The sequence below is a fragment of the Sphingopyxis sp. GW821-FHT12C06 genome (assembly GCF_058807415.1).
This window is the reverse complement of the sequence record NZ_JBXAQR010000004.1, coordinates 337,378-393,595: the sequence shown is the minus strand read 5'-3', so window position 1 is coordinate 393,595 and position 56,218 is coordinate 337,378. Positions and strand designations below refer to the sequence as shown.

The 56,218-nt window shown below is 64.7% G+C and carries 49 protein-coding genes and 1 pseudogene (1 of these 50 cut by a window edge); 23 read left to right on the top strand and 27 right to left on the bottom strand.

From position 1 onward, the window contains the following. Nucleotides 1–56: 56 nt before the first annotated feature. Entirely contained in the window at nt 57–932 is an 876-nt protein-coding gene (locus AC1RRJ_RS14130; RefSeq protein WP_493123730.1) for an OmpA family protein, read from the bottom strand. Nucleotides 933–1,387: 455 nt separating this feature from the next. Here AC1RRJ_RS14130 and clpA point away from each other — a divergent pair, with 455 nt between their 5' ends. The 9 genes from clpA (at nt 1,388) to argJ (ending at nt 15,051) form a co-directional block, all read left to right on the top strand. After that, nucleotides 1,388–3,733, top strand: coding sequence for an ATP-dependent Clp protease ATP-binding subunit ClpA (gene clpA, locus AC1RRJ_RS14125; protein ID WP_493123728.1), 2,346 nt, complete (start codon nt 1,388–1,390; stop codon nt 3,731–3,733). 64 nt (nt 3,734–3,797) lie between these two features. Then, the gene (gene map, locus AC1RRJ_RS14120; RefSeq protein WP_493123726.1) at nt 3,798–4,637 is read left to right on the top strand and encodes a type I methionyl aminopeptidase; all 840 of its coding nucleotides are present in this window, start codon (nt 3,798–3,800) and stop codon (nt 4,635–4,637) included. A gap of 212 nt (nt 4,638–4,849) precedes the next feature. Then, the gene (locus tag AC1RRJ_RS14115) at nt 4,850–7,033 is read left to right on the top strand and encodes a PQQ-dependent dehydrogenase, methanol/ethanol family (RefSeq protein WP_493123724.1); all 2,184 of its coding nucleotides are present in this window, start codon (nt 4,850–4,852) and stop codon (nt 7,031–7,033) included. A gap of 269 nt (nt 7,034–7,302) precedes the next feature. Further along, nucleotides 7,303–7,641 (top strand): P-II family nitrogen regulator, encoded by a 339-nt coding sequence (locus tag AC1RRJ_RS14110; RefSeq protein ID WP_493123722.1) that lies wholly within the window; start codon nt 7,303–7,305, stop codon nt 7,639–7,641. Nucleotides 7,642–7,712: 71 nt separating this feature from the next. Next, nucleotides 7,713–9,125 carry a type I glutamate--ammonia ligase gene (glnA, locus tag AC1RRJ_RS14105; RefSeq protein ID WP_088472917.1) on the top strand — a complete coding sequence of 471 codons (1,413 nt, stop codon included), beginning with the start codon at nt 7,713–7,715 and terminating at the stop codon, nt 9,123–9,125. A 164-nt stretch (nt 9,126–9,289) separates the two neighbouring features. After that, nucleotides 9,290–10,795 (top strand): PQQ-dependent sugar dehydrogenase, encoded by a 1,506-nt coding sequence (locus tag AC1RRJ_RS14100; RefSeq protein ID WP_493123720.1) that lies wholly within the window; start codon nt 9,290–9,292, stop codon nt 10,793–10,795. A gap of 57 nt (nt 10,796–10,852) precedes the next feature. Continuing rightward, entirely contained in the window at nt 10,853–12,163 is a 1,311-nt protein-coding gene (locus AC1RRJ_RS14095) for a M20/M25/M40 family metallo-hydrolase (protein WP_493123718.1), read from the top strand. A gap of 97 nt (nt 12,164–12,260) precedes the next feature. Further along, nucleotides 12,261–13,697 (top strand): aldehyde dehydrogenase family protein, encoded by a 1,437-nt coding sequence (locus AC1RRJ_RS14090; protein ID WP_493123716.1) that lies wholly within the window; start codon nt 12,261–12,263, stop codon nt 13,695–13,697. Nucleotides 13,698–13,821: 124 nt separating this feature from the next. Further along, entirely contained in the window at nt 13,822–15,051 is a 1,230-nt protein-coding gene (gene argJ, locus AC1RRJ_RS14085) for a bifunctional glutamate N-acetyltransferase/amino-acid acetyltransferase ArgJ (protein WP_493123714.1), read from the top strand. Between the two features lie 110 nt (nt 15,052–15,161). Here argJ and trxA read toward each other — a convergent pair whose 3' ends face one another. From trxA to ahcY, 8 genes are all read right to left on the bottom strand, one after another. Next, nucleotides 15,162–15,482 (bottom strand): thioredoxin TrxA, encoded by a 321-nt coding sequence (gene trxA / locus AC1RRJ_RS14080; RefSeq protein WP_088472922.1) that lies wholly within the window; start codon nt 15,480–15,482, stop codon nt 15,162–15,164. A 36-nt stretch (nt 15,483–15,518) separates the two neighbouring features. Beyond that, a complete protein-coding gene (gene addA / locus AC1RRJ_RS14075) occupies nt 15,519–19,031 on the bottom strand; it encodes a double-strand break repair helicase AddA (RefSeq protein ID WP_493123712.1) in 3,513 nt (1,170 codons plus the stop codon). Further along, complete coding sequence (gene addB, locus AC1RRJ_RS14070; protein ID WP_493123710.1) at nt 19,028–22,024, bottom strand: double-strand break repair protein AddB; 2,997 nt, start codon at nt 22,022–22,024, stop codon at nt 19,028–19,030. Before addB ends, addA begins: the two co-directional genes overlap by 4 nt. Continuing rightward, nucleotides 22,017–22,736 carry a nucleotidyltransferase family protein gene (locus AC1RRJ_RS14065; protein ID WP_493123708.1) on the bottom strand — a complete coding sequence of 240 codons (720 nt, stop codon included), beginning with the start codon at nt 22,734–22,736 and terminating at the stop codon, nt 22,017–22,019. Before AC1RRJ_RS14065 ends, addB begins: the two co-directional genes overlap by 8 nt. Next, on the bottom strand, nt 22,733–23,716 hold the full coding sequence (locus AC1RRJ_RS14060) for an aminoglycoside phosphotransferase family protein (protein ID WP_493124145.1): 984 nt from the start codon (nt 23,714–23,716) through the stop codon (nt 22,733–22,735). The genes AC1RRJ_RS14065 and AC1RRJ_RS14060 overlap by 4 nt, the downstream gene beginning before the upstream one ends. After that, nucleotides 23,716–24,165: a tRNA (adenosine(37)-N6)-threonylcarbamoyltransferase complex ATPase subunit type 1 TsaE gene (gene tsaE / locus AC1RRJ_RS14055; protein WP_493123706.1), complete on the bottom strand. Its 450-nt coding sequence runs from the start codon at nt 24,163–24,165 to the stop codon at nt 23,716–23,718. Before tsaE ends, AC1RRJ_RS14060 begins: the two co-directional genes overlap by 1 nt. Further along, the gene (locus AC1RRJ_RS14050; protein WP_493123704.1) at nt 24,162–26,525 is read right to left on the bottom strand and encodes a PAS domain-containing sensor histidine kinase; all 2,364 of its coding nucleotides are present in this window, start codon (nt 26,523–26,525) and stop codon (nt 24,162–24,164) included. The genes tsaE and AC1RRJ_RS14050 overlap by 4 nt, the downstream gene beginning before the upstream one ends. A 303-nt stretch (nt 26,526–26,828) precedes the next feature. Beyond that, nucleotides 26,829–28,235 (bottom strand): adenosylhomocysteinase, encoded by a 1,407-nt coding sequence (gene ahcY / locus AC1RRJ_RS14045; RefSeq protein ID WP_493123702.1) that lies wholly within the window; start codon nt 28,233–28,235, stop codon nt 26,829–26,831. A gap of 539 nt (nt 28,236–28,774) precedes the next feature. On the opposite strand from ahcY, the gene AC1RRJ_RS14040 reads away from it, so the two are divergent. Further along, nucleotides 28,775–29,173: a hypothetical protein gene (locus tag AC1RRJ_RS14040; RefSeq protein ID WP_493123700.1), complete on the top strand. Its 399-nt coding sequence runs from the start codon at nt 28,775–28,777 to the stop codon at nt 29,171–29,173. Here the strand turns inward: AC1RRJ_RS14040 and AC1RRJ_RS14035 are convergent. Further along, entirely contained in the window at nt 29,170–29,736 is a 567-nt protein-coding gene (locus tag AC1RRJ_RS14035) for a YqgE/AlgH family protein (RefSeq protein ID WP_493123698.1), read from the bottom strand. The genes AC1RRJ_RS14040 and AC1RRJ_RS14035 overlap by 4 nt on opposite strands. 129 nt (nt 29,737–29,865) lie before the next feature. Here AC1RRJ_RS14035 and AC1RRJ_RS14030 point away from each other — a divergent pair, with 129 nt between their 5' ends. Both AC1RRJ_RS14030 and AC1RRJ_RS14025 read left to right on the top strand, forming a co-directional pair. Continuing rightward, nucleotides 29,866–30,348 carry a peroxiredoxin gene (locus AC1RRJ_RS14030; protein WP_493123696.1) on the top strand — a complete coding sequence of 161 codons (483 nt, stop codon included), beginning with the start codon at nt 29,866–29,868 and terminating at the stop codon, nt 30,346–30,348. Between the two features lie 90 nt (nt 30,349–30,438). Then, complete coding sequence (locus AC1RRJ_RS14025) at nt 30,439–31,914, top strand: AMP nucleosidase (protein ID WP_493123694.1); 1,476 nt, start codon at nt 30,439–30,441, stop codon at nt 31,912–31,914. Between the two features lie 55 nt (nt 31,915–31,969). Here AC1RRJ_RS14025 and AC1RRJ_RS14020 read toward each other — a convergent pair whose 3' ends face one another. Then, on the bottom strand, nt 31,970–32,338 hold the full coding sequence (locus AC1RRJ_RS14020; RefSeq protein ID WP_493123693.1) for a DoxX family protein: 369 nt from the start codon (nt 32,336–32,338) through the stop codon (nt 31,970–31,972). A gap of 92 nt (nt 32,339–32,430) precedes the next feature. Here AC1RRJ_RS14020 and soxR point away from each other — a divergent pair, with 92 nt between their 5' ends. After that, nucleotides 32,431–32,871: a redox-sensitive transcriptional activator SoxR gene (soxR, locus tag AC1RRJ_RS14015; protein ID WP_493123692.1), complete on the top strand. Its 441-nt coding sequence runs from the start codon at nt 32,431–32,433 to the stop codon at nt 32,869–32,871. Nucleotides 32,872–32,945: 74 nt separating this feature from the next. Here soxR and AC1RRJ_RS14010 read toward each other — a convergent pair whose 3' ends face one another. After that, on the bottom strand, nt 32,946–33,428 hold the full coding sequence (locus AC1RRJ_RS14010) for an SRPBCC family protein (RefSeq protein WP_493123690.1): 483 nt from the start codon (nt 33,426–33,428) through the stop codon (nt 32,946–32,948). A 50-nt stretch (nt 33,429–33,478) separates the two neighbouring features. Between AC1RRJ_RS14010 and AC1RRJ_RS14005 the strand changes: the two genes are divergently transcribed. After that, nucleotides 33,479–33,805: an ArsR/SmtB family transcription factor gene (locus tag AC1RRJ_RS14005; protein WP_493123688.1), complete on the top strand. Its 327-nt coding sequence runs from the start codon at nt 33,479–33,481 to the stop codon at nt 33,803–33,805. A 55-nt stretch (nt 33,806–33,860) separates the two neighbouring features. On the opposite strand, the gene AC1RRJ_RS14000 is transcribed toward AC1RRJ_RS14005, so the two are convergent. The 3 genes from AC1RRJ_RS14000 to AC1RRJ_RS13990 all read right to left on the bottom strand — a co-directional run bounded on the left by AC1RRJ_RS14000 (nt 33,861) and on the right by AC1RRJ_RS13990 (nt 37,179). Beyond that, nucleotides 33,861–35,711 (bottom strand): M2 family metallopeptidase, encoded by a 1,851-nt coding sequence (locus tag AC1RRJ_RS14000; RefSeq protein ID WP_493123686.1) that lies wholly within the window; start codon nt 35,709–35,711, stop codon nt 33,861–33,863. Nucleotides 35,712–35,785: 74 nt separating this feature from the next. Beyond that, nucleotides 35,786–36,535: an alpha/beta fold hydrolase gene (locus AC1RRJ_RS13995; protein ID WP_493123684.1), complete on the bottom strand. Its 750-nt coding sequence runs from the start codon at nt 36,533–36,535 to the stop codon at nt 35,786–35,788. After that, nucleotides 36,532–37,179 carry a 2-hydroxychromene-2-carboxylate isomerase gene (locus AC1RRJ_RS13990; RefSeq protein WP_493123682.1) on the bottom strand — a complete coding sequence of 216 codons (648 nt, stop codon included), beginning with the start codon at nt 37,177–37,179 and terminating at the stop codon, nt 36,532–36,534. The genes AC1RRJ_RS13995 and AC1RRJ_RS13990 overlap by 4 nt, the downstream gene beginning before the upstream one ends. Nucleotides 37,180–37,311: 132 nt before the next feature. Here AC1RRJ_RS13990 and AC1RRJ_RS13985 point away from each other — a divergent pair, with 132 nt between their 5' ends. The 3 genes from AC1RRJ_RS13985 to AC1RRJ_RS13975 are packed head-to-tail and all read left to right on the top strand — an operon-like array spanning nt 37,312 to nt 40,496. Continuing rightward, nucleotides 37,312–37,752 (top strand): MarR family winged helix-turn-helix transcriptional regulator, encoded by a 441-nt coding sequence (locus AC1RRJ_RS13985; RefSeq protein WP_493123680.1) that lies wholly within the window; start codon nt 37,312–37,314, stop codon nt 37,750–37,752. Continuing rightward, nucleotides 37,749–38,855 carry an HlyD family secretion protein gene (locus AC1RRJ_RS13980; protein WP_493123678.1) on the top strand — a complete coding sequence of 369 codons (1,107 nt, stop codon included), beginning with the start codon at nt 37,749–37,751 and terminating at the stop codon, nt 38,853–38,855. The genes AC1RRJ_RS13985 and AC1RRJ_RS13980 overlap by 4 nt, the downstream gene beginning before the upstream one ends. A gap of 51 nt (nt 38,856–38,906) precedes the next feature. Beyond that, nucleotides 38,907–40,496 carry a DHA2 family efflux MFS transporter permease subunit gene (locus AC1RRJ_RS13975; protein WP_493123676.1) on the top strand — a complete coding sequence of 530 codons (1,590 nt, stop codon included), beginning with the start codon at nt 38,907–38,909 and terminating at the stop codon, nt 40,494–40,496. Between the two features lie 4 nt (nt 40,497–40,500). On the opposite strand, the gene AC1RRJ_RS13970 is transcribed toward AC1RRJ_RS13975, so the two are convergent. From AC1RRJ_RS13970 to AC1RRJ_RS13935, 8 genes are all read right to left on the bottom strand, one after another. Beyond that, the gene (locus AC1RRJ_RS13970; protein ID WP_493123675.1) at nt 40,501–40,947 is read right to left on the bottom strand and encodes a GFA family protein; all 447 of its coding nucleotides are present in this window, start codon (nt 40,945–40,947) and stop codon (nt 40,501–40,503) included. Continuing rightward, on the bottom strand, nt 40,944–41,564 hold the full coding sequence (locus tag AC1RRJ_RS13965) for a DUF2238 domain-containing protein (protein ID WP_493123674.1): 621 nt from the start codon (nt 41,562–41,564) through the stop codon (nt 40,944–40,946). The genes AC1RRJ_RS13970 and AC1RRJ_RS13965 overlap by 4 nt, the downstream gene beginning before the upstream one ends. Before the next feature lie 143 nt (nt 41,565–41,707). Further along, nucleotides 41,708–42,487 (bottom strand): dimethylarginine dimethylaminohydrolase family protein, encoded by a 780-nt coding sequence (locus tag AC1RRJ_RS13960; RefSeq protein ID WP_493123673.1) that lies wholly within the window; start codon nt 42,485–42,487, stop codon nt 41,708–41,710. Between the two features lie 59 nt (nt 42,488–42,546). Beyond that, nucleotides 42,547–43,572 carry an aspartate-semialdehyde dehydrogenase gene (locus AC1RRJ_RS13955; protein ID WP_493123672.1) on the bottom strand — a complete coding sequence of 342 codons (1,026 nt, stop codon included), beginning with the start codon at nt 43,570–43,572 and terminating at the stop codon, nt 42,547–42,549. A 43-nt stretch (nt 43,573–43,615) separates the two neighbouring features. Beyond that, a complete protein-coding gene (locus tag AC1RRJ_RS13950) occupies nt 43,616–44,224 on the bottom strand; it encodes a DUF1287 domain-containing protein (protein WP_493123671.1) in 609 nt (202 codons plus the stop codon). A 95-nt stretch (nt 44,225–44,319) separates the two neighbouring features. Further along, nucleotides 44,320–44,700: a 50S ribosomal protein L19 gene (rplS, locus tag AC1RRJ_RS13945; protein WP_493123670.1), complete on the bottom strand. Its 381-nt coding sequence runs from the start codon at nt 44,698–44,700 to the stop codon at nt 44,320–44,322. A gap of 5 nt (nt 44,701–44,705) precedes the next feature. Beyond that, nucleotides 44,706–45,443: a tRNA (guanosine(37)-N1)-methyltransferase TrmD gene (trmD, locus tag AC1RRJ_RS13940; protein WP_493124143.1), complete on the bottom strand. Its 738-nt coding sequence runs from the start codon at nt 45,441–45,443 to the stop codon at nt 44,706–44,708. Continuing rightward, nucleotides 45,440–46,360 carry a LysR substrate-binding domain-containing protein gene (locus AC1RRJ_RS13935; protein ID WP_493123669.1) on the bottom strand — a complete coding sequence of 307 codons (921 nt, stop codon included), beginning with the start codon at nt 46,358–46,360 and terminating at the stop codon, nt 45,440–45,442. Before AC1RRJ_RS13935 ends, trmD begins: the two co-directional genes overlap by 4 nt. Nucleotides 46,361–46,461: 101 nt before the next feature. On the opposite strand from AC1RRJ_RS13935, the gene AC1RRJ_RS13930 reads away from it, so the two are divergent. Next, a complete protein-coding gene (locus AC1RRJ_RS13930) occupies nt 46,462–46,662 on the top strand; it encodes a hypothetical protein (protein ID WP_493123668.1) in 201 nt (66 codons plus the stop codon). 76 nt (nt 46,663–46,738) lie between these two features. On the opposite strand, the gene AC1RRJ_RS13925 is transcribed toward AC1RRJ_RS13930, so the two are convergent. The 4 genes and pseudogenes from AC1RRJ_RS13925 to ffh form a co-directional block, all read right to left on the bottom strand. After that, nucleotides 46,739–48,256, bottom strand: coding sequence for a serine hydrolase domain-containing protein (locus AC1RRJ_RS13925; protein WP_493123667.1), 1,518 nt, complete (start codon nt 48,254–48,256; stop codon nt 46,739–46,741). Nucleotides 48,257–48,298: 42 nt separating this feature from the next. Continuing rightward, nucleotides 48,299–48,796, bottom strand: a complete 498-nt coding sequence (gene rimM / locus AC1RRJ_RS13920) for a ribosome maturation factor RimM (protein WP_493123665.1) — start codon at nt 48,794–48,796, stop codon at nt 48,299–48,301. A gap of 191 nt (nt 48,797–48,987) precedes the next feature. Beyond that, nucleotides 48,988–49,437: pseudogene (gene rpsP, locus AC1RRJ_RS13915) on the bottom strand (30S ribosomal protein S16); the annotation flags it as partial. 40 nt (nt 49,438–49,477) lie between these two features. Next, nucleotides 49,478–50,932, bottom strand: coding sequence for a signal recognition particle protein (ffh, locus tag AC1RRJ_RS13910; RefSeq protein ID WP_493123663.1), 1,455 nt, complete (start codon nt 50,930–50,932; stop codon nt 49,478–49,480). 247 nt (nt 50,933–51,179) lie between these two features. Between ffh and AC1RRJ_RS13905 the strand changes: the two genes are divergently transcribed. The 5 genes in view from AC1RRJ_RS13905 to AC1RRJ_RS13885 are tightly spaced (at most 52 nt apart) and all read left to right on the top strand, a layout consistent with a single transcriptional unit that may run on beyond the window. Next, nucleotides 51,180–52,820, top strand: coding sequence for a putative bifunctional diguanylate cyclase/phosphodiesterase (locus AC1RRJ_RS13905; protein ID WP_493123661.1), 1,641 nt, complete (start codon nt 51,180–51,182; stop codon nt 52,818–52,820). Between the two features lie 52 nt (nt 52,821–52,872). Continuing rightward, nucleotides 52,873–53,679 (top strand): diaminopimelate epimerase, encoded by an 807-nt coding sequence (gene dapF / locus AC1RRJ_RS13900; RefSeq protein WP_493123659.1) that lies wholly within the window; start codon nt 52,873–52,875, stop codon nt 53,677–53,679. Continuing rightward, the gene (locus AC1RRJ_RS13895; protein ID WP_493123657.1) at nt 53,676–54,917 is read left to right on the top strand and encodes a MiaB/RimO family radical SAM methylthiotransferase; all 1,242 of its coding nucleotides are present in this window, start codon (nt 53,676–53,678) and stop codon (nt 54,915–54,917) included. Before dapF ends, AC1RRJ_RS13895 begins: the two co-directional genes overlap by 4 nt. Then, complete coding sequence (gene ftsY / locus AC1RRJ_RS13890) at nt 54,914–55,840, top strand: signal recognition particle-docking protein FtsY (protein WP_493123655.1); 927 nt, start codon at nt 54,914–54,916, stop codon at nt 55,838–55,840. Before AC1RRJ_RS13895 ends, ftsY begins: the two co-directional genes overlap by 4 nt. Continuing rightward, nucleotides 55,837–56,218 carry the 5' portion of an inner membrane-spanning protein YciB gene (locus tag AC1RRJ_RS13885; RefSeq protein ID WP_493123653.1) on the top strand. The gene runs 320 nt beyond the window's last position, so 382 of the gene's 702 nt are visible here — the first part of the coding sequence; it begins with the start codon at nt 55,837–55,839; its stop codon lies off the right edge, out of view. The genes ftsY and AC1RRJ_RS13885 overlap by 4 nt, the downstream gene beginning before the upstream one ends.

The window sequence follows — 56,218 nt, the reverse complement described above, 5'->3', positions numbered from 1 at the left end:
GTTGCGATGCGCAAAAGGCCGCAAACCCGGGGTGAGCAAAGCCCACCCCGTGCATATTAGAGGCCGTCGAGGCCTTTGCTGACCAGAATATTCACCGCAACGCGGCGATTCTGCGCCTTGCCTTCGGGGGTGCTATTGTCAGCTGCCGGGTCGGCTTCAGCCATCCCGGTCGGAGTCAGCATACGATAGGGCTTCCAGCCGCAGGCCTGCTGAAGATGATTGACGACGCGGCTCGCCCGCTTTTCGCTCAGCGTCTGGTTGAGTTCCTGGCTTCCCGTGGAATCGGTGTAGCCGACGACCAGCAGCAGGGCGTTATCCATCCCCTCGGCCTGGTTTGCCGCGGCACAGAGATCGGCCTGCGCCTGAGAAGACAGCACGGCCTTGCCCGTGTCGAAGTTCACGTTGGTCGTGCCTTTGACATTATACTGGTCGATATCGCCCACGCGGCTGCGCAGCGCCTCAGTTGCTGCGGTCTGTTCGGCAAAGCGCTGGTTGGTGCCGGTGTGGATCATCGACGCGGTCCGCAGGTCTTTATTCTTGAGGTCAACCTGGCTCGCCACCAGACCGCCGTCCCACTGCAATGTGTCGACGGTAACGGGCAGACCGTTGAGCAGCGAACTCGCTGCCAGCTTGTCGCGATTGAGGCCAAGGAACCCGCCGCTGCTCTTGATCTTCGTGTAGTCGGCGATCGCGATGGCGGTGTTGTTGCCGTCGGCGGTGGTGACCTGCATCCGGCCGTCGCTACGCGCCGAGATGATGCCTTCGACCTTGGGGCCCTTGGTCATCTGTTCGGGCGAAGGCAAGGTACCAACGACGGTTGCCATGACTTCGCCATCGTCCTGCGACTGCGCAGCGGCCACGCCGACCGTCGCTGTCCCGGCCAACATGGCCAGCAGCAACAAGATTTTTGGACTTTTGGAAACGCGACCCATACCCTACTCCTTGAATTTCAATTGGATCAGTCGGGCGCGCGTGCTCAGGCGCCCCGTTCTGAGGCCCAAAATACTCCCGGGCAGGCCCGAAAGTTGCGCAGGTCGTCGGGTGCTTTGCACGGCCAGTCGATAAGATGGCGTCGCCACCGCGGGGCGACGGTTACTGGCTATGGCCGCGCCGCGCCGCAGCGGACCTTCCCTATCGTGATCCCGGACTTGATCCGGGGCCCATCGCCACCATAGCCTTCTGGACCCCGGATCAAGTCCGGGGCGACAACGCAAATTGAGGCACTTTCGCCCAAATCCCCAATGTCCCGTTAACCACGTTGAAACCCCCGTCATCGTAATTTCACAAAGCCATCCGCTTTTCCCTTGCAGGGCGGCGGCGGCATCGCCACCTTGTGTTCCTAGGGGCCGCCTCTCTCCCCCGGCGGGCCTCGCAAGGAGAAAAGTCCATGCCGTCTTTTTCGGAGAGCCTCGAAAAGACCCTGCACAATGCGTTGAAAGCCGCATCGGAGCGTCACCACGAATATGCGACGCTCGAGCATCTGCTCTACGCGCTGATCGACGACGACCACGCGGCCGAGGTGATGCGCGCCTGCGGCGTCGCGCTCGACGACCTGCAATCGGCGGTCGTCCATTATCTCGACACCGAACTCGACAGCCTGAAGGTCGAGGGGCACAGCGACCCGTCGCCGACCAGCGGATTCCAGCGCGTCGTTCAGCGCGCGATCCTGCACGTCCAGTCGTCGGGCAAGGATGAAGTGACGGGTGCCAACGTCCTCGTCGCATTGTTCTCGGAGCGCGAATCCTACGCCGTCTATTTCCTTCAGCAGCAGGATCTGACGCGCCTCGACGCGGTTTCCTACCTCAGCCACGGCGTCGGCAAGGGTGGCAAACCCTCGCCGCAGGCCGAACCCGAGGAGAAGGAGGAGACGAAGGACAAGGACAGCGGCGGCAAGAACAAGAAAGAGACCGCGCTCGACCAGTTCACCGTCAACCTCAATGAAAAGGCCAAGGTCGGCAAGGTCGACCCGCTGATCGGCCGCCATGCCGAGGTCGATCGCACGATCCAGATCCTGTGCCGCCGGTCGAAGAACAACCCGCTCTATGTCGGCGATCCCGGCGTCGGCAAAACCGCGATCGCCGAAGGCCTTGCGCGCAAGATCATCGAGGGCGACGTGCCAGAAGTGCTGCTGCCCGCGGTCATCTATTCGCTCGACATGGGCGCGCTGCTCGCCGGCACGCGTTATCGCGGCGATTTCGAGGAGCGGCTGAAACAGGTCGTCACCGAACTCGAAGGCCTGCCGCACGCGATCCTGTTCATCGACGAAATCCACACCGTCATCGGTGCCGGCGCAACGAGCGGCGGCGCGATGGATGCGTCGAACCTGCTCAAGCCGGCGCTGTCAGGCGGCGTGATCCGCTGCATCGGCTCGACGACGTACAAGGAATTCCGCAACCATTTCGAAAAGGACCGCGCACTTCTCCGCCGGTTCCAGAAGATCGACGTGGTCGAACCGACGCTCGAGGATACCAAGAAGATCCTCGCGGGTCTGCGCAGCGCGTTCGAGGCGCATCACCAGGTGCGCTACACTCCCGACGCGATCAACGCCGCGGTCGAACTCAGCGCGCGTTACATCAACGACCGCAAATTGCCCGACAAGGCGATCGACGTGATCGACGAGGTCGGCGCGATGCAGATGCTCGTCGCCCCGTCGAAGCGCAAAAAGACGATCACCGCCAAGGAGATCGAGGCCGTGATCGCGACGATGGCGCGCATCCCGCCCAAATCGGTGTCGAGCGACGACAAGGCGACGCTCGCCAGCCTCGAGACCGATCTCAAGCGCGTCGTCTTCGGCCAGAACACCGCGATCGAGGTACTGTCGTCGGCGATCAAGCTCTCCCGTGCGGGGCTGCGCGATCCCGAAAAGCCGATCGGCAACTATCTGTTCAGCGGCCCCACCGGCGTCGGCAAGACCGAGGTTGCAAAGCAGCTCGCGTCGATCATGGGCATCCCGCTCCAGCGCTTCGACATGTCCGAATATATGGAGCGCCATTCGGTCAGCCGCCTGATCGGTGCGCCTCCGGGCTATGTCGGCTATGATCAGGGCGGTCTGCTCACCGATGCGATCGACCAGAACCCGCATTGCGTGCTGCTGCTCGACGAAATCGAAAAGGCGCATCCCGACCTGTTCAACATCCTGCTGCAGGTCATGGATCACGGCCGCCTGACCGATCACCACGGCAAGACGGTCGACTTCCGCAACGTCATCCTGATCATGACGACCAATGCGGGCGCCAGCGACATGGCGCGTGAGTCGATCGGCTTCGGCGCATCGACGCGCGAGGATGTGCAGGAAGAAGCGGTGAAGAATCTCTTCACCCCCGAATTCCGCAACCGCCTCGATGCGATCGTGCCCTTCGGCTATCTGCCGCCAGAAGTCGTCGCGCGCGTCGTCGACAAGTTCATCCTTGAGCTTGAACTCCAGCTCGCCGACCGCAACGTCCACATCCAGCTTGATGAGGCGGCGCGCGAATGGCTGACCGGCAAGGGCTATGACAAGCTCTATGGCGCGCGTCCGATGGGCCGCCTGATCCAGGAAAAGATCAAGCAGCCGCTCGCCGAGGAGCTCCTCTTCGGCAAGCTCGTCCACGGCGGCGAGGTCAAGGTGAAGATGAAGACCGGCGACGACGCCCATGTCGGCAACCCATTGGCCTTCGAAATCACCCCCGCCCCGCCCAAGGCGGCCAGGGTAAAGGCACCCAAGGCCGACAAGTCGAAGAAGGCGGCAGAGTAAAAGGTGACGGGGCGGCCAAGGGCCGCCCCTCGCTTTTTCAACCCTCAGCCGCTATATGGGTCCAATGTACGACTATATATCCGTGACGACCGCCGACGCGGCCAGCCCCTCCCCCGTGCGCGACGGCACGATCAAGCTCCATGACGAAGCGGGCTTTGCCGGCATGCGCAAAGCGGGCCGGTTGTCGGCCGAAATCCTCGACGCGCTGGTTCCCTTCGTCCAGCCCGGCGTGACCACCGCCCAAATCGACGACCTTGTCCGCCAGATGATGCTCGACGGCGGCGGCATCCCCGCGACCTTGGGCTATCGCGGCTTCACCCACAGCTGCTGCACCAGCATCAACCATGTCGTCTGCCACGGCATCCCCGATGACAAGCCGGTGCGCGATGGCGATATCGTCAACATCGACGTGACGACGATCATCGACGGCTGGCACGGAGATACCAGCCGCATGTATCTGGTCGGCGACGTACCGATCAAGGCGAAGCGCCTCGTCGACATTACTTATGAATGCCTGATGCTCGGCATCGAGCAGGCGAAGCCCGGCAACCGCATGGGCGACGTCGCGCATGCGATCCAGCAGCACGCCGAAAAGCATCGTTATTCGGTCGTCCGCGATTTCTGCGGCCATGGTCTGGGACAGATGTTCCACGACGCCCCCGAAGTCGTCCACGCCGGCCGCCCCGGCACCGGGCCAGAACTCAAACCCGGCATGTTCTTCACGATCGAGCCGATGATCAACACCGGCAAATATGCGGTGAAGATGCTCAATGACGGCTGGACCGCGGTGACCCGCGACCGTTCGCTTTCGGCGCAGTTCGAACACAGCATCGGTATCACCGAAACCGGCTGCGAGATTTTCACCGCCAGCCCGACGGGCCTGAACGCGCCGCCTTGGAACTGAGCGGCACCGTTTTGATTTCGTCATCCCGGACTTGATCCGGGATCCATGACTTCCAAAGCAATGCCGGCCTTCGTGGACCCCGGATCAAGTCCGGGGTAACGAAAGGGATACCCCCTCCGCCCACCCCCCACTTTACCCCTTGCACCTCCGTGCCTTCGGGCGCAGTCTTGACGTTAACGTCAAGCATAGGCGTCGAAACGGGAGAGCATGGAATGGCGAAACGGGTCTTTTCGGCTGCGCTGCTGGGCAGCGCGCTACTGGCATTGGCGGCATGCAACGCATCGAAGAATGAAAGCGCCTCGGGCGGATCGCTCGACGCCGCCGAGAAAGCCACCGAGACCCTGCTCAAGACCGGCGGCAATGGCGATAACTGGGGCGCGATCGGCTACAGCTATGACGAACAACGCTTCAGCCCGCTGACCGATATCAACGACACGAATGTCGGCCAGCTCGGCCTCGCCTGGTCCGCCGATCTCGACGACGCGCGTGGACAGGAAGCGACCCCGGTGGTCGTCGATGGCGTGATGTATGTCACCCACGCCTGGTCGAAGGTCAGCGCATGGGACGCCGCGACGGGCAAAGAGCTGTGGAAATTTGACCCCAAGGTTCCGGGCGAGCGCGCGGTTTCGGCCTGCTGCGACGTCGTCAACCGCGGCGTTGCCGTCTGGGGCGACAAGCTCTTCGTCGGCGCCCTCGACGGCCGCCTGATCGCGCTCGACAAAAAGACCGGGAAAGAACTCTGGTCGACGCAGACCTTCGACACGTCGAAACCCTACACCATCACCGGCGCGCCGCGCGTCGTGAAGGACATGGTGCTGATCGGCAATGGCGGCGCCGAATTCGGCGTCCGCGGCTATGTCACCGCTTACGACGCCGACACCGGCAAGGAGCGCTGGCGCTTCTACACTGCGCCCAACCCGACCAAGGCGAAGGACGGCGCAGCGTCCGACGACATTTTCGCGACCAAGGGCAATGCAACATGGTCCGACAAGGGCGAGTGGCAAACCTCGGGCGGCGGCGGCACCGTTTGGGACGCAATCGTCTACGACAAGGATCTCGACCAGATTTATCTCGGCGTCGGCAACGGCAATCCGTGGAACCATGGCACCCGCTCGAATGGCGAGGGCGACAACTGGTTCCTCTCGTCGATCGTCGCGCTCGACGCCTCAACCGGCAAATATGTCTGGCATTATCAGGAAACCCCGGCCGAAACCTGGGATTATACAGCGACCCAGCCGATCATCCTCGCCGAGCAGGCGGTGAACGGCACCCCGACCAAAGTGCTTTACCACGCGCCGAAGAACGGCTTTTTCTTCACGATCAACCGCAGCAACGGCAAGCTGATCGACGCCAAACCCTTTGTCGACGGGATCAACTGGGCGACAGGTTATGACATGACGACCGGCCGCCCGATCGAAAATCCCGACGCGCGTTTCTACAAGACCGGCAAGCCCTTCATCGCCGTCCCCGGCGCGCTCGGCGCGCACAATTGGCACCCGATGAGCTACAACCCCAAAACCGGGCTCGTTTACATCCCCGCGCAGCAGATCCCGCAGGGCTATCTCGCCGACATGGACGAGCTCGACAAACGCAAGGTGCTCGGCTTCAACGTCGGCACCTCGCTCAACAAGACGATGCTGCCCGACGACCAAAAGGCGTTCCGCGCTGCAATCGCCGCGACCACCGGGCGGCTCGTCGCCTTCGATCCGCGCACCGGCAAGGTCGCATGGGGGGTCGACTATCCCGCCGCATGGAATGGCGGCACGATGACCACCGCGGGCAATCTGGTGTTCCAGGGCACCAGCACCGGCCGCTTCCGCGCCTATGCCGCCGACACCGGCAAGCAATTGCTCGACCTCGACATGCAGTCGGGGATCGTCAGCGCGCCGTCGACCTTCCGTGTCGGCGGAGTGCAATATGTCGCCTTCATGACCAGCAAGGGCGGCGCCTTCCCGCTCGTCGCCGGGATTGCAGGCGGGGTGACGCGCAAGGTTCCGAACATCCCGCGCCTCGTCGTGCTCAAGATTGGCGGCACCGCAAAGCTCCCCGCGCCACCGGCAACGACGACGCTCGCCTGGGCGCCGCCGCCAATGACCGCCAAGCCGGCCGAGGTCGCCGAGGGCAAGGCGCATTTCGGCCGATATTGCCAAGTCTGCCACGGCGACAGCGCAATCGGCAACGGCTTCACCCCTGACCTGCGCGTCTCGGGCACCCTCGCCAACGCCGATGCGTGGAAGAGCGTGATCATCGACGGCGCGCTCAAGGACCGCGGCATGGTGAGCTTTGCGCGCGTGCTCACCCCGCAGGATGCCGAGGCGATCCGCGCCTATGTCATCGAGCGGTCGAACTGGACCAAGACCAACCTGCCCGACGCATCGGCACCGATGGGGCGCTGATCCTCTAAAGCCTCTCCCCGGTGGGGTGGGGCTTTGGATATATTGCCGCTTTTTTAGGCAGCCATTTCACACCGCTGCCTACCCCTTGGGCAGCACCGCCAGTCCCCGCAAAAAATTGTCCCGAAAGCGCGCGATTCGCCAATTGGCACGGCTCTTGATTGGTGCAAGATGGCGGGACACCGCGGCGACTCAAGAGCCAAGACCGGACCAGGCGCGCCTGATCCGGCTTTGACTGCGAGCAGCGGAGGAAGGCCCAAAGGGGGATTGAAGTGAAGAAGATTGAGGCGATCATCAAGCCGTTCAAGCTCGACGAGGTCAAGGAAGCGCTGCACGAAGTCGGCGTCAGCGGCATCACCGTCACCGAAGCCAAGGGCTTCGGGCGGCAAAAGGGCCACACCGAGTTGTATCGCGGCGCTGAATATGTCGTCGACTTCCTGCCCAAGGTGAAGCTGGAAGTCGTCGTCGAGGACTCGATGGCCGAACGCGTCGTCGAAGCGATCGCGGCGGCGGCACAAACCGGCCGCATCGGCGACGGCAAGATTTTCGTCAGCCACATCGAATCCGCGCTGCGCATCCGTACCGGCGAACGCAACGAAGACGCGCTTTAAGACACCCCGCAACAACAGGTTCAACCCAACCCGGCCCGCCGGGCGACTATCGCAAGAAGGAAGCTTAGATCATGGCTACGAAGCCCAAGGATATCATCGCACGGATCAAGGAAAATGACATCGAGTGGGTCGATCTGCGCTTCACCGATCCCAAGGGCAAATGGCATCACCTGACGATGGTCGCCTCGGTCCTCGGCGAGGATGAACTGGAAGACGGTCTGATGTTTGACGGCTCGTCGATCGAAGGCTGGAAAGCGATCAACGAAAGCGACATGATCCTGAAGCCCGATCTCGACGCGGTCTATGACGACCCCTTCTCGGCGACCCCGATGCTGATCATCGTCTGCGATATCGTCGAACCCGCGACCGGCGAAGGCTATTCGCGCGATCCGCGCACCACCGCAAAGCGCGCCGAAGCCTATGTCGGCACCACCGGCATTGGCGACACCGTCTATGTCGGCCCCGAAGCCGAATTCTTCATGTTCGACGATGTCCGCTTCGAAACCGGCTATAACAAGTCGGGCTTTGAAATCGACGACATCGAACTGCCGACGAACAGCGGCCGCGCTTACGAAGGCGGCAATATGGGCCACCGTCCGCGCATCAAGGGCGGCTATTTCCCGGTCGCGCCGGTCGACAGCGCCGTCGACATCCGCGCCGAAATGGTCTCGACCATGCTCGAACTCGGCCTGCCGTGCGACAAGCATCACCATGAAGTCGCCGCCGCGCAGCACGAACTCGGCCTGACCTTCGGCACGCTTACCGAAACTGCCGACCGCATGCAGGTCTATAAATATGTCGTGCATCAGGTCGCCCATGCTTACGGCAAGACCGCAACCTTCATGCCGAAGCCGATCAAGGACGATAACGGCAGCGGCATGCACACCCACATCTCGATCTGGGAAAAGGGCAAGCCGCTCTTCGCCGGCAATGGCTATGCCGGGCTTTCGGATATGTGCCTCTATTTCATCGGCGGCGTGATCAAGCATGCCAAGGCGCTCAACGCCTTCACCAACCCGTCGACGAACAGCTACAAGCGCCTCGTCCCGGGTTTCGAAGCCCCGGTTCTGCTCGCCTATTCGAGCCGTAACCGTTCGGCTTCGTGCCGCATTCCCTATGGTGCGGGCGCCAAGGCGAAGCGCGTCGAATTCCGCTTCCCCGACGCGATGGCCAACCCCTATCTCTGCTATTCGGCACTGCTGATGGCGGGCCTCGACGGCATCCAGAACAAAATCCACCCCGGCGACGCGATGGACAAGAATCTGTACGACCTGCCGCCGGAAGAGCTGAAGGAAGTCCCGACCGTTTGCGGAAGCCTCCGCGAAGCGCTCGACAGCCTGCTCGCCGACCACGACTTCCTGCTCAAGGGCGACGTCTTCTCGAAGGATCAGATCGAAGCCTATGTCGAGCTGAAGTGGGACGAAGTTCATCGCTTCGAACAGACCCCCAGCCCGGTCGAATTCGAGATGTACTACAGCGCCTGATCCCCAAGGATCAGCGACGCGAAGAGAGGCGTCCGGTTCGGGGGAACCGGGCGCCCTTTTTTTGCCTGCTTATCCGCCAGATGGCAGGTTGCGGCCCCTCGCCGCTGGTGGCAGGGTGACGTACGGCGCCCGGGAGAGGGTTCGGCCGCGAAAGGCAGTTCCCAATGAAGAAGCGTGTCTCTTTTGCCCCCGCCCCCCTATTGCTGGCCCCCCTGTTGTTGGCGTCATGTGGCGGCGGGGGAAGCGGCACGCCACCAGCGCAAAACTCGCTACCGGTCTTCACATCGGCCCAAACCGCCTCGATGATCGAGAACGGGACCGCGGCCTATCAGGCCGCCGCGAGCGATGCCGACGCCAACACCCTCGTCTTTTCGATCGAAGGCGGCGCCGATGCCGGGCTGTTTGCGATCACCCCCGCCGGCGCGCTGCGCTTCAACGCCGCGCCGGATTATGACCTTCCGGGCGATGCCGATGGCGACAATATCTATAATGTCCGGATCAGCGTCAGCGACGGCAGGGCCACGGCCACGCAGGCGGTCAATATCACCGTTACCAACAGCCGCGAGGGCATCGCGGTGGCGCGCGTCGGCGCCGGGTTCGATCAGCCAACCTTCGTTCTCGGCATTCCGGGCAGCAGCGATGTCTATGTGCTGGAAAAGGCTGGCAAGGTCTTTCGCCTGACCCCGGCAACCGGCGCGAAGACCCTGCTCTTCACGATCGGCAATCTGTCGACCGACGGCGAGCGCGGATTGCTCGGCATGGCGCTGTTGCCCCACCCGGCGGACTCCGGCCACTTCATGATTTACTGCACCAATGCCGCGGGCGATATCGAGATTCGCCTGTATAAATTTCCCGCCGCCGGATCCCCTTTGACGCAACCGGGCCTCCTTCGAATCCCCCATCCGGGAGCGAGCAATCACAATGGCGGTGCGATGGCCTTCGGCCCCGACGGCTTTCTCTATGTCGGGGTGGGCGACGGCGGCGGCACGGGCGATCCCGGCAACAATGCCCAGAACCCCAATTCGCAGCTCGGCAAGATATTACGGATAAACGTGGTCACCGATCCCTACGCCGGTGCCTCGGTTCCCTCGGGGAATATTTTTCTGCAGCCCGCGCTCGGCAATCCCTATTTCGGCGGCGGCGGCGATCGTTATGTCTATGCACTCGGGCTGCGCAATCCGTTCCGCATCTCGTTCAACGGCTCGACGCTCGTGATCGCCGACGTGGGTCAAGGCGCCGTCGAAGAGGTCAATCTGGCCACGACGGCGCAACCGGGCCTCAATTTCGGCTGGCGTTTCAAGGAGGGCACGCAGCCCTATACCGGCACCGCGCCCGGCGGCTTGACCGACCCGGTCGCCGAATATGGTCATGGCAGCGGCCCCCGACAGGGCAATTCGATCACCGGCGGCTATGTGTATCGCGGGCCGGTGACGTCGCTCGTCGGCCAATATGTCTTCGCCGATTTTATTTCAGGCAATATCTGGTCTGTGCCCTTCGCCAGCCTCGTCCCCGGCCAGACGCTCGCCTCGTCGCGCTTCGCGCGGCGGAACGAGGATTTCGCGCCCGACGCCGGAACGCTGAGCTCGATCGCCTCCTTCGGGGAGGACAGCGCGGGCAACCTCTTCCTCATCAGCATCGGCGGCGACATCTTCATGGTCCGCCCCGGCTGACCGCTTGCCCCCGCGCACGCCACGCGCCACAAGGGAGACGTCCAGAGGAGTCTCCCCATGAAATCGTTGCCGCTTGCCGCTCTCGTCGCTCTTCAGCTTGCCCTCGCGCCCACTGCGCAGGCAAAGCTCAGCAAAGCCGAAAGCGGGATGGCGAAAACGGTCGCGGCCGAACAGGGACGCTCGGTCGCGCTGCTCGAACGACTCGTCAATCAGAACAGCGGCACGCTCAACCTCGAAGGGGTCGAGAAGGTCGGGCAGATGATGCGCGCCGAGCTCGAACCGCTGGGCTTTGCGGTGACATGGAAACCGGCACCTGAAACGAAGCGCGCCGGGCATCTGATCGCGACGCATGTCGGCAAACCCGATGCGAAGCGCCTGCTCCTGATCGCTCACCTCGACACGGTGTTCGAACCCGACTCGCCCTTCCAGAAATTCACCCGCAAGGGCGATATGGGCGAAGGCCCCGGCGCGGGCGACGACAAGGGCGGGATGGTCGTGATCGTCGCGGCGCTCCGCGCAATGCAGGCGGCGGGAACGCTCAAGGACGCCAATATCGAAATCCATATGACCGGCGACGAAGAAGACGCCGGCGAGCCCACCGACCTGTCGCGCGCCGACCTGATCGCCGCAGGAAAACGCAGCGACGTCGCGCTCGATTTCGAGGGGCTGGTGCGCGACAATGGCGCCGACATGGGATCGATCGCGCGGCGCAGCAGCGAAAGCTGGACCGTCACCGCCACGGGAAAAACCGGCCACAGCTCGGGCATTTTCAGCGCGGAAGCGGGCGACGGTGCCATCTATGAACTCGCGCGTATCCTCTATCGTTTCCGCACCGAACTTCCCGAACCCAATCTGACTTTCAACGTCGGGCTGATCGCGGGCGGCGAGAGCGCCAGCGTCGATGCCGGCGGAATTCGCGCCGTCGCGACCGGAAAGACCAACATCATCGCGCCGACCGCGATCGCGCGCGGCGACCTGCGCACCCTGTCGGTCGAACAGGCGAACCGGGTGAAGGCCAAAATGGCGGCGATCGTCGCCGACCATGCGCCTGCCACGGGGGCGACACTGGGCTTCGATCCGGTCGGCTATCCGGCGATGGCGCCGACCGGGGGGAACAAGGCGCTGCTCGTGAAGCTCAACGGTGTGAACCGCGACCTGGGCCTTGCCGAAATGGCACCGCTCGATCCGCTGAAGCGCGGCGCGGGCGACATCAGCTTCGTCGCCGTCGATGTCGACGGGCTCGCCGGACTCGGCCCCTGGTCGACCGGCGATCATGCACCGGGCGAAGCCGTCGACATCCCCAGCATCGCGCGTCAGGCAACCCGCGCTGCCATATTGATGTCACGCCTCGCTGCTGAAAAGCGCTAAGCCGTCACCTTTCACAGTTGGCCTTCCTTGATTCATCCGCCACAGTGATTAGGTAGCAATCCGAGACGTAAAATTACCGCCGATTGGGAGACAAACGATGAGCAATACCGAACAGCATCTGAAACAAAATTACATCGGCGGCCAATGGGTCGACAGCAAGGGCGGCAAACCGCACGACGTCATCAACCCCGCGACCGAAGAAGCGGCCTCGACGATCATCCTCGGCACTGCAGCCGACGTCGACGACGCTGTTGCAGCGGCGAAGGAGGCCTTCAAGACCTTCTCGCAGACCACGCGCGAAGAACGCCTCGCGCTGCTGAACCGCATCGTCGAGGAATATAAGAAGCGCGGCGCCGATCTCGCCAAGTCGATGGCGGCCGAAATGGGTGCGCCCGTCAGCTTCGCCGGGACCGCACAGGTCGGCGCCGGCATCGGCGGCTTCCTCGGCACCATTGCGGCACTGCAGGATTTCTCCTTCACCGAAAAATATCACGCCGGCATCCTCGCCTATGAACCGATCGGCGTCGTCGGCATGATCACCCCGTGGAACTGGCCGCTCAACCAGATCGCGCTCAAGGTCGCCCCCGCGCTCGCCGCGGGCAACTGTATGATCCTGAAGCCGTCGGAAGAATGCCCCGGCAACGCGACGATCTTCGCCGAAATCCTCGACGCCGCAGGCGTGCCCCCGGGCGTGTTCAACCTCGTTCAGGGCGACGGCCCGGTCGTCGGCAATGCGATCTCGTCGCATCCGGGCATTGAAATGGTGAGCTTCACCGGCTCGACCCGCGCCGGCATCCTCGTCGCCAAAGCCGCGGCCGACACCGTCAAGCGCGTCCATCAGGAACTCGGCGGAAAGTCGCCGAACATCGTCCTGCCCGACGCCGATTTCGCCGCCGTGCTGCCCCCGACGGTGCAGGGCGTGCTCGTCAACACCGGCCAGAGCTGCATCGCGCCGACCCGCATCCTCGTCCAGAAGGACCGCGAAGCCGAAGCCGTCGGCGTCATCAAGGCGATGTTCGACGGCACGCAGGTCGGCGATCCGATGGCCGAAGGCGGCCATATCGGCCCCGTCGTCAACAAGGCCCAATATGACAAGATCCAGGGCCTGATCCAGTCGGCGATCGATGAAGGTGCAACGCTCGAAACCGGCGGCACCGGCCTGCCCGCGAACGTCAACCGCGGCTATTTCATCAAGCCGACGGTCTTCTCGGGCGTCACCCGCTCCATGCGCATCGCCAATGAAGAAGTCTTTGGCCCCGTCGCGACGGTCATGGCCTATGACACGCTCGACGAGGCGGTCGATATCGCCAACGACACCGAATATGGCCTGTCTGCGGTGATCTCGGGCGACCCCGCCAAGGCCGCCGCCATCGCGCCGAAGCTGCGCGCCGGCATGGTCGCGGTCAACGCGTGGGGCCCCGGCCCGGGCGCGGCGTTCGGCGGTTACAAGGCGTCGGGCAACGGCCGCGAAGGCGGTCTGCTCGGGCTCAAGGATTTCATGGAAGTGAAATCGATCAGCGGCATCCCGGCGTAAGCCCTTGATCCTCCCTGTGGCGAAGCCATGGGGAGGATCAAGCCAATGCTCTCACGGCCCCTCCCGCTCGCGGGAGGGGTTTTGCGTTGAGCGCCCCCGTCGCACCCGCTATGCGCAGCGCATCATGACCAGCACCCGCTCCCCGCTCGCGCCCGCAACCTTCCCCACCCTCCCCGACATCGCCGGGGTGACGCGCCGCGTCGCGCGCGCGCAATACAAGAATTGGGACCGCTGCGACCTCACTTATATCGAGCTGACACCCGGCACGACCGCCGCGGGCGTGTTCACCCGCAACATCTGCTGCTCGTCCGAAGTCGAACTTGGCCGCGAACAGGTCAAGGGCGGTATCAGCCGCGCGCTGATCGTCAACGCCGGCAACAGCAACGCTTTCACCGGCTATCGCGGCCGCGAGGCGGTCGAACAGATTATGGCGCAGGTCGCCGATCACCTCGGCTGCGCGCAATCGGAAGTCTTCGTCAGTTCGACCGGCGTCATCGGAGTGCCCTTGCCCAAGGACAAGGCCCGCGCCGGGGTCGCCGCCGCACTCACCGCACAGCCCTGCTCATGGGAAGCCGCCGCCGAAACCATCTGCACCACTGACACTTTCGCCAAAGGATCGGCCGCGAGCGCAATCGTCGGCGATCGCACCGTGCAGGTCGCGGGGATCGTCAAAGGGTCCGGCATGATCGCCCCCGACATGGCGACGATGCTCGGCTATATCTTCACCGACGCCGCGGTCGCCCCCGCGCTGCTGCAGGAGATGCTGAGCGAGGCGACCGGCGGGACGTTCAACAGCATCACCGTCGACAGCGACACGTCCACAAGCGACACCGTGCTACTCTTCGCCACCGGGCAGGCGGGCAACGCCCCGCTCGTCACCCGCGACGACCCCGGCGCCGACGCGCTGTACGCGGCGATCCGCGCCGTCTCGCTCGACCTCGCGCAACAGGTGGTGCGCGACGGCGAAGGCGCGTCGAAATTCATCGAAATTCAGGTGACCGGCGCGGTCAGCGACGACAGCGCCAAGCGCGTCGCGCTCGCCATCGCCAATTCACCGCTGGTGAAAACTGCGATCGCGGGCGAGGATGCGAACTGGGGCCGCGTCGTGATGGCGGTGGGCAAGGCCGGCGAACCCGCCGACCGCGACAAGCTCGCGATCCGCTTCGGCGATCATTGGGTGGCAAAGGACGGCTTGCCGGTCGACGGCTATGATGAGGCACCGGTCGCAGCGCACCTCAAAGGCCTCGAAATCCGCGTCGGCGCGGATCTGGGGCTGGGCGAAGGCCGCGCCACGGTCTGGACGTGCGACCTGACCCACGGGTACATCAGCATCAACGCCGATTACCGGAGCTAAGGCTCCCATAGAAAACCGCTCGCATCGAGCGAAGTCGAGATGCCCATCAATATGGCACAAGGCCGACAGGTGTCTCAACTTCGCTCGACACGAACGGGCTAAAATGTCGCTTAAAGCGCGCCTTCCAGCCAGCCCTTGAGCGCACTCTTCGGCGCCGCGCCAACCTTGGTGTCGGCGACTTCGCCATTTTTGAACAGGATCATCGTCGGAATACCGCGCACCCCATATTTGGCGGGGGCGTTCGGATGATCGTCGATGTTCAGCTTGGCGATCACGACTTTCTCGCCGAGTTCGTCAGCGATTTCCTCGAGCGACGGACCGATCATCTTGCACGGACCGCACCATTCGGCCCAGAAATCGACGAGAACGGGGGTGTCGCTGTCGAGCACATCGGCCTGAAAGCTGTCGTCGCTGATCGCCTTGGTACCCATAATCTGTCTCCTGAGAATGTCTTGTTGGCTACCAAACTAAGGCGTCGGCGGCTCCGGCTCAAGGCCCGCGGCCACCAAATTCGCCTTCGCCGCCGCCAAGCCCGGCTTGTGCGGCGCCAAAACCGCTGCATCGAGCGCAATCAACTGCGGCCCCGCGGTATAGAGCAACGCTGCCTCGATCCGCTTCCCCGGGAAAATCACCCCCAGCGCATCGCGATAGGCCGCCATCTGGCGCAGATAGGCGGGCGCGACCTCGGCGGCGCTGGCGGGAACATGCCGCCCGGTCTTGTAATCGATCAGCGTCACCGCGTCGTCGGTGACGCAAAGCCGGTCGACGATCCCCGCGACGACCACGCCGTCACCGACCACCGCCGACAGCGGCACTTCGGCGAGCGAGCCGGGACCGAACAGCGCGGCATGCGCGGGGTCATCCAGCACCGCCAGCACTTCGCCGACCATCGCGGCGCGCCCCGCTGGATTCAGCTCGGGCGCCTGTGCCGTCAGCCAGCGCAGCGCGGCGGCCTCGCGGTTGGCAGCCGCCACCGGCGGTAACCGCTCGAACAACGCATGGAGCAGCAATCCGCGCGCCACCGCCGCGACGCGGTCGCGGCCCTGCGGCGGGGTCGCGACATCATCGTCGCCCAGCGCCGACGGCGCGAGCGGGCGCGGCGGGCGCGCTTCTTCGGGGGCGGGCTTCAGCGCCCAGTCGGGGATCACCAACGGCGCCACTGTAGCCGCGGCCTTGCCCTCCGACGCCCGCGCCCATTTCTTCGCATTGACCGCGTGGACGCGCTTCGTCCCCCATTGGGGTCCGGCGTCCTGCCAGTCGCAGCCCATATCGGCCATCACCGCATCGACCGCACCATGCCAGCTACCCTCGGCCACGCTCAGATCTTCGGTCTTGGTGATGCCGGTGACCACCAGCAATTCCTCGGCGCGGGTCATCGCGACGTAGAGCAGCCGCCAATGCTCCTCAATCTCGGCGCGCGCCTTGGCGTCGTGCGCCTCGGCGATCCGGCCGTGCCGCTCGTCCTTGCCCAGCCCGAACACCGGCAATTTGTCCCAGCCCGCCAGCGGCAGGTCGAACTTCGTCTGGCGCGGTTTCGGATCGTCGGTTGCGTCGGCGAGGATAACGATCGGCGCCTGCAACCCCTTCGATCCGTGCACCGTCATCACCCGCACGACATCGCTACGCGCCTCGGTCTGGCGCTTGATGTCGGCGGTGCTCGCCGCGATGCGGGTAAGAAAACCGAGTAGCGACGCGACCTCCAGCCGCTCGAAGCTCAGCGCCTGATTGAGCAGCTCGTCGATCGGGTCGCGCGCTTCCTTGCCGAGCCGCGCCATCAGCTTGCGCCGCCCGCCGATCGGGCCCGACAGGATCGTCTCGAGGAAACGGAAGGGCGTGGTGAAATCGGCCATCGACAGCAGGCTGCGCAGCGCAACCATCGTGTCGGCGGGCACCTCTTCCTCGCGGTCGCGCAGATTCTGCCACAGCGATTTTTTCTTCCGCTCATGGGCGAGCCGGAACAGATCATCCTGGCTCCAGCCGATCAGCGGCGACACGAGCAGCGCAGCGAGATTCAGATCGTCGAGCGGCTGGACGGCAAAGCGCATCGCCGCGAGCAGATCCTGCACGCCGAGCGGCTGGGTCAGCGCAAAGCGATCGACCCCGGCGACGGGGACATGCAGTGATTGCAGCCGCGCGACGATCCGCGCCGCAAGATCGCGGCGGCGGCGCACGAGGATCATGATGTCGCCCGGCGCGACGCTGCGCCCGTCCTTGCCGTTCGCAATCCAGTCCTGCACCTCGTCGGCGATCGCGCGCGACAGGCGAAGGCTCGCGGGATCGCTGGCGGCAGCCAGCGGCTCGCCCGGCCCGCTGTCGCCTTCCTCCCCCGCGTCGGCCTCGGCGTCCTCGTCTTCCGCAGCGCCGCCGATCGCCTTGCCCACCGGCAGCGGTTGCCACAGCTCGACCCGCCCCGGATGCTCGCTCTTGAACGGCAGGTGCGGCGGTTCGTCGGAGGCGAGCCCCATCAGTTCGGCCGCCCCCGCTTCGACCCACGCATCGACGACGTCGAGCACCGCGGGGCTCGATCGATAATTGGTGACGAGATCGACTTCCTCGAACGGCCGCCCGCCCGCCAGCGCTTTCTCGCCAAAGCGGATACGCGCCGCCTCGAACGCCGCGGGTTCGGTGCCCTGAAAGCCGAAGATCGCCTGCTTGCGGTCACCGACAGTGAACATCGTGCGGTTGCGATCGTCCTTGGCGCCCTGCCCGGCGAAAAACTCCTCGGCGAGCGCGGCGACGATCGCCCATTGCCGTGTGTTGGTGTCCTGCGCCTCGTCGACCAAAATATGGTCGGTGCGCTGGTCGAGCTTGAAGCGCACCCATTCGCCGAAATCGCCGGCGCGCAGCAGATGCCCCGCGATGCTGATCAGATCGTCAAAATCGGCCAGCCCGCCCTCGCGCTTCGCCAGCGCATAAGCCTCGGCAAAGCGGCTGCCCAAATCCCACGCCGCGGCCAGATCGTCGGCGACGCGCATCGCAGCGGTGGTCGCGATCAGCTCGTCGGCGACCGCGACAATCCGTTCGGCGGCGCTCAGACAGCCGTGCATCTTGCCCGTCTCTTTGGCGAAGTCGGCGCGCATGTCGCCGGTGCCCGTGACGAAGCAGCCGCGCAGCGCCGCAAGCAGCACACCCTGTGCAGCGGGGGCCGCGCCAAGCCATTCCGCCATCAGGTCGGCACGCGCATCGCCGGTCTTGGTGCCCCATGCGCGTCCGCTCACCGCGACTGCGCCAATGTCGGCGGCGGCAATCGCACCGCGCACCAGTTCGGCTTCCAGCCACGCCGCCACATCGCCCTCCGGCAGCTTCAGCGCCGCGCGCACATCGTGGCGCTTCGGCGCCAGCCGCGGCGCGTCGGGCGCCGAAAAGGCACTGGCGCAGCGGTTCAGAAACGCCAGCGCAGCATCCTGCCCGATGCGCAGCGACAGCATCGCCGCGACCACACGCATCGCATCGCCATCGTCGCCCGCATGGCTGAGCAGCGCGCCGAGCACCTCGCGCTGCAACGTCCCCGCCGCGCTATCCTCCAGCGCGCGGAACCCGGGCAAGATCTTTGCTTCCAGCGGGAAGCTTGCGAGCAAGGTCTGGCAGAAACTGTGGATCGTCTGCACCCGGATCGCCCCGCCCGGACTGTCGATCACCGTCGCGAACAACGACCGCGCGCGATCGAGAATTTCGGGCGTGTCCCAGTCGGCCCCCAGCGCCTGCAAGTCGAGCCGCAAATCGCCATCGTCCATCCGCACCCACAGCGCGAGGCGCTCGTGGATACGATGCGCCATTTCGGCCGCCCCCGCCTTGGTGAAGGTGATGCACAGGATCGCTTCAGGCGACACGCCATCGAGCATCAGCCGCAGCACCCGCGCCGACAGCACCTGCGTCTTGCCCGTCCCCGCCGACGCGCCGAGCCAGACATGATCGTCGGGCCGCGCCGCCGCCTGCTGGCCCTCGTCGAGCCGCTTGAGCAATTTGTCGGGGTCGATCATTCCGCGCGCCCGTTATTATCGCCATCGCCGCGCCCGAACCATTCGTCGCGCCGCATCAGCTGATCGAAGTCGGTGTAGCGCCGCCCCGCCTCGCCGGGGGCAAAGGCCTCGCTTCCGAGCAGAAAGCGCGCGGTCAGATCCGCAAGGGCTTCACCCGCGCGGTCGATTGCTTCTTCGGCGCTCTTGAGCTTGCGGCGCCCGCCATGCGTCGGCGCAATCTTGCCGCCGACACCCTTGGCGCGGTCGCGCTTGAGGCTCCAATATTCGAGGCCCGTGACATCGGCGCCATCGACTCCCTCGACCGCGCCCGCCGCCGCGAGCATCCCGAGCAGGCCGAGCTGATTGTCGAGCCCTTCGGCGGCAGCATTGCCGCTCGGCGCCGCGCCGCTCTTGTAATCGACGATCGCAAGGCTGCCGTCGGAAAGCTGGTCGATGCGGTCGGCATTGCCGTGCAGCTTGATCCCGCCAACCTGCATTTCACCGCGAACTTCGCTCGCGACCGGCCAGCGCTCTTCGCGCGCCTGCCACACCGTCTCGGCGGCCCAGCGCAGCGACGGGACGATGCGCGGCAACCAGAAGGCGCGCGCGAGTGCGTCGAGTGCCGGGTCTTCGGAAAGCGCCGCCAATTCGCTCTCCAGCGCCGCCGGGGTCAGCCCGGCGTCCTGCCAATCCTCGAGCAATTTGTGGACGCGCGTCCCGAACCATTTGGCATCGGGGCCGCTGGCCAGGGGATCAAGTTCACTGAGCCGCAAAATCTTCGCGGCGTAAAAAGCATAGGGATCGCGCGCGAGCTGATCGACCCCGGTGACACTGATGCTGTCGGGCCGCGCCGCCGCCGGCGGGCACGGCTGCGGCTTGTCGACAGGGGCATTGTCGCCCGGCGGCACGTCGAGCGCCGCCGCGAACGCGGTCACGCTGACACCATCGAGCATCACTTCGGGAAGCTCGCCCGCGAGCGCGGTCAGCCGCAGCCAGAAGCGCGACGCGACGACCGGGTCGCCGCCGCTGCGCTGCGCGCGCGTGACGACAATATTGCGCCCCGCAAGCGCCCCCGCGAAATCATGCGCCGCCATCCCCTGCTGACGCTCGGGCGCCGCGAGGCCGAGCATGCGGCGGATACCGGGGGCCAGCCACGGGTCGGGCGCCTGCTGCTGCGGCCAGCGCCCCTCGTTGAGCCCGCCAAGGATCATATGGTCGGCGCGCTGCAATCGCGCTTCGAGCAGACCCCAGATGAACAGCCGCGGGTGCCCGCCATAGGGCGGCCGCACACTCTCGCCGCCGAGCAGGTCGGCGAGCATCGCGGGAAATTCGGTGGGTGCAACCAGCGCGGGCCCCGCCCCATCGGCGAGCGTCCAGCGATCGAACAATTCGGACAGTGCACGCCCGGCGGGTCCGGTCCACACCGCATCGCCGGTCAGCCAGCCAAGCGCAGCCTCCAGCGCTGCGAGCAGCGTCGCGGGCGGCGTCGGGGCAGAGAAAGGCGCGAGCGCGGCCTCCAGCGCCGCCGCCATCTCGCTCCACCAATCGGCGATCGCGCGCGCTTCGCTATGGCGGCGCAGTTCCGGGTCGGCCGCAAGCATCGCGATGCGCGCGCTGACCCCAGCCCATCCGGGAGTGAGGCCCGGCTCGCGCAAAATCAGATCGAGGCGCCGAACCTGGTCGAGCCACACCAGCCGCGCGTCGCCCTTGCGCACCAACGGGTGGCCGAGCAGCGCGATCAGCCGCACCGGATCAAATTGGGCCGCAAGTTCGGCGAGCAGCAACAGCAGCGCGCCCGGCGGCGACTGTGCCAGCGCCTGCCCTGCGCTGTCGTCGACCGCTATACCCCAGCGCGCAAGCGCCGCCGCGACGCGCTCGGCGAGTATGCGGTCAGGGGTAACAAGCGCCGCGGTCTCGCCCTCCTTCTCCAGCGCGGCGCGCATCATCAGCGCGATCCCCTGCGCCTCCTGCCCGTCGTCGGCAAACACCGCGCCGCGGATTCCGGCGACGCCTTCGCTCACATCGCCCGCCGCCTGCCAGCGCGCGGTGTAGGCGGCGGGGGCGAAGAGCAGCGAGAGAAAAGGCGCGCGGGCGTCGGGGCCGTCGAACGGCGATGCCGCGTCCCAATCGCTCACTTCGGCGCGCGCGACGCCCATCCGGCCGAGCAGCAATTTCAGATGATATTGCGGATGCGTCTCCAGCGGCCGCGCCTGCGGCGCATCGGGACTCCGCTCGGTCGGCCCCAACGCTTCCCACTCGGGCTCGGCCATGCCGAGGTCGAGCCCCGGCAGCACGACCAGCCCGCGCGGGCAATCGGCGACCGTGCGCAACAAGCGCGCGATTGCGGGCGCTGCGGTGGTGATCCCTGCCGCGACCAGAAAATGCGGCGGCGGCGCGCTTCGCCAGCCCGTGCTCACCCGGTCGAGCAGGCGATTGCGCCGGTCGGCGCGGTCGATCATCCGGGCTTTTGCCAGCAGCCCCGGCCAATGATCGACGAGCAGCCGCAGACGCACCAGCGACGCTTGCCAATGGCTCGCAAACTCGCCGAGATCGAGGTCGACGAGCGCCTTCGCCGTCACCTCTTCATAATGAAGCTGGTCGATTACCCGCCCCAACCCCTCAGCCAGCTGAAATGCCGCCGCGCCAGTGATCGCCGCTTCGCCCGACGGCGAATGGCGCTCGATCAGTTCGGCGAGCATCAAGCGGCGGCGCAGCGGGTCGATCGCCGGCGGGATCGGTTCGGCGGCGTCGATCGCATCGAGCGCCAGCGCGACATTTTCATCAAGGTCGGCGTCGCCTATCACCGCGAGCCGCGGCATCAGCAAGCCGTCCCCCCCCGCACGCACGAACGCCGCCTGCACCGCGCTGCGTGCGCGGTTGCTGGGAAGCAGGATCATCCCGTCGGCGAGCCCCAAGGCGCCGTCGGCAAAGCGCGCGATCAGCCCGGATGCAAGTGCGTCGGCAAAGGCCCGCTGAACCGGGATCGAGAAGAGGGTAGGCTTGGCGTCACCCACCAGAAAGTGCCGCCTCGGTCGGCGCAATCGCCGCCGGGGTGCCGACATCGAACCATTGCCCCATGTGCGCAACGCCGAACAGGCGTCCCGCCGCAATCGCGCGGTCCCACAGGATGTTCGTCGAAAACGCCCCCTCGGGCGCGTCGTCGAGCAGGCGCGGCGAGATCAGCTGGATACCAGTATAGACGAAGGGCGCGATCCGCCCGGCCTTGCGCCGCGACAGCTGGCCATTGGGGTCCATATGGAAATCGCCTTTGCCCGCATGGCCCGTGGCGCTCGCCTGACGGATCACCAACAGCAGTGCGTCCATACGGTCGCCCTCCCAATGGCGCGCGAGATGCTGGATGCTGTCCTCTGGCCCGTCAGTCCAGATATTGTCGCTGTTGACGATCAGGATCGGGTCGCCGCTCAGCTGCGGCAGCGCCTTGACCATCCCGCCACCGGTTTCGAGCAATTGCGCACGCTCGTCAGAAATCGCGATGCTGAACGGCCATGCCCGACCTGCCAGATGCGCCTCAAGCGCGTCGGCCAGATAATGGACATTGACCACGACATGCTCGACCCCCGCTGCGGCAATCCGGTCGAGGCTGTGGTCGATCAGCGGCTTGCCCGCGACGCGCACCAGCGGCTTGGGCCGCGTCGCGGTCAACGGACGCATCCGCTTGCCGATCCCCGCCGCCATTACCATCGCGCTCTCGATTTTCGCAGTCATGCTCCCGCCCGCTCCCACGCCGCCGCGCGCTTGTCAGGGGAAACATTCGCATCGAACCACGCGCGCACCGGCGCCAGTGCGGGATGCGTAAGGTCGCGTTCTAGCAGCCCCCACATGCGCGGTTGAAAGCTTTTGTAATGCGGCTTGTCGTCGCGCTTCCACAGCCGGACGAAGACCCCCAAAATACGCGTGTTGCGCTGTGCCGCGAGCGCCCAATAGGCAGCTTCGATGTCACGTCCGGTCGCGGCTTTGTAGCGCGCGAGCATCGCCGTCTCGACCGCCGGGCTCACATCGCGGCGCGCATCCTCGAGCACCGAGGCAAGGTCATAAGCAGGGTGGCCGACCAGAGCGTCCTGAAAATCGAGCAGGCCATAATGGGCGATCCCCTGTTGGCCCGCGACCAGCATGATATTTTCGGCATGATAGTCGCGCAGCACGGTGACACGCGGCAGGCCGTCGGCATCGACGGGCGCGAGCACCGCGGCCCAAGCGGCGCGAAACGCGTCGCGGTCAACCTCCAGGCCGAACGCGGGGCAATACCAGTCGGTGAACAGCATCACCTCGTCGAGCCATTGCTCGATCCCGTGAACCGGAAGTCCGATCATCGGGGGCCGCGCATGGAGATGGACCAAAAGGTCGGTCACGCCGGTATAATAGTCCGTCTCGGCGTGCGGATTTTCGTCGACCGTCTCGCGCAGCCGGACGTCGCCGAAATCCTCGATCAGCAGCAACCCCTGCGCAAGGTCGCGCGCGAGGATCGTCGGGGCGTTGAGCCCGCTTTCGCACAGCCATTCGGCGACCGCGATGAAGGGACGTGGATCCTCGTGTGGCGGCGGCGCATCCATCAACACCGCACGCCGGTCGCCATCGACGACGCGAAAATAACGGCGAAACGACGCATCGCCGGCGAGCGGCAAAATCCGGGCATCGCCCCAGCCATGCGCGGCGAGAAAGGCGGGCGCATGGGCGGGCGGAATCATCAAAGCGGCCATCGCGCTTCCCAAGCGGGCGGCACGGACGCTGTCAAGACGCGCGCGCTGCCGTTGCCCGAAATCCTGAGATCGAGCGTGCCGGGCCAGCCGCCATCGCCCAGCCGCTCCGGCCATTCAATGAGCAACGCGCCGTCGTAGAGATAGTCGTCGAGACCAAGTTCGATCAGTTCGCCCACATCCTCGATCCGATACAGATCGACATGCGCGACCGGCAAATCGACCTCGGGCGGCGCATAGGGCTGGACGATCGCAAAGGTCGGGCTCGGCGCCTCGCCCGCGAGGCCCCGCGCCTTCAGCATCGCGCGCGCCAGCGTTGTCTTGCCCGCACCGAGATCGCCCGACAGCGCAACAACGTCACCGGGCCTGAGCGCCGCACCGATCGCTGCGCCGATGCGTCCGGCTTCGTCGAGCGTGTAATCGAGCGTGTAATTTGTCATGCGCCGCGCGGCAGGCTGACCCGCACCATCGTGCCCTGCCCCTTTTCGCTCATCACTTCCATCGTCCCGCCATGCGCCGCGACCAGCTGGCGCGCGAGCGCTAGGCCGATGCCCCCGCTCGTCGTGCCCGCTTGCTGCCCCTGGGTCACCGCGGCGACCGCTTCGGGCATGCCGGGGCCATTGTCGGACACGACGATCTCGATGCGCTTCGCATCACCCTCGGCATGAAGCAACACGCGGCCGCCGCTGCGCCGGGTCGGCGATGTAAAGCGGATCGCATTGTCGAGTAGCCCGGCGACGAGGCGCGACAGCCGCGGCGCATCGCCTTCGATGCTGCCGAGATCGCCCGACAGATTGCCGACCAGTTCAACCTTCTCGGCTTTGGCAAGCGCCTTCGCATCGCCGAGCGCCTTGTCGAGCAGTTTCCACACATCGACTGGCGCGCGCTCGATCGCAAGCGTTCCTGCCTCACCCTGCGCCAGGTCGAGCACATTGTCGATCTGGCGCCCGAGCACCCCGACCGAATCCATGATCGCATCGACATAGACCTGCTGTTGTTCGGCGAGCTTGCCGACATAGCCCGCCTGCAACATCTCGCCAAACCCGCCGATCGAAGTGAGCGGTGTGCGCAGTTCATAACTCATCCGCGACAGGAAGGCGGTCTTGACCTTGTCGGCCGCCTCCAACGCCTCATTGCGTTCGCGCAGCGCGCTTTCCATCCGCCGGCTGTCGCTGACGTCGAGCATGATCAGCAGCGCATTGCCGTCGGGCAGCGGGATCGATGCGAAATCGAAATGGCGTCCGTCGGCGAAACGCACCTCGCCGACGCGCTGGGAGCGTTCGAGCGTCGCGGCGCGGATCACCTCCTGGACGATGCTGATCTGGTTGGGCTTCGCCAGCCGGTCGGCGAGCCCACCCATCAGCACATCGACGCGCGGATGCGCCGCCAAAGTTCCTTCATCAACGCCCCACAGGCGCCGGAAACGCTGGTTCCAAAGATGCAGCCGCCCATCAGGCGCGAACACCGCGATCGCCTCGAACAAATTGTCGAAGGTCGCTGTGCGTACGCGCAGCAGCGTGTCGCGGGTCGAGGCGAGTTGGACCTGCTCGGTGCGATCCTCGGCGATCAGCAGCAACCCGCCGTCGGGGGTCGGCTGCGCGACGACGCGCAAATGCGTCCCGTCGCGCAACAGCCAATCCTCTTCGGCGGCGTCGGCGCGCGCGAACCAGTCGACATGCGCCTGCCGCCACATCGGATAATCGCGCACTTCCGGCGTCCGCCCGCCCTCGCGCCACGCATCGAGCAGGCGCGCGAAGGGCGGCGCTTCGGCGATGACGTCAACTTCCAGCGCAAACAGGCGGCGGAAGGGCTGGTTGGCGAAGTCCAGCCCTTGATCGGGTCCGAATTGCGCAACCGCCGCCGACAGTCGGTCGAGCAGGTCGCGCTGAGTATCGGCAAAACGGCGATGCGCGCCGCGCTCGCTCTCCAGCTCCTGAATGTCGATGGCATAGCCCGCGATCCCGATCGTCCGGCCGCCTTCGGGCGCGAGCGGAATATCGACGACGCGCATGATCCGCCGCTCGCCCTCAATCGTCACCGGGATGGTGCGCGTCTGCGCGGCGCCGTCGATGCGTGCCTGCTCGGCAGCTTCGGCGGCGCTGATCCCGGCGATCGGTTCGCACAGTTCAATCCCCTCGCCGATCACCGCCGTCGCGCTCGCTGCTTCGACCGCGCGGACATAGGCGCCGTTGACCAGCGCCAGTTGCAGGCCGGTGTCGCGGAACCACATCGGGAAGGGCGCGGCCTCGATCAGCCCCGACAGAGCCTCAAACGCCGCCATCGCTTCGTCCCGCTCAGCCTGCGCCCGCGCCAGCGCCTGCTGACCGTCGGTCGCATCGCTGAGCCAGAGCAACACGCTTCCTGGCCCGCCAACGGCTTGCGGCGCGGCGGCGCCGTGGATGACGATCGTGCGTGCGCTGCCTTGCGGCCGGATGCTCAGCGCGAAAGGTTTGGCACCGCGCTGAGCGCCGATGATCGCCTGGCGCAACGCATCATGCCCCGCCGGATCGAATCCGGTGTCGATCCCGCGCAATTCATCGAAGTCCCGCGGACCACGCTCGAGCCCCAGCCAGCGGCCCAGCCGCTCGCTTGCCTCGATCCGCCAGTCGCCGCGAACGATCACCGGCAGTTGCGGCGATGCCTCGACCAGGCTCGCAAGCCGCTCGCTCTGCCCGGCGACAAAGGCCGAGCGGCGCTGCATCGCAATGCCGCGGCCGACCGCCCATAACCCGGCGAGCAGCCAAAGTGCGGCAAACAGGCCGATCACAAAAAGCAGGGTCGGGGAAAGCCCGTCGCTCATCCCGCAAATTTTCCCAATTTATCCGACGTCGGCCCTGCTCGCATAACGGTCAGCCCTAGAGGCGATGGAGTAAGGTTTCAATCGCATGTCATCGCGGGTCGCCGCAACTCGCCCCGGAATTGCGCGCGACCATGGATTAAGGGGTTCGCGAAGAGACGCAACGGCCGATCACGAGGCTTCGATTTTGCGAACGATCCCGTGGCCGATACAAAAGAGGGCGGCAAAAGCCGCCCTCTTTCTTTCTCTGCGTCCTTTGCACCTCCCGGCGGATCTTTCCGACCCGCCTGAAAGTGCCTGCGCGGATCAATAACGATAATGATCGGGCTTGAACGGGCCTTCGACCGGCACGCCGATATAGTCGGCCTGCTTTTGGGTCAGCTTCGACAGCTTCACGCCCAGCTTTTCGAGGTGCAGCGCCGCAACCTTTTCGTCGAGATGCTTGGGCAGGACGTAAACGTCATTGCCGTAATTCTCGCCCTTGGTGAACAGTTCGATCTGCGCCAGCACCTGATTGGTGAAGCTCGACGACATCACGAACGACGGGTGGCCGGTGGCGCAGCCGAGGTTCACGAGGCGGCCCTTGGCGAGCACGATGATCTGCTTGCCGTCCGGGAATTCGACGAGGTCGGTGCCCGGCTTGACTTCGGTCCACTTGTAGTTGGCGAGCGCCGCAATCTGGATCTCGCTGTCGAAGTGGCCGATGTTGCAGACGATCGCCATCGGCTTCATCGCCGCCATATGCTCGGCGGTGATGACGTCGGCGTTGCCGGTCGCGGTGCAGAAGATGTCGGCGCGCTGGACGGCTTCGTCCATCGTCACGACCTCAAAGCCCTCCATCGCCGCCTGCAGCGCGCAGATCGGATCGATTTCGGTGACGAGAACGCGGGCACCGCCGTTACGGAGCGACTGGGCAGAGCCCTTGCCAACGTCGCCGAAACCGGCGACCGCGGCGACCTTGCCGGCCAGCATCACGTCGGTGGCGCGACGGATCGCGTCGACCAGCGATTCCTTGCAGCCATAGAGATTGTCGAACTTCGACTTGGTGACGCTGTCGTTGACGTTGATCGCGGGGAAAGGCAGTTCGCCCTTCTTGGCGATTTCATACAGACGATGGACGCCGGTTGTGGTTTCTTCGGACACGCCCTTCAGCGCCTTGACGGTCTTGGTCAGATAGCCGGGGTTTTCCGCGACAAACGCCTTGAGCGCGCGCTGGAATTCGACTTCTTCTTCATTCTCGGGTGCCGGCAGTTCGGCGCCGGCCTCGATCTTCGCGCCCCACAGCGCGAACATGGTGGCGTCGCCGCCGTCGTCGAGGATGATGTTCGAAACCGTGTCGCCCCAGCTAAAGATGCGGCCGACATAGTCCCAATAATCGGCGAGGCTTTCGCCCTTCACCGCGAACACCGGAATACCCTGCGCGGCGATCGCGGCGGCGGCATGATCCTGGGTCGAGAAGATGTTGCACGTCGCCCAGCGAACTTCAGCGCCCAGCGCGACCAGCGTTTCGATCAGCACCGCAGTCTGGATTGTCATGTGCAGCGAACCGGTGATGCGCGCACCCTTCAGCGGCTGCGACGCGCCAAACTCGGTGCGCAGCGCCATCAGGCCCGGCATTTCGGTTTCGGCGATGTTGATTTCCTTGCGCCCGAAATCGGCAAGCGCGATGTCGGCAATCACATAATCACGGGCGTCGGCGGCGAGAGTGGCCACGGCTAGTCTCCTGTAGGCGAGTTCGGCCGCAGGCGAGCGGCCACGAAATTATGTTGCGCGCCCTAGCCGAAAGAGGGCCTCAGATCAAATATAAACTTTTCTTTATATCGCAAATCCGGAGCGATTGGACGACGCCAAATCCTCCCTGTCGCGAAGCGATGGGGAGGGGGACCGCCGCGAAGCGGCGGTGGAGGGGCTGCAACATCAGCGCCAAAGCCCCTCCGTCAGCCACCTACGGCAACTGCCACCTCCCATGCCTGCGGCACAGGGAGGATCAAGGGTCGCACAGACGCGAATCACCCACCGCAAAATCGCGCGGGTCCGCAAAATAATTTTCAGCGGGCGTAATTGTGACAGCCGCGCGCGTCGCCGCGCGGCCAAGCGTCACAATCGCCAAGATTCTGAAAATCCTGACTTATAATGCGCCATGCGATCAGCATAATCGCCTATTGTGACAACTATGTTACAAACCCCCGAAAAGATTGACTTTTTTAACGGAGAGGAAGAAAATCGACCCAAGTTTTCGGGGAGATACCAAGATGAAAAAAATATTGCTGGCCACGATCGCCCTTGCCTTTGCAGGCCCTGTTGCAGCGCAATCGATCGTCGTCGTGACCGCGCCGCAGGCCAATGAAACCGTCCTGCCGGTCGCCTATGCCGAGCTCAAGGCCGGCGACAATCGCGGCGCGATCTCCAAGCTGACCGGCGAAACCACCCTCGATGCACGCGATCCGTCACGGCTGATCAATCTTGGCACCGCTTATGCCCGCCTCGGCCGCACCGCCGACGCCGCCGCCGCCTATGACGCCGCGATTTCCAGCCCGATCCGCTATGATCTCGAACTCGCCAGCGGCCGCTATATGGATTCGCGCTGGGCGGCGCGCACCGCGCTCGCCAATCTTTCGCAAGGTCGCCCGCTGCTCGCGCTCGCGCGCTAAGCCTCGCCGCCCTTGGTTGTCAGCAAGCGGGCGTCCACTCCCGCTTCGGCAAACGCCGCCTGCCAGCGCTCGGCAGGCGGCGTGTCAAACAACAGGGTGTCGCTGCCCGGCGTGACGTGCCAGCCATGGTGGACCAATTCGCCCTCCAGCTGCCCCGGCGACCAGCCGGCATAGCCCAGCGCGACCAGCCAGTGCGACGGGCCGCGCCCTTCGGCGATCGCGCGTAAAATATCGTGCGAACTCGACACCATCCAGCGCCCCGACACCTGCACCGCATCCTTCCCGCCCCAGTCGCGGCTGTGCAGCACGAAACCGCGCGACGGCTCGACCGGACCGCCCAGAAACACCGGCTGTTCGAGCGGATCGTCGTCGTGGGCAATGTCCAACTGATCGAGCACCGCGCCGACGGTCATGCCGCGGATCGGGTCGGCAATGCCGATCCCCATCGCGCCCTCCTCGTCATGGCTGATCATCGCGACCACCGCATGTTCGAAGCGGGGATCTCCAATTCCGGGTAGTGCGAGCAGCAATTGCCCGGTGAACCATGGGGGCGCCTTATCCATTGCGCCACCATGCCCCCGCACGGCTTTCGGGTCCAGCTTTTCGATCAATTTTCCGCCTCCGCTTGACTCCGGCGGCGCCCCACCCAATGTCTGCCGCGACAAGATCCCCTCAACAAAAGGATGCCGACGATGACGATCCAGACCGGAGACAAATTGCCCGAAACCAAGCTGGTGAAGGTGACCGAAAACGGCCCTGAACAGGTCAGCACCGCCGATTATTTCAAGGGCCGCAAGGTCGCGCTCTTCTCGGTTCCCGGCGCCTTCACCCCGACCTGCTCGGCCAAGCATCTGCCGGGCTTCGTCGACAAGGCCGCCGAACTTAAGGCCAAGGGCGTCGACGAAATCGTCTGCACCGCGGTCAACGACGCCTTCGTCATGGGCGCGTGGGGCAAGAATGCCAACGCCGGTGATGCGGTGACCATGCTCGCCGACGGCAATGGCGACTTCGCGCAAGCGGTCGGCCTGACGATGGACGGCAAGGCGTTCGGCATGGGCCAGCGCGGCCAGCGTTTCTCGATGATCGTCAACGACGGCGTCGTCGAACAGCTCAACATCGAAGCCCCCGGCGAATTCAAGGTGTCAAGCGCGGATCACATGCTCGAACAGCTGTAAGAACGGAACGATCCTCCCTGTCGCGAAGCGATGGGGAGGATCATTTCCCCACTCTTCCCATCTGTCATATTTTCATGCAAGAACGTCGCGATGACATCCTCATCGCAAAACCCCGACCCCGCAGCCCTCGTCGAAGGCGTGATCGCCGAACTGCAAACAAAGTTCCGCGCTTCGGTCGCCGCGCTCAAGTCCGCCATCGCCGCCTATGTCCGCGACGGCACACTACCGCCGGCCGACGCCGCTGCAACCGGATTGTTCGACTACCCCGCACTGCGCCTCGTCACGACCGGCGAGCGTCGCGAGGGGCAGGTTGGCCATAATCTCGCCTTCGGTCGCTTCGAGCGCGCGGGCGAGTTCGTCACGACCGTTACCCGTCCCGACCTGTTCGCCGATTATCTGCGCGACCAGCTCAATCTGCTGGTGCGTCACTATGAAGTCGAATTGTCGGTGACGCGCACCGGGCAGCAAATCCCCTTCCCCTATGTTCTCGATGCCAGTGATGGGTCGGACATGGGCGGGATCACCCCGCTCGAACTCGCGCGTCACTTCCCGACCACCGAGCTCGCTGATATCGGCGACGAACTCGCCGACGGCCTGTTCGGGCTCGACCCGGCGAAGCCGCAGGCGCTCGCGCTGTTCGATGCGCTGCGCACCGATTTCAGCCTCGCGCGCCTGCGCCATTACACCGGCACCGCGCCCGAGCATTTTCAGCGCTATATATTGTTCACCAACTATCATCGCTATGTCGACGAATTCGTCGCCTGGGCGGGCGCTCAGGTAGGCCAGGGCCGCTACACCGCGCTCGCAGGCGCTGCCGGCCTCTATGTCGACCAGCCGGGTGTCAACGCGAGCGCGCTCGTCGCCGACAGCGCGTGGCGGCGACATCAGATGCCCGCCTATCATTTGATCGCGCCCGACGGCGCGGGCATCACCCTTGTCAACATCGGGGTCGGCCCGTCGAACGCCAAAACGATCTGCGACCATCTCGCGGTGCTCCGCCCCGAGGCATGGCTGATGATCGGCCATTGCGGCGGCCTTCGTCCCAGCCAGCGCATCGGCGATTATGTCCTCGCCCACGCTTACCTCCGCGATGACCATATCCTCGATGCCGTGCTGCCGATCGAGATTCCGATCCCGGCAATCGCCGAAGTCCAGCTCGCGCTCGCCAGCGCCGCCGAGGCCGTGTCGGGCGCCAGCGGTGCCGACCTGAAAAAACGTATGCGCACCGGCACCGTCGTCACCACCGACGATCGCAATTGGGAGCTCCGCTACACCGACAGCGCACTGCGCTTCTCGCAGTCACGCGCGATCGGCATCGACATGGAATCGGCGACGATCGCGGCGCAAGGCTATCGCTTTCGCGTCCCCTATGGCACTTTGCTCTGCGTCAGCGACAAGCCGCTCCACGGCGAACTCAAGCTGCCCGGACAGGCGAACCGCTTCTACGAAGAAGCGATCGCTTCCCACCTCCAGATCGGCATCAAGGCCTGCGAGAGTCTGCGCGACGAGGGGGCGAAGCTACACAGCCGGAAACTGCGCGCGTTCAACGAGCCGCCGTTCCGCTGAGAGGAATCCGCTTGGGCTTCGCTTGCGACGGCTAGCGGGCCCGAATGCCGGCGGCTCATGGCCTGCGCGAAATCCGTGTCGTGAACCAAATGCACCCGAAGAGGAGAGCCAAAATCACGGCGGGCGCGGCTGCATGGGAATATTCGCCATGGAGCAAGAGGGTCACAAAGGCGGAGCCCATTATCAGGCACCCCAGCCCCGAACCGATGAGCCTTGTTGCCGGGCGGGCGATGAGGATGGCGACGACGAGTTCCAGCGCGCCCGTTACATAGTGAAACCAGTCCGGGTAACCCCAACGTGCATAATCCGCCTGCACATTATCAGGGGGGAAGATGTTTCCGATGCTCCCCACGGCGAAAAAGATTACCAATGCCCAGACAGTGACGGGCTTGAGGATTTTCGGGATATTCATTGCAGTGCGCATGTCGGCTCCATCATTGGACGGAACAGGGTTGCTCCATCGGACCGACATGGCGCATACAACCTCAACAAATGTTGAGGTCAAGAGGAAAGTCGATGCAGCCGGGTCGGACGCTCACCGTCGGGGAAGTCGCGCGGCGAAGCGGGGTCGCGATCTCCACAGTTCACTTCTATGAGAGGCAGGGCCTGATCGCGAGCTGGCGGACGCAAGGCAATCAGCGACGATATGATCGCGCGATACTGCGCAGGATCGCGATCATTCGTGTTGCCCAAAAGGCGGGCATACATCTCAAGGCGATGAAGGATTTCCTCGAAACGATCCCGGCAGGGTCAACGCTAAACGCGGACGACTGGCGCCGCCTCACGCTCTCGTGGCAGTCGATGATCGAGGAACGGATCGAGGCTTTGCAGCAGCTTCGCGATGAACTCGGGAGTTGCATCGGATGCGGCTGCCTTTCCCTGACCGATTGCCCGCTTCGAAATACTGACGACCGCTTGGGCAGGGAAGGCCCCGGGGCACGCCTGCTGATACGATAGCAGAGGTGCTGCGCACGCGACGAACCGTCAACCCCAAAAGCCGTAGCCCAAATTACAGGCCCGCCGACCGCACCTCAAACATACATGCCCTCGCGCAAGTTGATACCATGCTCAAGCCATGCCTTGAGCGCGCACAGCATCTGCGCCCAGCCCTGACAATTGCCGTAGCTCGCCTTGAGTGCACCCTGATTTTCGCGCCAGCCTTCCTCGGCGATCTCGACGAGCGTCCGGCCGTCGTCGAGCCCCTTGAAGCTCATCGTCACCTTGGTGCGATAATCGCTGTCGGTCATTTCACCGCCCTCGACATTGGGAGGCTCGCCTTCGCTCGCCTGCCACTCAAGGACGATCCGCTCATCCTTCACCACCTCGGTCACATAGACCGGAAAGGCCCCCGGAAAATCGGCGAAGTCCCATGTCACCGTCGCGCCGGTCTCCAGTCGCCCTTCGGCGCCGCCGGTGGTGAAATATTCGGACAAGGTCTTTGGATCCGCGACCGCTTCGAACACTTCGGCCACCGGCTTCGCGATCCGCGCCGCAACCCTGAATTTCAGTTCCATGATCCATTCTCCGCTTGAGTCGCAGCGATTTTATGTTATAAATTTACAACATGTCAATCCACGAAGAATATGACCGCGTTTTCAAAGCTCTGGCGTCGCACATCCGCCGCCAGATGCTCGACACGCTCAAGGATCAACCAATGACCACCGGCGCATTGTGCGCGAGCTTTGAACAAATCGACCGCTGCACCGTCATGCAGCATCTGAAAGTATTGGAAGATGCCGGGCTGGTGATCGCCGAACGCCGCGGGCGCGAACGCTGGAACCACCTCAACGCCATGCCGATCCACGATATTCACGAACGCTGGATCGGCCCGCACGCCGCCGCGGCGAGCGCCAAACTCGCGCGCTTCAAACAATCGGTCGAGGCCCAATGAAAATGGCCGGGAAGTTCCCTCCCCGGCCATCCAATCTTCGTCCAAACCATCAGGCTCACCAGCCCTGCGGCTTGCCCTTATTCTGTTCGTCGAGCCACGCTTTCAACGGCGCGAAATAATCGGCCATCGCCTTGCCCGACATCTCACGGTTGCCGGTGAAGGCCTCCAGCGCGTCGGGCCAGGGCTTCGACGCCCCCATTTCGAGCATCGCGTTCAGCTTCGCGCCGACCTCCTTATTGCCATAGAAGGAGCAGCGGTGGAGCGGCCCGGTCCAGCCCGCCTGCTTGCACGCAGCTTCATAAAACTGGAACTGCAGCACGCGCGCGAGGAAATAGCGGGTGTAGGGCGTGTTCCCCGGAATATGATATTTCGCACCCGCGTCGAACGCATTGGCGGGGCGCTCGGCCGGGGGGGTGATGCCCTGATATTGCAGACGCAGTTGGGTCCATGCCGTGTTGTAATCGGCGGGCTTGATTGTCCCGTCGAAGACGCCCCAGCGCCAGCGATCGACGAGCAGGCCGAAGGGCAGGAAGGCGACCTTGTCCATCGCCTGACGCAGCAGCAGCCCGATATCCTTGTCGGCGCTCGGCACCTTCGCCTTGTCGAGCAGGTTGATGTCGACCAGATATTGCGGGGTGATCGACAGCGCGACGAAATCGCCGATCGCTTCGTGGAAGCCGTCGTTGGCACCGTTCAGATAGAGGAACGGCTGTTTATTATAGGCGCGCTGGTAATAATTATGGCCCAGTTCGTGGTGGATCGTGGTGAAGTCGTCGGCATTCACCTTGATGCACATTTTGATGCGGATATCGTCCTTATTGTCGATATCCCACGCCGAAGCATGGCAGACGACCTCGCGATCGGCGGGCTTGGTGAACAGGCTGCGCTTCCAGAACGTGTCGGGCAGCGGCGCCATGCCGAGCGACGAATAGAAATTCTCACCTGCCTTGACCATGTCGAGCGGCCCCTGCCCCTTGGCTTTCAGGAGGTCGCCGACGTCATAGCCCAGATCGCCAGATCCCTTCGGCGCGACGAGCGGGTAGATATTGCCCCATTCCTGCGCCCACATATTGCCGAGCAGGTCGGCGCGGATCGCTCCATTCTTGGGCTGCACCGCATCGCCATATTTCTCGTTCAGTTTCCAGCGGACATAGGTGTGGAGCGCGATGTAGAGCGGCTTCACTTCCTGCCACAAGCGCTCGGTCGTCCTGGCGAAATCCTCCGGCGACATGTCATAGCCCGACCGCCACATCGCACCCGTGTTGGCAAAACCCAGTTCCTTTGCGCCGGCATTGGCGATGCCGACCAGCTTGGCATAATCATCCTTCATCGGCGCGCCGACATTGTCGTGCCAGCTCGTCCACATCTCGGCGAGTTCGGCGGGCGTGCGCGCGACATTGCCCATCTCCTCCTCGATGTCGGAACCCGAAATTTCCTTGCCGTTCAGCGTGCCGCGACCCTTGCCATATTGCGACTGCAGGTCGGTCGCGATCTGGTTGAGCTCGGTCGCTGCGCCAGGGGTGGTCGGCGCGGCCAGCACCAGCCCGTTACGCAAAATGTCGAGCTTGCGCCTCGTGTCCGCGCTCAGCCCCGCAATGCCGGCATATTTGGCGGCCTCAAGCGCATATTGGACTGATTTTTCGGTGCCGACCGCGTTGATCCGCGCTGCCATCGCGTCGGTATCTTCGGTCAAATAGGTGCTGTTGACCCAGTTCACCTGGCTCGCCTCGACCGTATAACCGAACAAATCCTTTTCGGCCGCAGCGATGAACGCATCGGCATCGGCGGCGGTCGGCGCCGCGGCCTTGGTCGCGGCGGGCGCGTCCTTCTTTTTCTCGGCGGCGACGGCGGGGCCGGCGAGCGCAAGCGCCGTCGCAAGCGACAGGCACGAAATCATCGTCTTCATGGGTACGTCCTCTGGCATATTGTTTGCGCTCTTGGGCGCGATGACAGCCAATCTGGACTGCACCCGCGGTCCGGTCAAGCGGTCAGAAAGGCCGCAATCGCTTCGCCCAATTCGGGCTGGGTGACGCTCGACATATGCGTGCCGGGGATCGTCGCGAGCCGTGCATCGGCGAGCGCCGCGACCAGTTCGGGCGCCGATCCATTGTCCTGATCCTGCTCGCCGCACACGACGAGCACCGGCATGGTCAGCGCGGCCAATGCTTCGGGCGGCGTATCGGTGAAGCTGTCGAGCAAATGCCCCGCCGCGATGCGATCGACCTTCATGGTCTTCATAAACTGGATCGAAAGCCAGGTATCGTCCCCGCGCTTCGCGCTTTCATATTCTGCGATGACACGTTTGAAAAATTGCCCGCGCTTCGCCCAGCCGGCAAGCCCCGCCAACCCCATGCCGCCGAGGATCAACCGCCGCGGCTTCACCCCTGCTACAACAGCGCGCACGCTTGTCCGCGCGCCGAGCGAAAAGCCGCCGAGATCGAAATCGGTCAGCCCCAAATGCGTGATGAGATCCTCCAGATCCCGGACCAGTACGTCGGGGGGATAAAATTCCTCCTCATGCGGCGCCTCACTGTCGCCATGGATACGCAGGTCGGGCATGATCACGCGATAGCCCTCGGCCGCGATCCGCGCCGCGGTGCCGAATTTGATCCAGTTGACCTCGGCGCTCGAGAACAGGCCGTGGAGCAACAGCAATGGCCGCCCTTCACCCCGTTCGCGCCAAGCAAGGCGGACGCCGTCGCGTGCCTCGAAAAATTGCACGTCGCTCATCGCGGCCTCAGACCCTTTTGTTCCATGCGCCACTTCGCCATCTCGATCCGGTCCTGTCCGAAAAAGGGTTCGCCCTCGAACACCAAGGTCGGCACCCCCCAATGGCCCGCGATTTCGAGCGCAACCTGGTTCGCGGCGACCTCGGTATCGAGCGTCGCGGCGTCGCTTAGCGCCTCGGCGTCGAGTTCGGCAAGTTCGAGCCCCGCGCGGCGCGCCGCATCCGCGAGATGGTCGCCCAGATGCCAGTCCTGCGCCCCGCCCCAGATCAACTGCCCGACCTCATGCGCAAATGCCAAACCCTTGCCGCGACGCGATGCCGCCTGACCCAGCCGGGTGAGGCGATAAATATAGGGCTGTTCGGCCGCAATTTCGCGCGTCATCACATTCTGGACGATCGGGTCGGGCCGCGGCGGACCAAAAGGAATGCCGTGGAACTGTGCCACGCGGATCATGTCGCGCATCGTATGGCTCAGCCAGTTGGGGTGATTGCGTTCGAAGAAATCAGGCTGGCGGATCGCCAGCGGATACACCGGACGCAGGTTGATTGACACGTCATGGCTCGCCGCCAGCGCGCGATAGCGGCCAATCGCAAGATAGGAATAGGGCGAGCGAAAGGACCAGAAAAGGTCGGCGGAGAGACTCATGACACTGCCCATGCCAAAAACCTGGGTGGCAGTGCAAGCTTCGTCAGGGAGATTGGCACCATGTCGAATCATTTCGCAGGTGCAGCAAATTTCGAATTGAACATAGTAGCAGTTGCTATTATAACGCATGCCATGAGTGAAACGATCGGCTTCCTGCTCAATGATACCGCGCGCCTGTACCGACGCGCCTTCAACGCGCGCACCCGCGACAGCGGCGTCACCGCGCTGCAATGGCGGCTGATCACCTATCTCCGCCGTCACGAGGGTATTCGCCAGGGCCCGCTCGCAGAATTGATCGAGGTCGAGCCAATCACCCTGTCGCGAATGATCGACCGGTTGGCCGAGGCCGGGCTGGTCGAACGCCGCGCCGATCCGGCCGACCGCCGTGCATGGCGCCTCCATCTGACGTCACGCTCAGGCGAATTGCTGAATGGCGTTCGCCAGATCGCCGAAACGCTCACCGACGAAGCCGTCGAGGGGTTGAGCGAGGCGGAGCACAATCAGTTGGTCGCGCTCGTCGAGCGCGTCCGTTCCAACCTGTCCCGCCGCGAGTGCGTGAAAGAAGATCAATGACCGACCCTGTCGCCCCCACCCGCCCCAAGGCCGATGCACAACCGGAGCCCGCGACAATCGCCCGACCCGACCCCGTGCCTGTACGCACCGAACCCGGGACGAAGGACAAGGACGCACCCAAGTGGCGCACACGCCTGCTGATGTTCGGCGTTCCGCTGGCACTCGTCGCAGCGGGCGGCTGGTACTGGCTGACCAGCGGCGGGTCGGTTTCAACCGACAATGCCTATGTTCAGATGGACAAGGTATCGGTCGCCGCCGAAGTCAACGGACGGATTACCGAGGTCGCGGTCCGCGATGGCCAGCAGGTCGCAGCCGGGCAACTCCTCTTCCGTATCGACGGCGAGCCCTATGCCCTGACCGTCGCGCAGGCGACGGCGGCGATCGACGCGGCTCAGGTCGAGGTCGGCAATTTGTCGGCGAGCGCCGCAACATCTACGGTCGACATCGCGGCGGCACGCGAAGATGTCGCCTTTGCCCAGGTCAATTTCGAACGCCAGGCTGCGCTGATGGAGAAGGGATTCACCACCAAGGCCGCCTATGACGCGTCGCGCCACGCGGTGATGCAGGCGCGTGAGCGCGTCCGTCAGACCGAGGCCGCGGCGGCGGAAGCGCGGACCAAGCTCGCAGCCGGCCCCTCGAGCGGGATCAATCCGCAGGTCGAAGCGGCGCGCGTCCAGCGATCGCAGGCCGAGGTCAATCTGGGGCGCACCGAAGTCCGCGCGCCCAGCGCCGGGCGGGTCGCGCAGTCGGACCGGCTGCAACTCGGCCAGATGATGGCTGCGGGCCTGCCCGCGGTCACGCTGGTCGATACCGGACATCCGTGGGTCGAGGCCAATTTCAAGGAAACCGACCTGGCCGAGATGCGCGTCGGCCAACGCGCCGAAATCCGCTTCGACGCCTATCCGGGGCTCAAGATACGCGGCCATGTGCTGACGATCGGCGCCGGTACGGGCAGCGAGTTTTCAGTGCTGCCAGCGCAAAATGCCACCGGCAACTGGGTCAAGGTGACGCAGCGCGTGCCGGTACGCGTCGCTTTTGACGAAAAGCCTGCGCGTGACATGATTGCCGGCCTGTCGGCCGACGTCACAATCTTTACGAAATAAGCGGATGCCGGGTATCACCCACCCCCGGGCGCAGGCCGGGAAGCGCTAGCCATGGCAAGCAGCGCCCTTCCCCGTCGATCGCGCACCAAAGCTCTCGCGATCGATGACAGCATCCCTTTGTACCAGCAGGTCCGCCATCGCGGTCTGCTGACCGTGGCGGTGATGGGCGCGTCGGTGATGCAGATCCTCGACACCACGATCGCCAACGTCGCCATCCCGCACATGCAATCCTCGCTCGGCGCGACGAGCGAGACGGTGAACTGGGTACTGACCAGCTATATCATCGCCAGCGCGGTCGCGATGCCGATAACCGGCTGGCTCGCCGACCGCGTCGGCCGTCGCCACTTGTTCCTCGCCGCTGTTTTCGGCTTCATTATCGCCTCGATGGCGTGCGGCGCGGCGCGCTCGCTCGAAGCGATGGTCGCGTTCCGGTTCCTTCAGGGCATCTGTGCGGCCTTCATCGGCCCGCTCAGCCAGTCGGTGATGCTCGACATCAATCCGCCCGAACGCCAGGCCCGCGCCATGTCGATCTGGGGCATGGGCATCATGATCGGCCCGATCCTTGGCCCCATCTTCGGCGGCTGGCTGACCGAATCGGTCAATTGGCGCTGGGTCTTCTACGTCAATCTGCCGGTTGGCATCTTCACGTTGGCCATGATGTGGGCGCTGCTTCCCGCGACCGGAACCAAAAACCGCAAGTTCGACCTTTTCGGATTTTCGATGCTGGCGCTCGGGCTCGCCGCGCTCCAGCTGATGCTCGACCGCGGCGCACACGAGGATTGGTTCCAGAGCATCGAAATCTGGATCGAGCTTGGCGTCGCCGTGTCCTGCCTGTGGATGTTCATCATCCACATGTTCACCGCGCGCGCACCGCTGTTCAGCCGCACGATGCTGGCGGACCGCAACCTCGTCACCGCGATGGGATTCATGATCGTCATCGGCGTCGTGATGTTCGCATCGATGGCGCTGCTGCCGCCGATGCTGCAACGCCTGTTCGGTTGGCCGGTGATCGACACGGGCTGGGTGCTTGCGGTGCGCGGTGTCGGCATCCTGCTCAGCATGGCGATCGCCGGGCGGCTGCTGGGCAAGATCGATGCCCGCTGGCTGGTCGGCTCTGGCCTTGTCATCGCATCCTATTCGCTCTGGCAGATGAGCCACTGGTCGCTCGAAATGGGGATGAAACCGGTGGTCATCAGCGGGCTGGTGCAAGGCATCGGCATGGGACTGATCTTCATCCCGCTCAACACCCTGGCCTTCGCCACCATCCCCCCCCAATATCGCACCGACGGGTCGAGCCTGCTCAACCTGTTCCGCAGCATCGGTGCCTCGGTCGGCATTTCGATCGTCACGACCCTGCTCGGGTCGAACACCCAGACAAGCCATCAGGATCTGGTGTCGCATATCACCAACAGTTCGTTCAGTCTGATCGACCCGTCGACCGCCGACCGCTTCGGTGTCGCGGGCGACGTGCTGATGGCGATGGTCAATGCCGAGATCAACAGGCAGGCGGCCATGATCGCCTATCTCGACAATTTCTGGGTGATGATGTGGGTCACGCTGGCATCGGTACCACTGGTGATTTTGCTCAGGCCGCCCAAACCCGGTGCGGCACCGGCGTCGGCGGCCGACATGGGGCATTGACGGCTCAGCGCGACCGGCGCTCCATCACGAAACGCATGAACTCCATCGGATCGGGGCTTTCGTCGAATGTCGGCACGCCGTCCGCAATCACGATCCAGCGGCGCTTCCGCTTCACCCAGATATGCGCAAAAGGCTCAAGCTCCGACGGATCGTCAAGCGTGCCCGCGCGCACGATCGTCATTTCGGGGTAGACGGTGTTCGCATTGCACACGCGGCTGAAACATTCGGGGCAATGCTGGTTGGTCGTGATGCCGCCAGATGGACGCTGAGTCGAATAACTCACGCTCCGTCCCTCGAGCGTCAGCGCATCGGTCGACGCGATAATCTGGTCGGCGAAGGCACTCGCGGTCGATTTCTGGCAATCGAGGCAGTGGCAGCAATAGTTGAGCAGCGGCCCGTCCTGCTCGAAGCGATAGCGCAATTGCCCGCAGCGGCAGCCACCGGTGATCATGATCGCCTCCGTGTCAGAACCATCGCCATTATGGCACCCAATGTCGCGAGCGCCATATCCTTTTGCGCATCCCAGATATCGCCCTGTTGCCCGTTATAGCGGTCGGCGGTCTCGCCCGCCGCGGCAATGGTCAGCAGCCATTCGAAGATCTCGTACAGCGCCGATATGGCGAGCACCCAGCCGAGCACCGCCAGCGCCGCACCGCGACTACCGAGCCCGCCCCAGCGCCGCACGACCTCGGCGACCGGGATCACCGACAGCGCACCAAAGGCAAAATGGACGAGCCGGTCATAATGGTTGCGGCTCCAACCGAAGAGGTCGGACACGCTCGTCCCGGTCAGCGCCCGCGCCCAGTCGTCATAGGGGACATTGCTGTAGGCATAGCGCCCGCCCAGCGTGTGGAGCGCCATGAAAGCGACGATGCACGCGACCGACGCGGTCGACAGCGGCCAGCGGCGCAGCAGCCAGGGCGAAGCGACGATCAGCAGCATCGTCGGCAGATGCTGGAGCAACGCGACCTCGGGATAGGGCTGCTCGATCTGCGCGAGCAGCAGCAATATGAGGAGCAGGCCCGTCAGGCGCTTCTGCACTTCGGGACGCACCGGCACAGCCTTCATCAATCGAAACCCGTTCCGGACAAAACGTCGGAAAACTGCGCAACTTCATTCTGAAATGCACAAAAAGGGCGTGAGAAATATGACCGCATCATGCCGGAAGCGCTAGCCCAGCGGAATATTGTAGGACAGCGATTTTCGAAGCGTCACCAGCGCAGCGACATGCACGACAACCCCGCGTCGATATGCGCGATCTGATCGGTGGGCAGCGGGCGAACCGCGACGCCGCGCGCGCCAAGCAGCGCATGCGTCGCGCGCCAGCGGTCGCCGACAAGCACCGTGTCGCGGATACGCAGAAGATTGGCGGCCCCCTCTTCGCCGGGCGGCGTTGTCACCACCTCCAGCCCCGCAAATTCGGGACAGGCCGCAAGCGCAGGGACGGCGAGGATCGTGCGATCGTCGATCAGCCCGCAGCCGGTCTTGAAGTGAAGTACGCCGGGCGGGGTTTCGGCGATCTCGGCACGGATACCGAGCGTGCCGAGCAGCTCCGCGAGTTCTTCGGCGCCGGTGCGATCGGTGCGAGCCGAGAGGCCAATGATCACGCGATCGGCGAGGCGCAGCACGTCGCCGCCGTCGGCATAGCCGGGACCAGCCATTTCGAGGAGGCGCGGGTGAAGCTCCGCGAGGGGAGCTCGAATATGCGCAACCTCGCCCGCCCGCGTCGGCGCGCCGGGGCGGAGCAGGATCGCGCCCTCGGGAAAAGTCAGCGCGACATCTTCGGTGAACAGCGCGTCGGGAAAGTCATCGAGCGGCGGCAGGACGTCGACCGTCAGGCCGAGATCGCGCAGCGCCGCGACATAGGCGGCATGCTCGGCGACGAGGCCGGTAAAATCGGGATCAGGGCCGCCATCGGCGCGGATGCCCTTGACCGCAGAAGGCGCGGGCGCGCGGCAGAGCGCGTGGGTGAAGGCGCAGGGGCTGGTCATGCCCCATCCCTACCCGTTCGCATCCCGAAGTCGAGATGCGAACGGAGTGAGGTTCGGGCTCAGCCCTTCTTCAGGTGGCGGCGGCCGAGCAGTTCGGCGATCTGCACTGCGTTTAGCGCCGCGCCCTTGCGCAGATTATCGCTGACGCACCACAGGTTCAGGCCATTTTCGACCGTCGGGTCCTCGCGGACGCGGCTGACGAAGGTCGCGAAGTCACCCACGCATTCGACGGGGGTGATGTAACCGCCATCTTCGCGCTTGTCGTGGAGGACGACGCCGGGAGCTTCGCGCAGGATGCGCTGCGCATCCTCGGCCGACAATTCACGCTCCATCTCGATGTTGATCGCTTCCGAATGGCCGACAAAGACGGGGACGCGGACGCAGGTCGCGGTGACCTTGATCTTCGGATCGAGGATCTTCTTGGTCTCGACGACCATCTTCCACTCTTCCTTGGTCGAACCATCGTCGAGGAAGCTGTCGATGTGCGGGATGACGTTGAAGGCGATCTGCTTGGTGAACTTCTGGACATCCTTTTCGTCGCCGACGAAAATCTGGCGCGTCTGGTTCCACAGCTCGTCCATGCCCGCCTTGCCCGCGCCCGAAACCGACTGATAGGTTGAGACGACAACGCGCGTGATCTTGGCGGCATCGTGGAGCGGCTTCAACGCGACGACCATCTGCGCGGTCGAGCAGTTCGGATTGGCGATGATGTTGCGCTTCGTATAGCCGTCGATCGCGTCGGGGTTCACCTCGGGCACGATCAGCGGCACGTCGGGGTCCATGCGATAGAGCGACGAGTTGTCGATCACGACGCAGCCCGCAGCAGCAGCCTTCGGCGCGTGGATCGCAGTCGCTTCGCTGCCGATCGCGAAAATCGCCATGTCCCAGCCAGCCCAGTCGAAATTATCGATATTCTGGCATTTGGCGGTGCGGCCGGTGTCACCGATTTCGATATCAAGTCCCTGGCTGCGCGACGAGGCGACAACCGCCAGTTCGTCGATCGGGAATTCGCGCTCGGCGAGAATGGCGAGCACTTCGCGCCCGACATTGCCCGTGGCCCCGGCGACAACGATACGATAACCCATTTACTCACTCCTCAGCGTAGAAACCGTGATTGAAAAACGAAGATCAGACCTTCCAGCGAAAATGGCCGGTCAGCCTGTGGTCGAACAGCGCATCCTCTTCGCGCGCTCCCGCCCCGATATTGTGGATGACGAGCGGCACGCCCGCGGCACTTTTGCGGTCGGACACGATGCCGGTGTGCGGGAGGCGCCCGCCAACCAGCGAGGTAAAAACATCGCCCGGGCGCCAGTCGGCGGCATCGGTTGTGACGGCCAGCGCCGCGCCCTGACGCTTCCAGTAGGCCGCGAGATTGGGCACGCGCCGGTGGTCGATATTGCGGTCGGGGCGGCGCAGCCCCCAGTTTTTCGGATAGGCCCCGAAGTTGGCGCGCATGTCGGCATTTACAAGGGCCTGAAGGTCGGCGCCCATCGCATCGCGATAGGCGCGGATCAGGACATCGGTGCACACGCCCTTGGCGCGGTCGACGTCGCCGCCCGGAAAGGACAGCACACTATAAGCAGGATCATAGGCTCGCGTGACACCGACCTGCCGCCGCGCCGCCGCGACCAGTCGCTGCGCGTCGGTCGCAGCCATCGCCGTGCCCGACATGCCAAACGCCAGCGCGGCGCCAATGAAGGCGCGCCGTGTCGGCTGAAATGGCACTCGCTGCTGCATGATTTGCTTTGCCCATAAAAAACGACCGGCTCTGCCTGTTGGCGGAACCGGTCGTTTTGGAAAGCTGTTTCGGCTTTGGGGGAGAGTAGCTCTCCTTAGCCTTCGCTCTTGGCTTCCGACCGGTTGTCGCGGCGCTCCGCAATACGTGCCGATTTACCAGTGCGTCCACGCAGATAGTAAAGCTTCGCACGACGGACAGCGCCCTTACGGACGACGGTAATCGAATCGATGTTTGGCGAGTAAAGCGGAAAAACGCGCTCGACACCTTCGCCGAACGACATTTTGCGCACGGTGAAGTTGGAGCCCATGCCCTTGTTCGAACGTGCGATGCACACGCCTTCGAAATTCTGCACGCGGGTGCGTTCGCCTTCAACGACCTTCACGCCGACCTTCAGCGTATCGCCGGGACGGAACGTCGGGATCGTCTTGCCAGCCTTGGCGATTTCTTCGGCTTCGATCGTCTGGATGAGGTTCATGTCCTCTAGTCCTTTTCTTTTCGCCGCGCGCCAGAGGCAGGTCGGGCCCGAGCATCGATATGACGCTCCCAAAGGTCCGGCCTGCGTAACCGTGTATGATCTTCCGCCTGTTGTTTCCGCCAGGCTGCGATCTTCGCATGATCCCCCGATCGCAGCACTTCGGGGATCGTGCGCCCTTCCCACATAGCGGGCCGGGTATAGTGCGGATATTCGAGCAAACCGTTTTCGAACGATTCGTCGTCACCGCTAGAAGCCGCGCCCATTACGCCGGGAAGCAAGCGAATGCAAGCGTCGAGCAGCAACAGCGCCCCCATCTCGCCGCCCGACAGGATGATGTCGCCCATCGAGACCTGTTCGATATCGCGCGCCTCGAAAATGCGTTCGTCGAATCCCTCGAAGCGCCCGCACAGGATGATCGCGCCAGGACCGGCAGAAAGATCGCGTACGCGGGCCTGCGTGACCGGCGTGCCGCGCGGCGTCATCGCGAGGATCGGCAGGTCGGGATTCGCCGCGGAGGCATGATCGATCGCGCTCGCCAGCACATCGGCCTTCAGCACCATCCCTGCGCCGCCGCCAGCAGGTGTATCGTCAACGGTGCGGTGCCTGTCGGTCGCAAAGTCGCGAATCTGCACCGGCGCGCAGGCCCATGTCCCGCTTTCGAGCGCACGGCCCGCCATGCTGTGCCCCAGCGGACCAGGGAACATGTCGGGGTAAAGGGTGAGCGGGACGGCGGTGAAGGTCATGGCAGCGGCGTCCATAGCGCCTCGGGGAGCAAGTGGCGATCCTTCTCCATTTCGGCGTGCAACCATTCGCGGAAGCGCTCGATCTTGCGCACCCCGACGCGGTTCTCGCGGTGGACGAGATAGTGCGCCGTCCCCGGCTGGTAGAGCGTCTCGAAGGGCTGAACCAGTCGCCCGGCATCGAGCTCGGCCCGCCAGAGCAACGGCGTCATCAGCGCAATGCCGTATCCGTTCTGCACTGCGCTCGCCTCCTGTAGCTGGCTATCGAGTTCGATGCCGCGGCGTTGTTGCGGCGGGACGGTGCCAACGCCCGCGGCGGCGAACCAGCCCGCCCACCAAGGGTCGTTGGGCGCCAGCCGGTCGACACGGAGCAGGTCGGCGGGCGCCTCGATGCGGTTCACCTCCAGAAACGCGGGCGCGCAGATCGGTGTGATATGGCTGCGGTAGAGAAAGTCGGTGCGCAGGCCGGGCCAGAACCCGCGGCCCACGCGGATCGCGACGTCGACGTTGGTGGCGTCGAAATCGACCAGTTCGTTGTTCAGCAACATGCGCACGGCAAGGTCAGGATAGGCAAGCTGGAAGCCGCCTATGCGCGCGCTGAGCCAGGTGCCGCCAAAGGTCGTCATCGCGCTGATCGTCAGCACATCGGCCTCGTCGCTGCCGAGCGCGGCGAAAGCATCGCCCATCGAGGCAAAGGCGTTGCTGATCGCGGGAAGCAGACGCTGTCCGGTTTCGGATAGCCGAACGCGGCCCTTTTCGCGCACGAAGAGCGCGCGGCCGAGCCGATCCTCCAATTGGCGAATCTGATAACTGACCGCCGCCTGCGTCAGCCCCAGCTCCTCGGCTGCGCGCGAGAAATTCTGCAGTCGACCGGCGGCTTCAAAGGTTCGTACGGCGGCAAGGGGCGGGAGTCTGGCCATACGACCTTATAAGTCAGGCTTATAATATGGTCTACGGCTTTTGTTGGCAGCGCAGCGCATGGACAGGCATATTCTCCTCATCAAGCGAAAGGAGATGAACGATGAAAGACGAGCAGTTCATGCGCGCCTGGAATGAAGGTCATGACCATTTCAGCGCCGACATCACCCGCGGGCTCAAATGGCTCGCGACCCCCTTCCGGCACCTCGGCGAATGGATCGCAGTGCCGAGCGCCCCGGGCGAGGACAGCGCCTTCACCCGCGTCGCGGCGCGCTGCGGCGTGGCGCCCCGGCGGGCGCGATAAAGATACCCTGCCCCCCCAAGGTCCAGGGCGAAAACGGGGTGAAGCCGTCCCCCGCAAAGGCTTCACCCCGTAAACGCTAAGGCGTTTCGGGCGGCACGACGCGGAGCCGTAGCGCCTGGATCGTGGCGGGCGTCGTCGGTGCGAGCAGCAGCACCCCGTCGAGCTTGCCCTTCTCGCAATCGAGGCGGAAGGAAGTCGACATCGCACCCGTCAGCGCAAGCGGTTCGGCATTCGGGCACGCGCCCACTTCGGCCTTCAGCTTCGCAAACTCCGCTGCCCAGTTTTCGGCCGAGCGGTCGAGCAGGAAGTTCATCGCGAGCTTGCCCCTGAGCGCGCCAAGGTTGCCCGCCGCATAAGCCTCCCTTGCCACCGCGAACAACTCCGAAACCGCAGGCGACACCGGCATGGCGCGTGCATCGAGCAACCCGGCCCTGTCCATCGCAACCGCCGCATCCCATGCCGGCGCCGACGGGCCAGCATAGGTGCGGTTCGCCAGCGCAAACACCCCGACGCCATGGTCGGGCATCAGCATCACATGGCTGCCGTATCCCGGATAGCCACCGCCATGCGCGAGCGTCAGACCAAGGTCGCAATCCTGTGCGACACGCCAGCCCATGCCATAGGCGGCGGCTTGCTTGCACGCGGTCGCGCCGCTGGCGCCGATGCGGTTCGCCACCGCCACGAAATTGAGCCCCTGCGCCATTTCGCGCACTGTCGCGCGCTTGACCGGGCCATTGTCGACATCGTCGCGCGGCGGCCACGCCGAGAGCAGGAAGGCGACCCATTTGGCATAGTCGTTGGCGCTTACCTGCAACCCGCCCATGCTGTTGAACGCGCCGTCGATCATCTCGGGCTCTGCCGACCAACGCTCATTCTCCCAGCGATAGCCGAGCGCGTAGCGCGCCTTGGGCGCGTTCGGCGCATCAAAGCCGCTGCTCGTCATGCCGAGCGGGGTCAGGATCCTCTTTTGAACATAGGCGGTGTAGGCCATGCCCGATGCGTTGGCGACGATCCGGCCGAGCAGCGCATAGCCGAAGTTCGAATATTCATGCTGGCTCTGGGGCACGCGGCTGAACGGCACGCCCGCCGCGATCATCCGCGTAAAATCCTCTTGCGGCAGCACCTGTTGCCGGTCGCCCCACGGATCGTCGGTAACGAGACCGCCGACATGCTGGAGAAGATCGCGGACCCGTATGCGCGGACTGTCCCTGGTCGGATAGGTCCAGCCCTTCATCTCGGGAACATATTGTTCGGCAAGATCGTCGAGGCGCAGCCTGCCCTCGTCGCGCAGGTTCAGGATCGACAGCGCGGTGAAGGCCTTGGTCATCGAGGCGATGCGGAACAGGCTGTCGGCGGTGACCGGACGTTTAGCGGTCAGGTCTTGAACGCCGCCCCCCTTCACATAAGCGAGCTTGCCGTCCTTGACGACGCCATAGACCATGCCTGGCACATGCGCGTCGGCCTGATATTTCGCGAACAGCGCATCAATTTCGGGGGTGAGTTGGTCGAGGGTCTTCGGCGCGCCATCCTGCGCCAAGGCCGGAAGCGGTGCCGCGAGCACCAATGCAAAGGCCAATCCCGATTTCCAGCGCATATCATTCCCCTGTGACGACAGGGGGCGACGCTATCAGCGCGGTCAGGCCTCGGCAACAAAGGCGGCGTTGATCACCACCTGCTCGCCCCATTCGGGAACGGCGCTGGCATTCATCGGCACCATGAAACGCTTGCCGTTGGGTCGCTGAATTTCGAGGATGTCGCCAGCGCCGAAATTGTCGATCGCGACGACCTCGCCCACCGCTTCGCCATCGGTCGAGACGCAAGCAAGGCCGAGCAAATCGTGGTGATAATATTCGCCCTCGCCGAGCGGCGGCAGCGCCGAACGCGGGACGGTCAGCAGAGTGCCGCGAAGCGCCTCGGCGGCGCTGCGGTCGGTGACTTCGGCGAAGGTCGCGACGGCGCCCTGATTCGCCGGGCGCACCGATTTCAACGTCAAGCGCCGGTCGCCCGCGTCGAATGTGGAAAAGGCGCGGAGAGACTCCGCGCCTTCACCGAATAATTTGAGACGCACCTCGCCCCGCACCCCGTGCGCGCCAGCAATGGCAGCCAGAGTGACGGGGCGCGATGCGAGGGCCAAGGCGCTTAGCCCTCGGCCTTTTCTTCGCCAGCTTCAGCCGCCGGAGCTTCTTCAGCAACGGGGCCGCCTTCGGCAACTTCCTCGGCGATTGCGGTCGCGTCGGCAGGGGTTGCTTCGGCCGGAACTTCGTCAGCCACCGCTTCGGCAACGGCTTCGGTGGTTTCTTCGCTCTTCACCGAACCGGTTGCGTCCGATTCAGCGGCCTCAGGAGCAGCAGCTTCTTCAGCGGCAGGTGCTTCTTCAGCAACAACTTCGGGTTCCGGCGCCGGAGCCGCAGCAGCAGCGGCTGCAGCTTCTGCCGCGTCAGCAATCTTCTGCGCCTTTTCTTCAGCGCGTTCCTTGGCCTTTTCGCCCGGGACTGCCTTGTTCGGGTTGTTGCGCACGGCGCGTTCCTTGACACCAGCGGCGTCGAGGAAGCGGGCGACGCGGTCGCTCGGCTGCGCGCCGACGCTCAGCCAATGCTTCGCACGGTCCGCGTCGAGCTTGATGCGCTCGGGATTATCCTTGGCGAGCAGCGGGTTGTAGCTGCCGATACGCTCAATGAAGCGGCCGTCACGCGGAGCGCGCGAATCGGCAACGACGATCTTGTAGTAAGGGCGCTTCTTGGAGCCGCCGCGCGAAAGGCGAATAGAGGTAGCCATGATATTGTCCTTCAGGTTTGAAATTTAGTATTTGGTCGAATTATTTCTTTTTATTCATCAGGCTGGCGAGTTCGGGAGGAATTCCTCCACCACCACCAAGGCCGGGAAGCCCGCCAAGGCCGCCGGCACCGCCGCCGCCCATTCCGGGAATGCCGCCGCCCTTGCCGAACAGCGCGCCGAGCCCCTTGAGCCCGCCCATTTTGCGGATCTTCTTCATCGCGCCGGCCATTTCCTGATGCATCTTCAGCACCCGGTTGACCTGTTGCACCGTCGTGCCCGAACCATTGGCGATGCGGATCTTGCGCTTCGCGGTCAGAATTTCGGGCTTCGCGCGCTCTTTGGGAGTCATCGACCCCATGATCGCGTCGAAATGGATGAGCATCTTGTCGTCGGCACCGCCCTGCGCCATCGCGACCTGCGCCTTTTTCATGCCGGGGATCATCCCCGCCAGCGCGCCGAGGCCGCCCATGCGGCGCATCTGATTGAGCTGGGTGCGCAGATCGTTGAGGTCGAAGAGGCCCTTCGCCATCTTCGCCGCCATCGCCTCGGCCTCTTCAGCCTGGATCGTTTCGGCGGCACGTTCGACGAGGCTGACGACGTCGCCCATACCGAGGATGCGGCCCGCGATGCGCGACGGCTGGAAGAGCTCGAGCCCGTCGAGCTTTTCGCCCGTGCCCGCGAACTTGATCGGCTTGCCGGTGACCGCGCGCATCGACAGCGCGGCACCTCCGCGCGCGTCGCCATCCATGCGGGTGAGGACAACGCCGGTCAGCGGGACCTGATCGGTGAAGCGCTGCGCGACCTGCACCGCGTCCTGCCCGGTCAGACTGTCGACGACGAGCAGGGTTTCGGCCGGATTGGCGGTCCGGGACACCGCCTGCATCTCGTCCATCAACTGCTGGTCGACGTGGAGGCGACCGGCGGTGTCGAGCATCAGGACATCATAGCCCTGAAGCTTGGCCGCCTGCATAGCGCGCTGTGCAATTTCGACCGGCTGCTGCCCCGCAACGATCGGCAGCGTCGCGACGTCGATCTGCGCGCCGAGGACGGCGAGCTGTTCCTGCGCGGCGGGGCGATTGACGTCGAGCGACGCCATCAGCACCTTCTTGCGCTCTTTTTCCTTGAGCCGCTTCGCGATCTTCGCGGTGGTGGTGGTCTTGCCCGAGCCCTGGAGACCGACCATCATGATGACGGCGGGGGGCGCGACGTTCAGATCGAGCTCGGCGGTTTCGGAGCCGAGCATTTCGGTCAGCGCGTCGCTGACGATCTTGACCACCTGCTGCCCCGGGGTAACCGAGCGCAGGACATTGTGGCCGATCGCAAGTTCGGTGACCTGATCGACGAAGCTGCGCACGACGGGCAGCGCGACGTCGGCCTCGAGCAGCGCGATTCGGACCTCGCGCATCGCAGCGCGCACGTCAGCCTCGGTCAGCGCGCCGCGGCCGCGGAGCTTCCCGAAAACATCGCCCAGGCGGGTGCTCAGACTGTCGAACATGGCGCCTTCAAATCCCTTCCTCGCCTCGCAACGCAAAAGACGCCGGTGAGCGAAACCTCGCCAACCAGCGTTATCCGTGGACAGAGTTTTTCCGTCGCGGAGTCGATATGCCCGGACGCAATATGTGCCCGGACGCCGGCTCCCTACACAAAAGCGCACGCAAAGGCAAGGTGTGCCAGCGGCCCTCTGCTTAACGCAAATTTCATCGCTTCGCGTCCAAAAGGCACGCGAGTGTGGGGAAATACTTATGTCAGCAGCGACGACCGAGCCGAAGCCATATGATCGCAGCGAGGGCGCCAAACGCGATGTCATCGCGGGTGGAGTCGTCATTGCGGCGATTCTGTTGTTCGTCGGCACCGGCAGCAAGGTTATGCAGGCCGTGGTCGGCACGCTCATCGGCATCGGCGGCGGCCCCGACAAGGTACTTTCGGCCGCGCTGCTCCTCAACATCGCGCTGATCCTGTTCGGCTGGCGCCGCTACAAGGATCTGAACCGCGAAATCCGCGAGCGCACCGAGGCCGAACAGCGTGCCCGCTATCTGGCCGACACCGACCCCCTGACCGGCTTTCTCAATCGTCGCGCGCTGCTTGCCAGAGGGCAGCGGCTGATCGCCGGCGCGGTCGCCGAGAAGCGCCACGTCGCGCTCTTCCTGCTCGACCTCGACCATTTCAAGACGGTCAACGACATTCACGGCCACGCCGCAGGCGACCGCGTGCTGCACGTCGCGGCCGAGCGCATCTCCGCCATCCTGCCGCCCAGCGCGACCATGGCACGGTTGGGTGGCGACGAATTTGTCGCGATGTTGCCGTTCGAACCCGCAGCACGGCCCGACATCGACGCGCTCGCGACGCAGCTTGTCGCCGCGCTCGAGGATTCGGTCGCGCATGAAGCGCAGCAGATTCGTATCGGCGCGTCGCTCGGCATTTCGCTGGCGACCGACGCGAGCGCGGTGATGGAAACGATGGTCCGCCAGGCCGACATCGCCATGTATCACTGCAAGGACAAAGGACGGAACCGCTACTGCTGGTTCGAACATGGGATGGAAATGGCGGTACAGGTGCGCAACCAGATCGAGACCGGCATTCGCGAAGGCATGCCGCGCGGCGAATTCATCCCCCATTTCGAACCGCAGGTCGATATCGCCAGCGGGCGATTGGTGGGCTTCGAAATGCTGATGCGCTGGGAATCACCCGAATATGGGATGATCCCGCCCGAACGCTTCATCCCGATCGCCGAGGAAAGCGGGCTGATCGGCGAATTGTCATTGCAGGTGATCAAGGAGGCGATGGAAGCCGCCAAGACCTGGGACCCGTCGATCATGCTGGCGGTCAACATCTCGCCGCAGCAGCTGAAAGACCCCTGGTTCAGCCAGAAACTGACCAAATTGCTCGTCGAAACGGGCTTCCCGGCCAGCCAGCTCGAGGTCGAGATCACCGAAAGCTCACTGTTCGAAAATCTGCCGCTTGTCCGTTCGATCGTCACCAGCCTGAAAAATCAGGGCGTCTCGCTCAGCCTCGACGATTTCGGCACCGGCTACAGTTCGCTGTCGCACCTGCGCGCGCTCCCCTTCGACCGGATCAAGATCGATCGCAGCTTCGTCGCGGCAATGCGCGGCAGCCCCGACGCGCTGGCGATCGTCGTCGCCATCGTCCGCCTCGGCGAAAGCCTGTCGATGCCGATCACCGCCGAGGGGGTCGAGGATGAAGCGACCGCGATCGAACTGACGCGGCTCGGCTGCGCCAAAGGCCAGGGCTGGCACTATGGCCGCGCGATGTCGGCGACCGACACCGCGCGCCTGCTCGCCGATCGCGACCTGCTGCGCGCACCATTGCTGCCCGAGGGCGGCGCACCGGCGCCCGACACCGAACCGCTGCGCAAGTCGGCCTGACCGCCACCCGCATCGCTAGACTTCGCGGGCCTGCGCCCTTACATGCGCGGCTATGGCAGATCGCTTCACCAAGATGCACGGGCTGGGCAACGACTTTGTCGTGATCGACGCACGCCTGACACCCGTCGAGATGACCCCGGCGCGCGCGCATGCGATCGCCGACCGCCGCCACGGCATCGGATGCGACCAGCTGGTCCTGCTCGAACCTTCGACCAGCGCCGATGTGAAGATGCGCATCTTCAACGCCGACGGCGGTGAGGTCGAGGCGTGCGGCAATGCGACCCGCTGCGTCGCGACGCTGATCGGCAAGCCTGCAGTGATCGAAACATTGGGCGGCATGCTGCGCGTGACGCCAGCCGACGGCGGTGCCGAAGTGACGCTGGGCGAACCCGTTTTCGACTGGGAGCATATCCCGCTCGCGATGCCGATGGACACGCGCGACATGCCTGTCGCGTGGGACGAGCTGGAACATGGCGCCGCGGTCAATGTCGGCAATCCGCATATCATCTTCTTCGTACCCGAAGCCGACGCCGTCGCGCTCGACGAACTCGGCCCCCGGATCGAAACCGACCCGCTGTTTCCCGAACGGGTGAATGTGAACGTCGCCAGCCTCGACGGCCCCGACCGGCTGCAGCTGCGCGTGTGGGAGCGCGGCGTCGGGCTGACCCAGGCATGCGGCACCGGCGCCTGCGCCACTGCGGTCGCGGCGATTCGCGCCGGCCTTGTGCAATCGCCGGTGACCATCGCGCTGCCCGGGGGCGACCTGATCATCCGCTGGGCCAATGGCGAACCGATCATCATGAGCGGTGCCGCGACCCGCGTCTTTGAGGGCGAGACCGATTGGGCGCAGTTCGGATGAGCGCTGCCGTCACGGGCCAGGTCGAGGTCGTCAATTTCGGATGCCGGTTGAACATCGCCGAGGGCGAAGCGGTGCGTAGCGCTGCGATGCAGGCTGGTGCGCGCGACACAATCATCTTCAACAGCTGCGCGGTCACCGACGAAGCCGTGCGACAGGCACGGCAGGCGGTGCGGCGAAGCCTGCGCGAACGCCCTGATGCGACGGTGGTCGTCACGGGCTGCGCGGCGGAGCTCGAAGCCGAACGCTTTGCCGGGCTTGGCGCGCGCGTGGTCCGGAATGACGCCAAGGGGTTCGCCGCGAGCTATGGCGACGGGCCCGCAGCACCGACCGGCCCGCGGCCTTACGCCCCCGCCCTTTCCGGCGCCGACCATGCCCGCGCCTTCCTCGGCGTCCAGACCGGCTGCTCGCACAGCTGCACCTTTTGCGCGACGGTGATGGCGCGCGGGACGGCGCGGTCGGCAACGGTTGACGCCATCCTCGGCGCCGCGCGCACCGCCCTGACGCGCGGTCAGCGCGAGATCATTCTGACCGGAGTCGACCTCGCCAGCTATGGCGACGACAGCGGCACTACGCTTGCCGCACTCGTCGAGGCGCTGCTCGCGCTGCCCGGCCTCGACCGGCTGCGCCTCTCGTCGCTCGACCCCGACCGCATCGACGATGCGCTGTTCGCACTCCTGACCCAGGAAGCGCGGGTGATGCCGCATGTCCATCTGTCGCTTCAGGCAGGCGACGATATGGTGCTGAAACGCATGAAGCGCCGCCACAGCCGTGCCGACGCGGTCGCGCTGGCCCAGCGGCTCAAGACCGCCCGCCCCCAAATTGCGATCGGGGCCGACCTGATCGCCGGCTTTCCCACCGAGGATGACTGCATGTTCGCCAATTCGCTGGCGCTGATCGACGATTGCGACATCGTCTTTGGCCATATCTTTCCTTACAGCCCGCGCGCCGGGACGCCCGCCGCGCGGATGCCGCAAGTCGGCCGCGCGATATCGCGCGACCGCGCTGCGCAACTACGCGAAGCCAATACGCGCCGCCGCCACGCCTGGCTCGACGCCCAGGCGGGAACGACAGCGAGTATGCTGGTCGAGCGCGACGGCCTGACCGGCCATGCCGAGAATTTTGCGCCCCTCGCGCTGACCACCCCCGCCGAGCCCGGCTGCGTCGTTCGCGTGCAACTGACGGCGCGCGACGGCGACCGTATGATCGCTGCCAAAATCCACAAGGACATCGCGGCATGAGCGGGACAAGCTGGAGCGAACGGCTCTTCGGCGGCCTGAAGCGCACGTCGGAACGGCTGGGCGAAAATCTGGCGGGGCTGACCGGGAAGTCGCGGCTCGACGATGACGATCTCGACCGCATCGAGGAAGCGCTGATCACCGCGGACCTTGGCCCCGCAATGGCCGGGCGTATCCGCGACCGGCTGGCGGCACGGCGCGATGCCGTCGCGAGCGGCGTGGAAGAATTGCGCAAGATCGTCGCCGAGGAGATCGCAACCGTCCTTCGCCCCGTCGCCGAACCGCTCGAGATCGACGCCTTCCCCCGCCCGCAGGTCATTTTGGTGATCGGGGTCAACGGGTCGGGCAAGACCACCACCATCGCCAAGCTCGCGCATCTGTTCCAGGAACAGGATTATGGCGTGATGCTCGTCGCGGGCGACACCTTCCGCGCCGCCGCCATCGGCCAGCTCAAGGTCTGGGCCGAACGGCTGGGCGTGCCGATCATGGCGGGGCCCGAGGGCGGCGATTCGGCGGGCATCGTGTTCGATGCGGTCAAACAGGCAACCGCGACCGGAATCGACGTGCTGATCGTCGACACCGCCGGGCGCCTCCAGAACAAGCGCGAACTGATGGACGAGCTTGCCAAGATCAAGCGCGTCCTCGGCCGCCTTAACCCTGCAGCGCCGCACGATGTCGTGCTGGTGCTCGACGCGACGACCGGACAGAATGCGCTGTCGCAGATCGACGTGTTCCGTGAGGTCGCCGGGGTGACGGGGCTGGTGATGACCAAGCTCGACGGCACCGCGCGCGGCGGCGTCCTCGTCGCCGCAGCCGAACGCCACGCGCTGCCGATCCACGCGATCGGCATCGGCGAAACCATCGACGACCTTCGCCCCTTCGACGCCGACGAAATCGCCGCGATCATTGCAGGAAACATCCGATGAGCGAACCGCTCGACACACTCGATAAATTTGAACAGCTTCCGGGCGGCCCCGAACTCGTCCCCGCGCCGCCGCCCGCCAAACATGGCTGGCTGAATTTCGCGATCGATTTCGGGCCGCTGCTCGTCTTCTTCCTCACCTATAAATTCACCTCGGGCGGCCAGGGTGCGTTCGCCGCGACCACCGGCGCGATCAAAGCCACCGTTGCCTTCATGATCGCGATCGTCGTCGCCATGGCGGTGTCGAAGTGGAAGCTTGGCAAGATTTCGCCGATGCTGTGGCTGTCGGGCGTTCTCGTCATCGGCTTTGGCGCGCTGACCATCTGGTTCCACGACGAACGCTTCATCGTGATGAAGCCGACGATCATTTACGCCGCCTTCG

Coding starts and splice junctions, on each gene's coding strand:
- AC1RRJ_RS13965 (WP_493123674.1), bottom strand. CDS start 41,564: ATGAAGGCTGTGCCGGTGCGTCCCGAAGTGCAGAAGCGCCTGACGGGC.
- AC1RRJ_RS14130 (WP_493123730.1), bottom strand. CDS start 932: ATGGGTCGCGTTTCCAAAAGTCCAAAAATCTTGTTGCTGCTGGCCATG.
- trxA (WP_088472922.1), bottom strand. CDS start 15,482: ATGGGTACCAAGGCGATCAGCGACGACAGCTTTCAGGCCGATGTGCTC.
- AC1RRJ_RS13995 (WP_493123684.1), bottom strand. CDS start 36,535: ATGAGCGACGTGCAATTTTTCGAGGCACGCGACGGCGTCCGCCTTGCT.
- clpA (WP_493123728.1), top strand. CDS start 1,388: ATGCCGTCTTTTTCGGAGAGCCTCGAAAAGACCCTGCACAATGCGTTG.
- glnA (WP_088472917.1), top strand. CDS start 7,713: ATGGCTACGAAGCCCAAGGATATCATCGCACGGATCAAGGAAAATGAC.
- AC1RRJ_RS13950 (WP_493123671.1), bottom strand. CDS start 44,224: ATGCAGCAGCGAGTGCCATTTCAGCCGACACGGCGCGCCTTCATTGGC.
- AC1RRJ_RS14030 (WP_493123696.1), top strand. CDS start 29,866: ATGACGATCCAGACCGGAGACAAATTGCCCGAAACCAAGCTGGTGAAG.
- AC1RRJ_RS14090 (WP_493123716.1), top strand. CDS start 12,261: ATGAGCAATACCGAACAGCATCTGAAACAAAATTACATCGGCGGCCAA.
- AC1RRJ_RS14010 (WP_493123690.1), bottom strand. CDS start 33,428: ATGGAACTGAAATTCAGGGTTGCGGCGCGGATCGCGAAGCCGGTGGCC.
- AC1RRJ_RS13990 (WP_493123682.1), bottom strand. CDS start 37,179: ATGAGTCTCTCCGCCGACCTTTTCTGGTCCTTTCGCTCGCCCTATTCC.
- AC1RRJ_RS13980 (WP_493123678.1), top strand. CDS start 37,749: ATGACCGACCCTGTCGCCCCCACCCGCCCCAAGGCCGATGCACAACCG.
- AC1RRJ_RS14020 (WP_493123693.1), bottom strand. CDS start 32,338: ATGCGCACTGCAATGAATATCCCGAAAATCCTCAAGCCCGTCACTGTC.
- AC1RRJ_RS14040 (WP_493123700.1), top strand. CDS start 28,775: ATGAAAAAAATATTGCTGGCCACGATCGCCCTTGCCTTTGCAGGCCCT.
- AC1RRJ_RS13935 (WP_493123669.1), bottom strand. CDS start 46,360: ATGGCCAGACTCCCGCCCCTTGCCGCCGTACGAACCTTTGAAGCCGCC.
- rplS (WP_493123670.1), bottom strand. CDS start 44,700: ATGAACCTCATCCAGACGATCGAAGCCGAAGAAATCGCCAAGGCTGGC.
- AC1RRJ_RS13930 (WP_493123668.1), top strand. CDS start 46,462: ATGAAAGACGAGCAGTTCATGCGCGCCTGGAATGAAGGTCATGACCAT.
- soxR (WP_493123692.1), top strand. CDS start 32,431: ATGCAGCCGGGTCGGACGCTCACCGTCGGGGAAGTCGCGCGGCGAAGC.
- trmD (WP_493124143.1), bottom strand. CDS start 45,443: ATGACCTTCACCGCCGTCCCGCTCACCCTTTACCCCGACATGTTCCCT.
- AC1RRJ_RS13975 (WP_493123676.1), top strand. CDS start 38,907: ATGGCAAGCAGCGCCCTTCCCCGTCGATCGCGCACCAAAGCTCTCGCG.
- AC1RRJ_RS13925 (WP_493123667.1), bottom strand. CDS start 48,256: ATGCGCTGGAAATCGGGATTGGCCTTTGCATTGGTGCTCGCGGCACCG.
- AC1RRJ_RS13970 (WP_493123675.1), bottom strand. CDS start 40,947: ATGATCACCGGTGGCTGCCGCTGCGGGCAATTGCGCTATCGCTTCGAG.
- AC1RRJ_RS14060 (WP_493124145.1), bottom strand. CDS start 23,716: ATGATTCCGCCCGCCCATGCGCCCGCCTTTCTCGCCGCGCATGGCTGG.
- AC1RRJ_RS13905 (WP_493123661.1), top strand. CDS start 51,180: ATGTCAGCAGCGACGACCGAGCCGAAGCCATATGATCGCAGCGAGGGC.
- ftsY (WP_493123655.1), top strand. CDS start 54,914: ATGAGCGGGACAAGCTGGAGCGAACGGCTCTTCGGCGGCCTGAAGCGC.
- AC1RRJ_RS14095 (WP_493123718.1), top strand. CDS start 10,853: ATGAAATCGTTGCCGCTTGCCGCTCTCGTCGCTCTTCAGCTTGCCCTC.
- AC1RRJ_RS14005 (WP_493123688.1), top strand. CDS start 33,479: ATGTCAATCCACGAAGAATATGACCGCGTTTTCAAAGCTCTGGCGTCG.
- AC1RRJ_RS14050 (WP_493123704.1), bottom strand. CDS start 26,525: ATGAGCGACGGGCTTTCCCCGACCCTGCTTTTTGTGATCGGCCTGTTT.
- argJ (WP_493123714.1), top strand. CDS start 13,822: ATGACCAGCACCCGCTCCCCGCTCGCGCCCGCAACCTTCCCCACCCTC.
- AC1RRJ_RS14035 (WP_493123698.1), bottom strand. CDS start 29,736: ATGGATAAGGCGCCCCCATGGTTCACCGGGCAATTGCTGCTCGCACTA.
- ffh (WP_493123663.1), bottom strand. CDS start 50,932: ATGTTCGACAGTCTGAGCACCCGCCTGGGCGATGTTTTCGGGAAGCTC.
- AC1RRJ_RS14100 (WP_493123720.1), top strand. CDS start 9,290: ATGAAGAAGCGTGTCTCTTTTGCCCCCGCCCCCCTATTGCTGGCCCCC.
- AC1RRJ_RS14000 (WP_493123686.1), bottom strand. CDS start 35,711: ATGAAGACGATGATTTCGTGCCTGTCGCTTGCGACGGCGCTTGCGCTC.
- AC1RRJ_RS13955 (WP_493123672.1), bottom strand. CDS start 43,572: ATGGGTTATCGTATCGTTGTCGCCGGGGCCACGGGCAATGTCGGGCGC.
- dapF (WP_493123659.1), top strand. CDS start 52,873: ATGGCAGATCGCTTCACCAAGATGCACGGGCTGGGCAACGACTTTGTC.
- AC1RRJ_RS13985 (WP_493123680.1), top strand. CDS start 37,312: ATGAGTGAAACGATCGGCTTCCTGCTCAATGATACCGCGCGCCTGTAC.
- AC1RRJ_RS13960 (WP_493123673.1), bottom strand. CDS start 42,487: ATGACCAGCCCCTGCGCCTTCACCCACGCGCTCTGCCGCGCGCCCGCG.
- AC1RRJ_RS13895 (WP_493123657.1), top strand. CDS start 53,676: ATGAGCGCTGCCGTCACGGGCCAGGTCGAGGTCGTCAATTTCGGATGC.
- tsaE (WP_493123706.1), bottom strand. CDS start 24,165: ATGACAAATTACACGCTCGATTACACGCTCGACGAAGCCGGACGCATC.
- AC1RRJ_RS14025 (WP_493123694.1), top strand. CDS start 30,439: ATGACATCCTCATCGCAAAACCCCGACCCCGCAGCCCTCGTCGAAGGC.
- AC1RRJ_RS14065 (WP_493123708.1), bottom strand. CDS start 22,736: ATGACTGCGAAAATCGAGAGCGCGATGGTAATGGCGGCGGGGATCGGC.
- map (WP_493123726.1), top strand. CDS start 3,798: ATGTACGACTATATATCCGTGACGACCGCCGACGCGGCCAGCCCCTCC.
- AC1RRJ_RS14115 (WP_493123724.1), top strand. CDS start 4,850: ATGGCGAAACGGGTCTTTTCGGCTGCGCTGCTGGGCAGCGCGCTACTG.
- addA (WP_493123712.1), bottom strand. CDS start 19,031: ATGATCGACCCCGACAAATTGCTCAAGCGGCTCGACGAGGGCCAGCAG.